The sequence below is a fragment of the Chelativorans multitrophicus genome, assembly GCF_011317445.1.
Taxonomy (GTDB): domain Bacteria; phylum Pseudomonadota; class Alphaproteobacteria; order Rhizobiales; family Rhizobiaceae; genus Chelativorans; species Chelativorans multitrophicus.
Genome location: NZ_JAAAPL010000003.1, coordinates 453190 through 509810, shown reverse-complemented (window position 1 = coordinate 509810; position 56621 = coordinate 453190). Strand labels below are relative to the sequence as shown.

The following is a 56621-nucleotide window of genomic DNA, read 5'->3' as shown; positions in this document are numbered from 1 at the left end:
TGGCCCACGAGTCTGGCCTGATCGGCCTGCCTCTCCGGCTTCTTGCGCGCGAGGTCTATCACCGCGTGGCGTCCCGCGTCGGCGAGCAGAACGTGGCCTTGATCACAGGCGAGGAAAAGATAATTCCGCCTGGCGCGCGTTACTCGGTCTGCACCGTTGAGGCCATGCCGCGATCGACTGACGCGGCTTTCGTGGCCATAGACGAGGTGCAGCTTGCCGCCGATCTGGAACGAGGCCACATCTTTACCGACCGGCTTTTAAATCTCCGTGGGCGGCAGGAAACCTTGCTTCTCGGCGCCGGCACAATGCGCGGCATCCTTGAAAAAATGCTCAGGGGCATTTCCGTCGTCACACGCCCGCGCATGTCCGTGCTCACCTATGCCGGATCGAAAAAGATCACGCGGCTGCCCCGCCGGTCCGCCATAGTCGCTTTTTCGGCGGACGAGGTCTATGCGATCGGCGAATTGATCCGCCGGCAGCGCGGCGGAGCGGCCATCGTTCTGGGCGCACTCAGCCCGCGCACGCGCAACGCGCAGGTGGCGCTCTATCAGTCCGGCGATGTGGATTATCTCGTCGCCACGGACGCGATCGGGATGGGCCTCAATCTCGATGTCGACCACGTGGCTTTTGCCCAGAACCAAAAATTCGACGGATTCCAATATCGCGAGTTGACGGCCGCCGAACTGGGCCAGATCGCCGGCCGGGCAGGACGGCACGTGCGCGACGGCACCTTCGGCGTCACCGGGCAGGTGGATCCGTTCGCGGATGCGCTGGTGGAGCGCATAGAAACGCACCAGTTCGAGCCGGTGAGGATGCTCCAGTGGCGCTCCGCGGAAATCGACCTTTCGAGCATCGACGCGCTCAGGCGGTCGCTCGAGGCGGCGCCTCCCGTCGAGGGGTTGACCCGCGCGCTGCCAGCGGCGGACTTGCGCGTGCTGGAACATCTGTCCAGGGACGAGGATGTTCGCGCGCTTGCTGCTGGCCGCGCGAAAGTGGCGCTGCTTTGGGACGCCTGCGCTCTGCCGGACTACCGCAAGATCGCGCCCGCCCAGCATGCCGAGCTCGTGAGCGCCATCTTCACCGATCTGGCGCGCAGCGGCCATGTGGACGAGGATTACATGGCCGAGCAGGTGGAACGGGCCTCCTCGACGGAGGGCGAAATCGACACGCTCTCTGCTCGCATTGCACAAATCCGGACCTGGACTTTTGTCTCGCACAGACCCGGATGGTTGTCCGATCCGACACACTGGCAGGAAAAAACGCGGGAGATCGAGGACAGGTTGTCCGATGCGCTGCATGAGAGATTGACGAAACGCTTCGTTGATCGCAGGACATCCGTGCTCATGAGGCGCTTGAGAGAGAATACAATGCCCGAAGCAGAAATCAGCCCCACCGGAGAGGTTCTGGTTGAGGGACATCATGTCGGCGAGATGCAGGGGTTCCGGTTTACCGCAGACAAAAGCGCCGAAGGGGAAGACGCGCGCGCCGTGAAGGCCGCCGCTCAAAAGGCCCTCGCCGCTGAGTTCGAGCTGCGTGCTGAGAGATTTTCAGCCGCGCCCAATGGCGATCTCGCGCTCGGGTCGGATGGCGTACTGCGCTGGATTGGCGCGCCGATCGGCACGCTGACAGCCACCGACGACGCGCTGAAGCCGCGCGTGGTCCTGCTGGCGGATGAGCAGCTTACCGGCCCCGCCCGCGACAAAGTCGCCGCGCGTGCCGACCGATTCGTGAATTTCCAGATCGAGAGCCTTCTCAAGCCGCTCATGGAGCTGCGCCAGGCCGATATGCTTTCAGGCATTGCGCGCGGCCTTGCCTTCCAGCTCGTGGAAAATTTCGGGCTGCTCAACCGCCGGGACGTGGCCGACGAAGTGCGCGCGCTGGAACAGGAGGCCCGCGCAGCCCTCAGACGGCTGGGCGTGCGCTTTGGCGCTTATCATATCTTCGTGCCCGCGCTCATCAAGCCGGGGCCGGCCGGCCTTGCCACGCTGCTCTGGGCGCTCAAGAATGACGCCAGGGACAAACCCGGCTATGGCGACGTGGTGGCCGCGCTTGCGGCAGGGCGCACCTCCATCGTCACCGACCCCGCTTTTGAGCGCAGTTTTTATCGGCTGGCAGGCTTTCGCAATTTGGGCAGGCGGGCAGTGCGCGTCGATATTCTCGAACGGCTGGCGGATTTGATCCGGCCCGCTCTTGCCTGGAAACCGGGCACGGGCAAGCGCCCGGAGGGAGCCTTTGGCGGCGATGCTTTCGTGGTCACGCCCGCCATGATGTCCATCCTCGGGGCCACCGCCGAGGACATGGAAGCGATCTTGAAAGGTCTGGGCTATCGAGCCGAACCGCAGCCCGCTGAAGAAGTGAGCGCAAGGCTCGAAAGATTCGACCAGGTCCCCGAAGCCGAAACGGCGTCCAAGGAGGCCGCGGCCCCAGGCATGGAGCAAGGCACCCCTGCAGGCGAAGAAGCGTCTAGCTCACCGGCGGAGGCGCCAGCTTCAGCCGAGCCAACTGAAACCACGGCAGAGGCTGAAAACGTGCCCGGGCATGTTTCGCCCGCAGCGCATGAAGCCATTGGTGCCCCGCGCGATGAACTCGCAACGCCGGATGTGCAGGAACAGGAAACAGGGCTTGCCACCGGTACGGGCCCCGCCCAGCCGGTCAATGTGGACGAACCTGCGGCCGAGGCTTCCGGAGCAGAGCAGCCCGCCGACGCGGAAGAGCCGAAGCCCACGCTCGTATGGCGGCAGGCCCGCTTTGAGCGCAAGCGCCCTCTGCAGCGGCAAGAGCGTGGAGGGGACGGCCATCGGCAGGCGAAGGGCAAGCCGCCCCGTCGCCACGCCGCTGAAGATGTCCGTGAGAGAAAGCCGCCATCCAAGGGACGCGACGGCCAGCAGAATCGTCCACGCCGGGACGAGCGGCCGCAGAAGCGAGAGGATCGGGCGCCGAAGATCGACCCTGATTCACCCTTCGCCAAACTCGCGGCCTTGCGGGATCAGCTTCGGAAGTAAGTCGTTTGGCCACGGATGAACGCCAGCGCATCGACAAGTGGCTCTTCTTCGCTCGGGTTGTAAAATCGCGCTCGCTTGCAGCCAAACTGGCGCAGGCAGGCCGGGTACGCGTCAATCGGGAGAAGATTAATGAAGCCTCTCAGCTGGTCCGCCCGGGAGATGTGCTGACAATTACGCTCGACCGCCGCATTCTTGTTTATCGCGTGCTTGCACCAGGGCTACGCCGCGGCCCGGCCGAGGAAGCCCGCCTGCTCTATGAAGACCTGACCCAGACGCCAGCCATAAAGGAGTAGAACTGGCGTCGGTATGGGGCTGTTTTCTCCGGATGGGCTTCTTCCAACGCGCAATTTGGAATCTGCCTCTCTTAGACCCTCTCCGCAAAGCTGTTCTCCTGTGGGGCTGGAGAGGGGAATGGCGCACCTTGCCATAGCCTTGCAAAGGGGCTACCTCACCCGCCGGAAGATGAGACCCGAGAGACGGGAGCCTGTAATGACCTATGTCGTGACCGACAATTGCATCAAGTGCAAATACATGGATTGCATAGAGGTCTGTCCGGTCGACTGTTTCTATGAGGGGGAGAATATGCTCGTCATCCATCCGGATGAGTGCATCGACTGCGGCGTATGCGAGCCGGAATGCCCGGCGGAAGCCATCAAGCCGGACACGGAGCCTGGCTTGGAAAAATGGCTACAGGTCAATGCCGACTATGCCGAGAAGTGGCCGAATATCACGGCCAAGAAGGAGCCTCCTGCCGATGCGAAGGACTGGGACGGCATAGAAGAAAAGTTCGAAAAGTATTTTTCTCCCGAACCGGGCACCGGCGACTGAGCTAAAGCCCTGGTCGTGAAAAACCGTCGCGTCACAATGCCACATTGAATTGCGCCAGAGGCAACTACGCCCCGCAAAAGTTGTGTATCTCCGGCAAATAGTTGAATCTTTCAGCTTTTTGTGTTACCTATATGTGACATGCCGGAGACAAACGTCTTTGAAGGCGCAGGCGTTCAATCACTGAAGGTGGGTTTTTCTTTCCGGACCGGGGCAGCTTAGCCAAAGCGGCTGCGATTGCTTTGACAAGCCCCTCCTTTTTCCGGGCCCTCGCCTGCGACTTCAAAACCGCGCACCGGCGCTCGGCACGGGCGGAGCGAGCTTTCATGCCGCCCCATTAAGAACAGGAGTGTTAGGCGTATGGCAACCCAGCAAAAAAAGTCGGCACAAAGGCAGGGTTTCAAGACGGGCGAATTCATCGTGTATCCGGCGCATGGCGTCGGGCAGATCGTCGCGATCGAGGACCAGGAAGTAGCCGGGCACAAGCTGGAGCTGTTCGTTATCGATTTCCAGAAAGACAAGATGCGCCTGAAGGTGCCGGTGGGCAAAGCCACCGCCATCGGCATGCGGAAATTGTCGGAGACGGACTATGTCGATCGGGCGCTGAAGGTGGTACAGGGCCGCGCGCGCGTGAAGCGCACCATGTGGTCGCGCCGCGCGCAAGAATATGATGCCAAGATCAATTCCGGCGACCTGATCTCGATTTCCGAAGTTGTTCGCGATCTTTACCGAGCCGACAACCAGCCGGAGCAGTCCTACTCCGAGCGTCAACTCTATGAGGCCGCGCTCGACCGCATGGCGCGCGAGATCGCCGCGGTCAACCGTATGTCGGAGACTGAAGCGGTCCGCCTGATCGAGACGAATCTGGCCAAAGGCCCTCGCCGGGGCACCAAGGCAGAGAACGACGATGCGGAAAAGGAAGAGGCTGCATAAGCCCACCTTTCCAGCTTCCTTGAGCCCGGTTCCCTGGAGCCGGGCTTTTTATTATCCGGCTATCAAATTCACCTTTCTGTGTAGGTGGAACCTTTGTGTTCCAGCCTTGTTTTCACCGAGCGGAGCCGCTCCGGGCACAAAATGTAGCCGGCACTTGCCGGTCTACGTCGCGGAGGATCGGCCGCGTGGTGCAAGCAGGAGCGCCCTAAGATGCAGGAAGATGTTCGGCGAAAGCTGATCAAAGCCGCCATGAAAGCGCCCTATCTCGGGCGCGAGGAGGAGCACGAACTCGCTCTCCAGTGGAAGGAGCGACAGGATCAGCAGGCGCTCCACCGCATGATCATGGCACATATGCGGCTCGTGATCGCCATGGCGGGCAAATTCCGCAATTTCGGACTTTCGATGAGCGACCTCATTCAGGAAGGGCATGTGGGTCTCCTGGAGGCGGCGGCGCGTTTTGATCCTGAGCGGGAGGTGCGTTTTTCCACCTACGCAACCTGGTGGATCCGCGCCTCCATGCAGGACTATATCCTGCGAAACTGGTCCATCGTGCGCGGGGGTACCAGCTCTGCCCAAAAGGCACTATTCTTCAATCTGCGGCGTTTGCGCATGAAGTTGCAGAAAGCAGGTGGGACGACACCGTCGGAGGACGTCTACCGCGAAGTGGCCCAGGCACTCAGGGTTTCCGAAAGCGACGTCGCAATGATGGATTCCCGGCTTGCCGCTGCGGACGCCTCACTGAACGCGCCACTTAGAAGCGACAGCGATCCAACCTCCGAACGGATAGATTTCCTCATATGCGACAAACCCCAGCCGGATGAACTCGTGCGCGAGGCGATCGACGGCGAGCGTAAGGCGCAATGGCTGCACCAGGCCCTTGGCACGTTGAACGGGCGGGAGCTCACCATCGTGCGCGAACGACGGCTGTCCGAGGAAGGCGCGACTTTGGAGGCTCTGGGTGCATCGCTCGGCATTTCCAAGGAACGCGTACGCCAGATCGAATCCCGCGCACTTGAGAAACTGCGCACTGCCCTCGTAAAGCACCATCCGGAGCTTGCAGCCTAGCGCCTCCGCGGAGCCCGCCTGGCCCGCTCGTGGCCCGCAAAGGCACGATTGGCCAAACCGCATCTTGCGCAAGATCGCCCGCCCGGTTAGCAAGGGCGCAGTTTTCAAGGTGCACGAGGGATCCATGGCAACCCGCAAACTCTTCCTCCTTCCCGGCGATGGAATTGGCCCCGAGGCCATGGCCGAGGTTTCGAAACTTATTGCCGTTCTGAATTCTGAATTCGGCGCCGGTTTCGAGACGGAAGCAGGGCTTGTTGGCGGCATCGCTTACGACACCCATGGCAAAGCCATCTCGGACGAGGATATGGCGCGGGCGCTGGCAGCCGATGCTGTGCTGCTCGGCGCGGTAGGCGGGCCGAAATGGGATGGCGTTCCCTATGACGTGCGGCCCGAGGCAGGGCTTTTGAGACTCAGAAAGGACATGGAGCTCTTTGCCAATCTCCGTCCGGCGATCTGTTACCCCGCATTGGCGGAATCATCGTCGTTGAAAAAGGAGGCGGTGGAAGGCCTCGACATCCTGATCGTGCGCGAGCTCACGGGCGGCGTCTATTTCGGGGAGCCGAAGGAGATCATCGATCTGGGCAATGGCCAGAAGCGCGGCATTGATACGCAGGTCTACGACACCTTTGAGATCGAGCGCATCTCGGGCGTGGCCTTCGAGCTGGCGCGCACGCGCGGCAACAAAGTGTGCTCCATGGAAAAGCACAATGTCATGAAGTCAGGTGTGCTGTGGAAAGAGGTCGTCACGGCCACGCACAGGGCGAAATATTCAGACGTGGAACTCACCCACATGCTGGCGGACGCGGGTGGAATGCAGCTCGTGCGCTGGCCCAAGCAGTTCGACGTGATCGTGACCGACAACCTCTTCGGAGACATGCTTTCCGATGTGGCAGCGATGCTGACAGGCTCGCTTGGCATGTTGCCTTCCGCCTCCCTTGGAGCCCCCGATCCCAAAAACGGCAAGCGCAAGGCCCTTTACGAGCCGGTGCACGGCTCTGCGCCGGATATCGCGGGCAAGGGAATTGCCAATCCGATCGCCATGATCTCTTCCTTCGCAATGTGCCTGCGCTACTCCCTCAATATGGTGGCTGAAGCCGACCGGCTGGAAAAGGCGATTGCCGCGGTGCTGGACGATGGACTCCGCACCAGGGACATCCTCTCGGAAGGCATGCGCGAAGTTTCCACCTCGGCAATGGGCGATGCGGTTGCGCGGAAGTTCCGCGAGCTTGCGCCCTGAATGGTAGCTCTCAAGCCAGGGACATAATAATCGCCAGCAGCACTATACCCGCCAGCCCCGCGATGAAAATCGCGCGGCGGAGCGGCGTCTTGAGAACGATATAGCCCTGGCGAGCCTCGCTGCCGGAGATCGTCGTCGTTTTTCGGTCTTCAGGCATAGTCATCCGTCCCTTTCGCCGGGCAACGGACGGAAGCGGCAGATGTTCCTTACAAAAAGCCGATAAAGCGGCCGCAAACGAGCACGCCCAGCCACAGAACCATCGAAAGCCCGGCAAAAATCACCGCGCTTCTTTCCCTTGGCATTCCGCCGGGACCAGAGGCAAAGAGGCGCAACGCCAGAAGATTCAATCCTGCCAATGCGATCAGCACCATCTTCAACCGGAAGGCCGGGTTGAAAAAATACTCGCTGGCTCGAACGGAAAAGAGCAACAGGCCGGTTGCGGCCGCCCCGCAGAAGGCGGCGATCCCCACCCGGCGCATAAGCTTCAGAAATGGCCGGCGTTCCTGGGCTGTCAGAAAGCCCAAGATCCGCAAATCCATAAGCGTGACACTGGTCACCAAGGCTCCAATCGCCAGCACATGCGCTGCATTGACCAGTGGATAGGCATAAAAGGAAATGCGCAGGGCGCGGATTGGTGCAAGCTGCTCGATCGCCTGGAGAAACTCCACTTGGACCACCCTGCCTTCAGGTCAGTTGCTCGGCACACGGTTCGGATAGACGTCGTAGGTCTTTCCGTTGACAGTGATGCGCACCGCTTTCATTCGCCGCTCGTTCTGGTCAAGCGACAGATTGCCGATGGCCGTGACCGTGTCGCCGGGCTTGGCCGCATCCTCTGAAAAACCGGCCCGCACGGTCTGTGAAGGAGGGGCCAGCTCCACGCGCCAGTTCTCCCCATCGACATCAATTTCCAGCGTGGCATGGGGGTTTCCGACGTAAACCTGGGTGATCGTGCCTTCCAGTTCCGAATACTCATCCTCCGTCCAGGACCAGCCGTGATGAGCGAATGCCGAAGGCGATGCGACAAGGCCAAGCGCTAGCGAAAGGCTTAGCAAGCGGCCAATTTTCGAGAGCATTCTCATGCCTGTGGCTCCTTATTGGGACTGACCTAAGGTTAAGACGCCGATGCCGCGGGTCAATTCACGTTCGGGGGAGGGAATCGCAGCAGGCCCCTGGGCGAGTGTATGATTGACTTCGCTTGGATTCCGCGTAATACAGCGCCGGAAACGGAGTTTATCTGGTCATGCGCGCCTCCCTCTTCGCGCGGAACATTTCCAGTTTGTCCTTCGCTGCCGGACACGGCGGCGCGGTTTTCCACGTCACGAAAACGACGGCCAAAACGACCGCGAAAACGGTCTGACCTTCCTTTGGCCCGCTCGCTCTCTCCCCGAGACAGGCCGGGGAGGAGGAAGCCCGCAAGGCCGGCGGGCTCGATCCAAAGCCAGGCGGAGAGGACAGGAGCTTAAATTCATGGGTTTCAAAATTGCTGTCGCGGGCGCTACCGGCAATGTCGGCCGGGAGATGCTCAACATCCTGGAAGAACGCGGCTTCCCAGCCGATGAGGTGGTGCCGCTCGCCTCGCGGCGGTCCGTTGGCACGGAAGTCTCCTACGGCGACCGTTCGCTCAAGGTGCGGGCGCTGGAGAACCACGATTTTTCCGACACCGACATTTGCCTGATGTCTGCTGGCGGCTCCGTTTCGAAGGAATTTTCGCCGCGCATCGGCAAGCAGGGCTGTGTCGTCATCGATAATTCCTCGGCCTGGCGCTACGACGCCGACGTGCCGCTGATCGTGCCGGAAGTGAATCCGGATGCGGTAGACGGCTTCCGCAAGAAGAACATCATCGCCAATCCCAATTGCTCGACGGCGCAGCTCGTCCTGGCGCTCAAGCCCCTACACGACATCGCCAAGATCAAGCGCGTGGTCGTCGCCACCTATCAATCTGTTTCCGGCGCCGGCAAGGAAGGGATGGACGAGCTCTTCGAGCAGACCCGCGCCGTCTTCGTCGCCGATCCGATCTCGAATAAGAAATTCACCAAGCGTATCGCCTTCAACGTCATTCCGCACATCGACGTCTTCATGGAAGACGGCTTCACCAAGGAAGAGTGGAAGATGGTGGCCGAGACCAAGAAGATGCTCGATCCCAAGATCAAGCTCACGGCCACCTGTGTACGCGTGCCTGTTTTCATTGGGCACTCCGAAGCGGTCAATATCGAGTTCGAAAAGCCTATCACGGCCGACGAGGCGCGCGATATTCTGCGCGAGGCGCCGGGCTGCCTTGTCGTCGACAAGCGCGAGGACGGCGGCTACGTCACGCCCTACGAGAGCGCCGGGGAGGACGCCACCTATATCAGTCGCATCCGCGAAGACTCCACCGTGGAGAATGGGCTGGCCATGTGGGTAGTCTCGGACAACCTGCGCAAGGGCGCGGCCCTCAACGCCGTGCAGATCGCCGAACTGCTCGTCGCCCGCGGGCTGATCGAGCCGAAGAAGCAGGCCGCCTGACCAAAATCCCCCCTGCCCGGCCATGCTGCCGGCGCAGCGATCCGCTTGACCCATCTCGACTTCCCGCGCCGCCCTTGACGCGGCGCGGGGAGCGCGCCTTCAATCCGGCATCGTGAACGGAAAGGAATCAGGCGATGGATTTCGGCGGAATGAACTATCTAGCGATATTGGCGGCGGCGATCGCCGCTTTCGCCTTCGGCGCGGTCTACTACATGGCCCTCAGCAAGCCCTGGATCAAAGCTGCGCGGCTAAAGCCGGAAGAGATGAAGATGAGCCCCGTGCCCTTCATCACCTCCTTCGTGGCCGAACTTGTGATGGCCTGGGTCCTCGCCGGCGTGATCGGGCATCTGGGAACCGGTCAGGTCACATTCTGGAACGGCGTGATTTCGGGCGCCTTCCTCTGGCTCGGCTTCATCGCCACGACCATCGCCGTAAACAACCGTTATCAGGGCTTCGGCTGGGATCTCACCCTCATCGATGCGCTGCATTGGCTGGGCGTAGCAATCATCATGGGCGCGGTGATTGGTTGGTTTGGAGTTTAGCGCAGATTGCGGTGGCCGCAGCGGCTCCTTGCTGCCACGCGCTGCCTTGCATTAAACCTCATAATTGATATCCTAGACATCAGTCTTAGTGTTTGGTATATAAGTCTCGTCAGGCGAAGCGTTCATGATCACCGCTCAATAGATGCGCGCGGCGCGCGCCCTTCTCGGGATCGACCAGAAGCGGCTCGCTGAGCTTTCCGGCGTCTCGCTGCCCACTATACAGCGCATGGAGGCGAGCGATGGCCGGGTGCGGGGCGTGGTGGAGACCTTGACCAAGGTGGTCGAGGCCCTGGATGCGGCGGGTATCGAGCTGATCGGCGAGAACACGCCGAGCACCGGCAGCGGGCGCGGAGTCCGGCTCAAAGAGGCGGCGCTCAGGAACGGTGAGGGCTGACGAAAAGCAACGGCGACCGCCGGGAAGGCCGACGATCCCGCTGCAAGGGGTTGAAAAGGCATGCTCGCCCGAGTTCACGAACCAGGTTTTCTCCATCTTTTCACGCCGAAGCTCTTCACGGTTCTGAGGGAAGGCTACGGACGTGCCTCTCTCAAGGCCGATGCTGTGGCTGGGCTCACCGTCGCTATCATCGCGTTGCCGCTTTCCATGGCGATCGCCATCGCCTCCGGCGTCGCGCCAGAGCGCGGCCTTTACACCTCCATCATTGGCGGCTTCTTCGTTTCTGCACTTGGCGGTAGCCGATTCCAGATCGGGGGGCCCGCCGGCGCGTTCATCGTGCTGGTGCTCGCCACGGTGCACATGCATGGGGTGGACGGGCTCATCCTCGCCACGTTCCTCTCGGGGTTCGTCCTGCTTGCGATTGGCCTGCTGCGATTGGGCACTTTCATCAAATACGTGCCCTACCCCGTCACGGTGGGCTTCACCTCCGGCATCGCCCTCATCATTTTGACGAGCCAGCTCAAGGACTTTCTTGGGCTGGAACTCCATGAGCAGGAGCCCGGCCCCTTTATCCCGAAGCTGCAAGCGCTCGGCACGGCACTGCCGACGCTCAACCCGCCCGCCGTGAGCATTGCCCTTCTCGCGGTTGCAATCATCCTCGTGCTACGGCGTTACCGTCCGCACTGGCCGGGATTCCTGATCGCGGTGGCGCTCACGACCCTCTTCGCTTGGCTCCTTTCACTGCCGGTGGAAACAATCGGCACGCGCTTCGGCGGCATCCCGCAGACACTTCCCACACCGCTACTGCCGGACCTGTCGCTGGCAAAAATTATCTCAGTTCTCCCCGCCGCTCTCTCCTTCGCGCTGCTGGGCGGAATCGAAAGCCTGCTCTCGGCCGTAGTCGCGGATTCCATGAGCGGGCGGCGGCACCGCTCCAACGCTGAACTGGTTGCTCAGGGAGCGGCGAACATAGCCTCTTCGCTTTTCGGCGGCTTCTGCGTGACGGGCACGATTGCCCGGACCGCTGCCAATGTGCGGGCCGGCGCGCGAGGGCCTGTCGCAGGCATGCTGCACTCGGTTTTCCTTCTTGCCTTCATGCTGGTGGCAGCGCCGCTCGCGCGCTTCATTCCGCTTTCGGCACTCGCGGCCATTCTCGTGGTCGTGGCCTGGAATATGGCTGAAAAACATCAGTTTGCTGCCCTCATCAGGAGCTCGTGGGCTGATGCGGTGGTGTTGATAGCGACCTTCCTCCTGGTGGTTTTCCGCGATCTTACCGAGGGCATTCTCATCGGCGTCGGCCTGAGCGCGCTCTTTTTCCTGAACCGTATTTCAAAGGAGATCAAAGTCGACCGCGTCCATGGGGCCGTCGATTCCAGTAAGCTCGATCAGGCCCTCAACGAAGAGTCTTACTCGACCTCACTCAGGACCGACGACAACATTTTGGTCTACCGCATCTCGGGCGCCTTCTTCTTCGGTGCAGCGGCGAGCGTGGCCGCAGCGCTCGACCGTATAGGCGGACAGCCCAAAGCCTATGTCATCGACATCTCCGCGGTCGAAGTGCTCGATTCCACCGCTGCCGCCACGATGGAGGGATTTGTCCGCAAAGCCGGCTGGCAGGGAGCGAAAGTTTATCTCGTCGGCGCCAGAACACACGTGCGCCACCTGCTGCACAAGCATGGACTGCATGCACCACAGGTGCGGTTCTATCGCAAGCTCGATACGGCGGTGGCGGCCGCGAGTAAACTACAGGAGTAAAGACCTGAGGGGGCCGTTCAGAGCCTACTCCCCTACTCCCTTACTCCGCTCCTCCAGCGAGTGCCGCATGATCAGCGGCATCTGGCTCATGGTGAAGATGATGGTAATGGGCATGATGCCCCACACCTTGAAGGCCACCCAGGCGTCGGTCGAAAAGGAGCGCCAGACCACCTCGTTGGTAACCGCCAGGAAGATGAAGAACAGCCCCCAGCGCAGCGTGAGCTTGCGCCAGCCTTCCGAGTCGAGCTTGAAGGCGGAATCGAAGACATAGCCAAGCAGGGACTTTCCGAAGGCGAGCCCACCCAGAAGCACCGTGGCAAACAGCGCGTTGACGATAGTGGGCTTCATTTTGATGAAGGTTTCGTTGTGCAGGTAGAGCGTCAACGCGCCGAACACGAACACCACGATGCCGGACACGAGCGGCATGATGGGCAGCGTGCGCGTGAGCGCCCATGAGACCGTGAGCGAGATGGCCGTCGCCGCCATGAAAAGTGCAGTGGCGATGAAAAGCGGTCCGCCGAGGCTGCCAAGCGCCGGGATGCGCTCCACCAGCCACTCGCCGCGCGTGTTGGCGAAAAAAAAGACGAGCAGCGGCCCGAGCTCAAGCGCCAGCTTGAGCAGCGAATTCATTTCCTTGCGCTTGGGATCAGACGGATCGCGCTCGAAGATCGTATTCTCGTCCGCCACTCAGCTTACTCCCGCAATTGCCTTGGCAAAATCGCTTGCCGAAAAAGGTTCCAGATCGTCGACACCCTCGCCGACACCGATAAAATAGACCGGCAGCTTGTGCTTGGCGGCGATCGCCACCAGGATGCCGCCGCGGGCCGTGCCATCGAGCTTCGTCATCACCAGCCCGGAGACACCCGCAACATTGCGGAAGATTTCGACCTGATTAAGGGCGTTCTGGCCGGTGGTGGCGTCGAGCGTCTGCAAAACCGTGTGAGGCGCTTCCGGATCGTGCTTGCCGAGCACGCGAACGATCTTTTCCAGCTCCGCCATCAGCTCGGCCTTGTTCTGCAAGCGGCCGGCCGTGTCGATGATAAGAACGTCGCTGCCCGCAGCCTTCGCCTTTTCATAGGCCTCGTAGGCAAGACCAGCCGCGTCCGCCCCCAGCCTGGAGGAGATTACGGCAGAGCCGGTACGCTCGCCCCAGATCTTCAACTGCTCGATCGCTGCCGCGCGGAAGGTATCGCCTGCGGCCAGCATCACGTTGAGCCCACCCTGGGCGAGCTTCGCCGCAAGCTTACCGATCGTGGTCGTCTTGCCTGTGCCGTTCACGCCCACCACAAGGATTACATGGGGCTTGTGGGAAAGATCGAGCTCCAGCGGCAGGGCCACCGGCTTCAGCACCTTCTCGATCTCTTCAGCCATGACCGCCTGCACTTCGGCGCCGGTGATATCCTTCCCGTAGCGGCCGACGGAAAGGGCATCCGTGACGCGCATAGCCGTCTCCAGCCCAAGATCGGCGCGCAGCAGCACGTCTTCCAGATCCTGAAGTGTATCCTCGTCAAGCTTCCGCTTGAGAAAGATACCGGCAATGTTGTCGCGCAGTTCGCGGGAGGAACGGTAGAGCCCTTCGCGCAGCCGTTGGAACCAGGGTTTTCGAGGCTCTTCAACGACAGACACTGATTTTGCTTCGCCAGCGCGCTCGACAGCAGTCGAGACGGTGACGCGGCCCCGCCCAGCCTCGCCGGTCGATCCTTCCCCCAAGCGGGAGCTTGGTGTTGGCTCTACAGAAGGCGCAGAAACCTCAGGCGGAACGGAGGGCTGCGAAGGCGGCGAGGGTTGCGGAATTTCCGGCGCGGGACCTGGCGGTTGCTCTGGAGCCGGTTGCGGCACCTCCTGCGGTGGCTCCGGTAGCTCAGGCGGCAGGTCGGGAGAAGGTTCGGGAATCTCCGGTTTGGGAATGACCGGCTCGCCAGGCGCGGGAGAAGGCGCCGGCTCGGGCTGCTGCGGTATCTCGGGCGAAGGAGGCGACGGCTCCGTCGGTTCGCGCGGTGCCGGCGGCTCTGGCGCAGGCGGTATTTCGGCCGGCTTTTCAGGTTCCGGCTGGATTGGAGTCGCAGGCTGGATTTCGGGCTTCGGTTCAACCGCCGGCGCATCGGCAGAAGCGGCTTCGGCTGGTTCAGTCCGCTCCTCGACCTCCTTCTTGCCGAAGGAAAAGACTTTCTTGATGAAGCCGAATGCCATTGGCCTCTCAGATCCTCAAGCCGCTTCCAGCAGCGGCGTTGCTGTCAGCCGTTCGCCGTCATGGCCGGTAATGAGACTTTCGACGATTTCGCCCGGCTTGCCTCCCTCGACCGCAACCAGCGTGAAACCCTCGGTGCGGCCCAAGCCCTCCCGCTCGACCAAGACCCGCTGGCGCGTTCCTTCGAGAGAAGCAAGATGCCTTGCATAAGCGGCGTCACCCGCCGCGCGCAAGCGCGCCGCCCGCTCCTTCACAGTATTGCGCGGCAGTTGCGGCATACGCGATGCCGGCGTGCCCTTGCGCGGCGAAAACGGAAAGACATGCAGGTGCGTCAGCCCACATTCCTCAACGATCCTGAGCGAGTTTTCGAACATCGCCTCCGTCTCGGTAGGAAAGCCGGCGATGATATCCGCACCGAAGACAATATCGGTCCGCAACCGCCGCACCTCGTCACAAAAGCGGATCGAGTCGGCGCGCAGGTGCCGCCGCTTCATGCGCTTCAGGATCATGTCGTCGCCCGCCTGCAGGGAAAGATGCAGATGCGGCATGAGCCGCGCTTCCTCGGCAAGCGCGCGCATCAGGTCTTGGTCGGCCTCTATGGAATCGATGGAGGAGAGGCGCAGCCGCTTCAGGTCCGGCACCTGAGCAAGGATCGTGCGCACCAGCTTGCCCAGCCTCGGGCTTCCCGGCAGGTCGGCACCGAAGCTGGTCAGGTCCACGCCGGTGAGCACCACCTCGGCATAGCCGTTTTCGACCAGCCGGCGCACCTGGTCCACCACCGCACCCATGGGCACCGAGCGGGAATTGCCGCGGCCATAGGGGATGATGCAGAAGGTGCAGCGATGATCGCAGCCGTTCTGCACCTGCACGAAGGCGCGGGCGCGCCCCTCGATGGCATCCACCATGTGCGAGGCGGTCTCGCGCACCTCCATGATGTCGTTGACGCGCACCTTCTCGAACTGGTTGACCCCGAAATCGGGCAAAGCGCGATAGCTGTGGGCCTTCAGCTTCTCTTCGTTGCCCAGAACAAGGTCCACCTCTTCCATGGAGCCGAAGGTTCCGGGCTCAGTCTGCGCCGCGCATCCGGTGACGATGATGCGTGCGTCCGGGTTCTCGCGCCTCGCCCTTCGTATTGCCTGTCGCGCCTGGCGCACCGCCTCCGCCGTCACGGCGCAGGTGTTGACGATCACCGCGCCGCCTTCGAGCGCGGAGAGGCCGGCAGCTTCGGCCTCGCGCCGGATCACCTCGGATTCGTATGCGTTAAGCCGGCAGCCAAAGGTCAGGACATCGACCGACATCAGGCGGCCCCTTCCGTCTCGCGCTCCCAAGCACCGGTAGCGGGATCAAAACGGCCAGAGAACTCCCATTCCGCCGGTCCGGTCATGATTACATGGTCATCGTCGCGCCAGAGTATTTCGAGCGAACCGCCAGGCAGGTTCACCTTGACGCCCCGCCCGGTGCGCCCGGTGCGCGCAGCCGAAACGGCGGCCGCGCAAGCGGCCGAGCCGCAGGCGAGCGTCAGGCCTGCGCCCCGCTCCCATGTGCGCATGGTCAGCTCCTCCGGCGAGTCCACGCGGGCAATGGTGATATTGGCTCGCTCGGGAAAGATGGGGTGGTTTTCGAGCATCGGCCCGAAGCGTTCCAGATCATAGGAATATGGATCGTCCTCGACCCAGAAGATCGCGTGTGGATTGCCCATCGAGGCTACGGACGGCGAGTGCAGCACCGGTTTGTCGATGGGGCCGACTTGCAGCTCAATCTTGCGCGTGTCGTGGAATTCTTCTGCAAGAGGAATATCCTGCCAGCCGAAACGAGGCTTACCCATATCGACGGATATCAGGCCGTTCGCGTGCTCTTCTGCACTCAGCACGCCAGCAATCGTTTCAAAGGTAAAGCTTGGTCGGCCGGTTTCCGCAGCGAGCCTCTGCACGACGCAGCGCATGCCATTGCCGCAGGCTTGCGCCACGCTGCCGTCGGAATTGATGATCTCGATGTAATTTTCCGTGCCCTCAAGGCGCGGATCATGGATCGCCATGATCTGATCGAAATGAGTGGCGGGATCGCTGGCAAGGCGCTGCGCAGCCTCCGGGCGCACGCGATCGGCCCTGCCGCGCATATCGGCAACGATGATGGCATTGCCAAGCCCGTTCATCTTCGCGAATTGCGCCAGTTCCGCCATAGGAGTCCCGATCGATCCAGGGTTCGGGGCCTATATGGCGGATCGCGGCAAGAATTACCAGACGGCGTCAGGCAATTGCTATGATGCCGAGTACGGCGAGAAGAAACAGAATTAGGACGATCGCGATGAGAATCTTGGCTCCTGTCATGGCTGCTCCGGCCAAGCTGTGCATTCCGAGCAGACCCGCAACAGCCGCCACGATCAGAAGAATGAGTATCCACTTCAGCATTAGGAATCCTCGCTCATCGGGATCAAGGCCTTAACGCGTTCTTTCCTGGTCAGTTCCGGTTATACAAAATTCCTTTTCGATAACCGGTTCTTAACTATGGATGTTTGTGATAGTTTTCTGACCTCGCCTGGATAGATCAGCCAAGGCGTCACCGGGTAGGCCGACAACGGAGAGAGGAATGCCGCACTCGAAAACCAAAGTTTTCGCGATTTCTTTTCTGGCCCTTGCAGTGGCGGGCTGCCAATCGGACCGGCTCAATCCGGTATCCGCGCGCGCGCCGCAGCCCTTGCCGGCCGCTCCCTCGGGCACCGTCGTCGGCAGCCAGCTCCCGCCGCCGGTTCAACCGGGCATGCAGCCGACAACGCCCGGTCAGACTGGCACTGATGTCGCGGCCGTTGACCCTGGTGCACAGGCCGCCGCGGCTGCTTCCGCTGCACCGATCGAAAAGAACAGCCTGCTCGGCTCCTGGACGGTGAATTCCGGCGGGTCGTCTTGCCAGATGTTCCTTACGCTCACGAAATACGGGAATTCGTCGCGCGGCGGTACGCGCGGATGTTCAAACGAGCTCGCGAACATGCGCGCCTGGGATCTCTCCGGCAATCAGGTCGTCATGTATGACGAAAGCGGCAACACCGTCGCGCGTCTATATTCGAGCGGAGGAGGCCGGCTCGACGGCACGACAACGGGGGGCACGCCGGTTTCCGTCTCGCGCTAGCTGATGCGGGCGCGCGCCCGCTTGCCGAAGACGAACGAGGTCTGCTTTCACCATGTCCCTGCGTGACGTTAAAACCCATTCATCGGTCGCGCTACGCTATGCGGATATGGTGGAAACCGGCGCAATTACCCGCGCCCCGCAGCAGGAGAAAGTCGCGGCCGCTCTCGACGCATTGATCGAACGCATTGCAGAGCACCGTCTGGCGCGCAAGTCCAGTGCATTGGGCTGGCTGTTCGCCAGAGGCCGGAACAACAGGGAGCCCGTGAGCGGGCTCTATATTTATGGAGGGGTCGGGCGCGGCAAGACCATGCTCATGGACCTCTTCTTTGAGGTTCTGCCCGTACGGGGCAAGCGGCGTATCCACTTCAACGCATTCATGGCGGATGTTCACGACCGCATCGCCCGCCATCGCGCGGCGTTGAGGCGCGGTGAGATTCGTGAAGCAGATCCCATCCCGCCCGTTGCGGCCGCACTTGCGAAGGAAGCATGGGTCCTATGCTTCGACGAGTTCAGCGTGACGGACATCGCAGACGCCATGATCCTCTCCCGGCTCTTCTCCGCTCTGTTTGCTGAAGGCGTGGTGCTCGTGGCCACCTCAAACGTGGCTCCGGACGAGCTATACAAGGATGGTCTCAACCGCGGCCTCTTTGAACCCTTCATTGACGTCCTGAAGGAACACGCGACGATAATGCGGCTGGATTCCGGGATGGACTACCGGCTGGAGAAGCTCAATCGGCTGCCGGTTTATCTTACGCCCTTGGGACCTGCCGCCGACCGGGCGATGGATGACGCATGGCTGGCGGTCACCGAGGGAAAGGAAGAAGGCGAGGAGCGCCTGGTCGTAAAGGGCCGAGCCGTTGTCGTTCCGCGAGCGGCGGGTCTGGCGGCCCGTTTCACCTTTGCGGATCTGTGCGGCAAACCTCTTGGCGCCCGTGATTATATGGCGCTCGCCGATCATTTCGACACGATCTTCATCGATCATGTGCCAGCCATGGATTATTCCAATCGAAACGAAGCCAAGCGCTTCATCCTGCTGATCGATACCCTCTATGACAATCAGAAGCGTCTGTTCGTGTCGGCGGAGAAAGAGCCGGACAAACTATATCGGGCTCATACGGGAACGGAGCAGTTCGAATTCGCCAGAACGGCCTCTCGCCTTATCGAAATGCAGAGCGGTGATTGGCCGCCTGCGCTGCCACGAGCGGAATTTGAGCGGCACGATGGGAAATAAGCTTACCCTTACGTAAATGCAGAACCATCTAAACGATTGAAAAAATTGCCTTCAAAAGAATCGGTTGAATTTGTTTTGCTGCGGCATTATGGCATGCGGGACTTTTGACCGGCTATTGCCCTCGCAATTTTGCCGGACTTCTCGGCAAGGTTCCGGCGCTTCTGAAAGGGGTATTTCACCAAATGGCTCGCCACAAAATCGCTCTCATCGGCTCAGGCATGATCGGCGGCACTCTTGCCCATCTCGTCGGCCTTAAGGAACTTGGTGACGTAGTTCTCTTCGACATCGCCGAAGGCATTCCGCAGGGCAAAGGGCTCGACATCGCGGAATCCGCGCCGGTCGAAGGCTTTGACGCCAAGTTTCTTGGCACCAACGACTACGCCGCGATCGAGGGGGCGGATGTCTGCATCGTCACCGCTGGCGTGCCGCGCAAGCCTGGCATGAGCCGTGACGACCTCCTGGGGATCAACCTCAAGGTGATGGAGCAGGTCGGGGCCGGGATCAAGAAATACGCGCCGAACGCATTCGTGATCTGCATCACCAATCCGCTCGACGCCATGGTCTGGGCGCTGCAGAAGTTCTCCGGCCTGCCGAAAAGCCATGTGGTGGGTATGGCGGGTGTGCTCGACTCCGCCCGCTTCCGTTATTTCCTGGCGGAGGAGTTCAAGGTCTCGGTCGAGGACGTGACCGGTTTCGTCTTGGGCGGACACGGCGATTCCATGGTGCCGCTCATCCGCTATTCCACCGTCGCCGGTATCCCAATTCCGGATCTCGTGAAGATGGGCTGGACGACGCAGGAGAAAATCGACCAGATCGTGCAGCGCACGCGCGACGGCGGCGCGGAAATTGTCGGCCTTTTGAAGAGCGGCTCGGCGTTCTACGCTCCAGCCTCCTCGGCGATCGCAATGGCGGAAGCCTATCTGAAAGACAAGAAGCGCGTTCTGCCCTGCGCTGCCCATGTGTCTGGTCAATATGGCGTGAAGGACCTCTATGTGGGCGTACCGACGGTGATCGGCGCCGGCGGCGTGGAGCGCATCATCGAAATCGACCTGAACAAGACCGAGCAGAAGATGTTCGAAAACTCGGTGGCCTCTGTCGAGGGGCTGTGCAAAGCGTGTGGCGATATCGCCCCGAGCTTGAAGAACTAGGAGCCTCTCTCGATGAACATCCACGAGTATCAGGCCAAGGAGCTTCTCCGCGGCTACGGAGCGCCCGTAGCCCAGGGCGTAGCCATCTTCACCAGCGGGGAGGCGGAAGCAGCGGCGAAGAAGCTGCCCGGACCGCTTTACGTGGTGAAAAGCCAAATCCACGCAGGCGGACGCGGCAAGGGCAAGTTCAAGGAGCTTTCGCCTGACGCCAAGGGTGGTGTGCGGCTCGCCAAATCGATCGAGGAGGTCGTGGCGAACGCCAAGGAGATGCTGGGCAACACGCTCGTCACCAAACAGACCGGCCCCGAGGGCAAGCAGGTAAACCGTCTCTATATCGAGGACGGCGCCGATATTGCCCGGGAGCTTTATCTCTCGATCCTCATCGATCGTACCGTGGGTCGCCCGGCCTTTGTCGTCTCCACCGAAGGCGGGATGGACATTGAGGCCGTTGCCGAGGAAACACCCGAGAAGATTCTGACGCTCGCGATCGCCCCCGAAAGAGGTGTGACGAACGACGACGTAACGAAGCTCAATGCCGCGCTCAAGCTCGACGGCGCGGCGGCAAAGGACGGCGAGACGCTGTTTCCCATCCTCTACAAGGCCTTCACCGAGAAGGACATGAGCCTGCTGGAGGTGAACCCGCTGATCGTCATGCAGAACGGTCGCCTGCGCGTTCTCGATGCCAAGGTCTCCTTCGATAACAATGCGCTCTTCCGTCACGAGGACGTGGTCGAGCTGCGCGATACCTCCGAAGAGGACGAGAAGGAGATCGAGGCCTCCAAATACGACCTCGCATATGTGGCGCTGGACGGCGATATCGGCTGTATGGTGAATGGCGCGGGCCTGGCCATGGCGACCATGGACATCATCAAGCTCTACGGCGCCGAGCCCGCCAACTTTCTCGACGTAGGCGGCGGCGCCTCCAAGGAGAAGGTGACGGCCGCTTTCAAGATCATCACGGCCGACCCGAACGTGAAGGGCATTCTCGTCAACATTTTCGGTGGCATCATGCGCTGCGACGTGATTGCGGAAGGCGTGATTGCCGCTGTGAAGGAAGTGGGCCTGAAAGTACCGCTCGTGGTTCGTCTCGAAGGCACCAATGTCGATCTCGGCAAGAAAATTATCTCGCAAAGCGGCCTGAACGTGATCCCGGCCGACGATCTCGACGATGCTGCCAAGAAAATCGTTGCGGCGGTGAAGAGCTGACGCCCCGGCGAATCGCATCCCCCAAACAGAATTCAGGATAAGACATGTCCATTCTCGTCGATAAGAACACGAAGGTTCTCGTTCAGGGGCTGACGGGGAAGACCGGCACGTTCCACACCGAGCAGGCGCTCGCCTATTACGGCACGAAGATGGTCGGCGGCATTCACCCCAAGAAGGGCGGAGAGACCTGGCGCAGCGGGCTGGACAGCGCGGCGGAGCTGCCAATCTTCGCCAGCGTTGCGGAAGGCAAGGAGAAGACTGGAGCAGACGCTTCGGTCATTTATGTGCCGCCTGCAGGGGCCGCCGCCGCTATCATCGAGGCGATCGAGGCGGAAATCCCCCTCATCGTCTGCATCACCGAAGGCATCCCGGTGATGGACATGGTTCACGTCAAGGCAAAGCTCGACAAGTCGAAATCGCGCCTTATCGGGCCGAATTGCCCCGGCGTTCTGACGCCCGAGGAGTGCAAGATCGGCATTATGCCGGGCAATATATTCAAGAAGGGCTCGGTGGGTGTTGTTTCGCGTTCCGGCACGCTTACCTATGAAGCGGTATTCCAGACCACCAATGAGGGCCTGGGCCAGACCACGGCCGTGGGCATTGGCGGCGACCCCGTGAAAGGCACCGAGTTCATCGACATCCTCGAAATGTTTCTGGCAGATGACGAAACCAAGTCCATCATCATGATCGGTGAGATCGGCGGCTCGGCTGAAGAGGACGCCGCGCAGTTCCTCATGGACGAAGCGCGGCGCGGCCGCAAAAAGCCCATGGCGGGCTTTATCGCCGGCCGCACGGCTCCAAAGGGCCGCACCATGGGTCATGCCGGCGCCGTGATTTCCGGCGGCAAGGGCGGCGCGGAGGACAAGATTGAGGCGATGGAGCGGGCGGGCATCAAGGTATCGCCCTCTCCGGCGCGCCTTGGCCAGACATTGTCAGAGGCAATTAAGGATTGGTGAATAGTGAATGGTGAATAGCAGGCGCAAATGAGAGTTGAGAAATTTCATCGTCGGCGTGAGCCGGCTCGTGAGGTTTCCCTTTTTCGCCAATCACCGCTCACTGTTCACCCTGAAGAAGGAGACCGGGCAGGAATCCGGTTAAGAAAAGATGGCACGGCAAAACCAGGCCAATGAGGATTTTTCCATTACTTCGTTCCTCTATGGTGGCAATGCCGCCTATATCGAGGATCTCTATGCATCCTATGAGAGCGATCCTAGCTCCGTCAGCGATGACTGGCGCACCTTCTTCAGCCAGCTCAAGGACAATGCAGCCGATGTGAAGAAAAGTGCCAGGGGCGCTTCCTGGAAGCAGAAGGGCTGGCCGCTAACCGCCAATGGCGAGCTGGTCTCGGCGCTCGACGGCGACTGGGGCGCCCTTGAAGGAAACATCGACCTAAAGCTGAAGAAGAAAGCAGCCGAAGGCGGCATATCTCTCTCCGAGGCGGAATTGCAGCGCGCCACACGCGATTCGGTGCGCGCCATCATGATGATCCGCGCCTACCGCATGCGGGGCCACCTGCACGCTGATCTCGATCCGCTCGGCCTCGCCAAGCCGATGGAGGACTATAATGAGCTCTCGCCGGAAGCCTATGGCTTTACGGAAGCGGATTTCGATCGGCCGATCTTCATCGACAATGTGCTGGGGCTCGAGACCGCCACCATCCGAGAGATGCTGGCGATCCTGAGGCGCACATATTGCTCCACGCTCGGCGTGGAGTTCATGCACATTTCCAATCCCGAGGAAAAAGCCTGGATCCAGGAGCGTATCGAGGGACCGGACAAGGGCGTGGCCTTTACGGCCAACGGCAAGAAGGCGATCCTGCAGAAGCTGATCGAGTCGGAAGGCTTCGAGCAGTTCTTGGACGTCAAGTACAAGGGCACCAAGCGCTTCGGCCTCGACGGAAGTGAATCGCTTATCCCCGCGCTCGAACAGATCATCAAGCGCGGTGGCCAGCTGGGCCTCAAGGAAATCGTTCTTGGCATGGCCCATCGTGGGCGCCTCAACGTGCTTTCCCAGGTCATGGGCAAGCCGCACCGCGCGATCTTTCACGAGTTCAAGGGCGGCTCCTTCACCCCGGATGAGGTGGAAGGTTCCGGAGACGTGAAATATCACCTCGGCGCATCATCCGACCGAGAGTTCGACGGCAACAAGGTGCATCTGTCGCTCACGGCCAATCCGTCACACTTGGAGATCGTTAATCCGGTGGTAATGGGCAAGGCCCGCGCCAAGCAGGATCAGCTCTTCGGCCGCACGCGCGAGGAGATCATCCCGCTTGCCGAGCGCTCACGTGTGATGCCGCTGCTTATCCATGGCGACGCTGCTTTCGCCGGCCAGGGTGTCGTGGCGGAATGCCTAGGCCTTTCCGGCTTGCGTGGCCATCGCGTCGCCGGAACGGTGCATGTCATCATCAATAACCAGATCGGCTTCACGACGAATCCCCGCTTCTCTCGCTCCTCGCCTTATCCTTCCGATGTGGCGAAGATGATCGAGGCGCCGATTTTCCACGTGAACGGCGACGACCCGGAAGCGGTGGTCTATGCGGCCAAGGTCGCGACCGAATTCCGTATGGCTTTCCAAAAGCCGGTTGTCATCGACATGTTCTGCTACCGCCGCTTCGGCCACAATGAGGGCGACGAACCGGCATTTACCCAGCCGATCATGTACCGGACCATTCGGTCGCATCCGACCACCGTGGAGGTCTATTCCAGGAAGCTGATCGACGAAGGCCTGGTCACCAAGGACGACATCGATCAGATGAGGGCCGAGTGGCGGGCAACGCTGGAAGCAGAGTTCGATGCGGGCCAATCCTACAAGCCGAACAAGGCCGACTGGCTGGATGGTGCCTGGTCGGGCCTGAAGAAGGCCGACGACGGGGACGAGCAGCGCCGCGGCAAGACCGCCGTTCCGGTGAAGACGCTCAAGGAAATCGGTAAGAAGCTGACGGAAGTTCCCGCCGATTTCGAGGTCCACCGCACAGTCCGGCGTTTCCTCGAAAATCGCAAGCAGATGATCGAGACCGGCGAGGGCATCGACTGGGCAACGGCTGAAGCGCTCGCTTTCGGGTCGATCCTCATCGAAGGCAATCCTGTCCGCCTCTCCGGCCAGGATTCAGAACGCGGTACTTTCTCGCAGCGCCACTCGGTGCTCTACGATCAGCGCGACGAGAACCGTTACATCCCGCTCAACCATCTTGGCCCGCAGCAAGCCTACTACGACGTCATCAATTCGATGCTTTCGGAAGAGGCGGTGCTCGGTTTTGAATACGGCTATTCACTTGCGGAGCCGCGGGCTCTGACCCTTTGGGAAGCCCAGTTCGGCGATTTCGCCAACGGCGCCCAAGTCGTATTCGACCAGTTCATCTCGTCGGGAGAGCGCAAGTGGCTGCGCATGTCTGGTCTCGTCTGCCTTCTGCCGCACGGATATGAAGGCCAGGGGCCGGAGCATTCCTCGGCGCGTCTTGAGCGCTTCCTGCAGCTGTGCGCTGAAGACAATATGCAGGTGGCGAACTGCACCACCCCCGCCAACTATTTCCACATTCTGCGCCGGCAGCTTAAGCGTGACTTCCGCAAGCCGCTCATCCTGATGACGCCGAAATCGCTTCTGCGCCATAAGCGTGCGGTTTCGACACTCGCGGAAATGTCGGGTGAAAGCACATTCCACCGGCTGCTGTGGGATGATGCGCAGTCACTGCAGAACCAACCGATCAAGCTCGTAAAAGACTCGAAGATCCGCCGCGTCGTGATGTGCTCGGGCAAGGTCTATTACGACCTTTACGAGGAGCGCGAGAAGCGTGGCATCAACGACGTCTATTTGCTGCGCGTCGAGCAGCTTTATCCGTTCCCGGCCAAGGCGCTGATCACCGAGTTGTCTCGTTTCCGTAACGCGGAGATGGTCTGGTGCCAGGAAGAGCCCAAGAATATGGGCGCCTGGTCGTTCATCGACCCGTATCTGGAATGGGTGCTGCAGCACATCGAAGCCAAGAACAAGCGCGTGCGCTATGCGGGACGGCCGGCATCCGCCTCGCCCGCCACCGGGCTGATGTCCAAGCATCTGGAACAGCTTGGGCAGCTCCTTGAAGACGCGTTGGGCTGATCGCAACGACCTGAGAACCAACGGAAAAACACGGAAAAACAATGGCTACCGAAATTCGCGTTCCTACCCTGGGCGAATCCGTTACCGAGGCCACCATCGGCCGCTGGTTTAAGAAGGTCGGCGACGCGATCGCCGCCGACGAGCCGGTGGTTGAACTCGAAACCGACAAGGTGACTGTGGAAGTGCCGGCGCCCTCCGCGGGCACGCTGCAGGAAATTGCCGTAAAGGAAGGCGACACCGTTGAGGTCGGCGCCCTCCTGGGCTCCATCGGGGAGGGTGCTGCGGCAGCTCCAGCCAAGGCTGCTCCCGCCGCTCGGGAAAAGAAGGAAGCGGTGGCCCAGGCGGCTGGCGCTTCAGGCGCGGGCAGCACCGGCGAGGCCATCGAAAAGACGGCGAATGTGGGCGGCGAGCCGCCGATCGAGGAGCGCAAGCGGCCCCCCGCACCTTCCGCCGCTAAGCTTTTGGCCGAGAACAGGCTTTCGACTGACGAAGTGGCCGGCTCCGGAAAGGACGGCCAAGTGCTGAAGGGCGACGTGCTCGCCGCCATCGAGCGTGGTGGGCGTGGCGCGCCCAGCCAGCCGGCTGAACTTCCGAAAGTTGCCCGCGCGCCTTCAGCGCCGGAAGATGAGGTGCGTGAAGAGCGCGTGAAGATGACGCGCCTTCGTCAAACGATTGCACGCCGCCTCAAGGACGCGCAGAGCAACGCCGCCATGCTGACCACCTTCAACGAGGTGGACATGACGGCAGTCATGGACCTGCGCAAGAAGTACAAGGACCTGTTCGAGAAGAAGCATGGCGTTAAGCTTGGCTTCATGGGCTTCTTCACCAAGGCGGTCTGTCATGCGCTGAAGGAAATCCCGGCTGTTAACGCCGAGATCGACGGTACCGACATCATCTACAAAAATTTCTGCCATATCGGCGTGGCCGTCGGCACGGAACGTGGGCTCGTGGTTCCGGTGGTGCGCGACGCCGACCGCATGACCATCGCTGAAATCGAGAAGGAAATCGGCCGTCTCGGCGCGGAAGCCCGTGACGGCAAGCTCGCGCTGGCCGATATGCAGGGCGGCACGTTCACCATTTCCAATGGCGGCGTCTACGGCTCGCTTATGTCGACGCCGATCCTAAATGCGCCGCAGTCGGGCATCTTAGGTATGCACAAGATCCAGGAGCGCCCGATGGTCGTGGGCGGCCAGATCGTTGTCCGCCCGATGATGTATCTGGCGCTCTCCTACGATCACCGCATCGTCGACGGCAAGGAGGCCGTCACCTTCCTCGTCCGCGTCAAGGATGTGCTCGAGGATCCCGAGCGCCTGGTGCTTGACCTCTAAGCCTGCCCCATTTCACCAAGACAAGTGAGGGACTTCCATGCCCGACACCTATGATGTGGTCGTGATCGGAACCGGTCCGGGTGGCTATGTTTGCGCCATCAAGGCCGCCCAGCTTGGCCTGAAAACGGCAGTCGTGGAAAAGCGGACTAACCACGGCGGCACCTGCGTCAATGTGGGCTGTATCCCTTCAAAGGCGCTGCTGCACGCCACCGAGATGTTCGCTGAGGCGGGACATTCATTCGCCGATCTTGGCATCGACGTCGGCACGCCGAAACTCGACCTGAAAAAAATGCTGGCCCACAAGGAAAAGACGGTCGATCAGAACGTCAAGGGTCTCGATTTTCTTTTTAAGAAGAACAAAATCGACGTTTTCCGTGGTGCCGGGCGGATTGCCGCCGCTGGCAAGGTTGTCGTCACGGGCGAGGATGGCAAGGAGCAGACGGTCGAGACGAAAAACATCGTTATCGCCACGGGTTCGGATGTCGCCGGCATCCCCGGCGTAGACGTCGATTTCGATGAGAGAGTGATCGTCTCTTCCACCGGCGCCTTGGAACTTCCCGCCGTACCCGCGCGAATGGTCGTGGTCGGCGGTGGCGTGATCGGGCTGGAGCTCGGCTCAGTCTGGTCGCGGCTGGGCGCCAAGGTGACAGTCATAGAATACCTCGACACCATCCTCGGCGGCATGGACGGCGAGGTCGCGAAGCAATTCCAGCGCATGCTTGCCAAACAGGGCTTCGAGTTCAAGCTCGGCGCCAAGGTGACCGGCATAGCCAAGACTGAGGGCGGCGCCTCCGTGACCTTTGAGCCGGCCAAGGGCGGCGAGGCCGAAACCATTGATGCGGATGTCGTGCTGGTCGCCACCGGCCGCAAGCCCTACATCGACGGCCTCGGCCTCAAGGAGGCAGGCGTTGAGGTAGACGAGCGCGGCCGCGTCAAGACCGATGGACACCTGCGCACCAATGTGCCCGGCATCTACGCCATCGGCGACGTAATCACTGGTCCCATGCTCGCCCACAAGGCGGAGGACGAGGGTGTTGCCGTAGCCGAGATCATCGCGGGCCAAGCGGGCCACGTGAATTATGATGTCATCCCGTCCGTCGTCTACACGAGTCCCGAAGTCGCCTCGGTCGGCAAGACCGAGGAGGAGCTTAAGAAGGCCGGGATCGAATACAATGCCGGCAAGTTTCCTTTCAGCGCCAACGGCCGTGCCCGCTCGATGCTGCACACGGACGGTTTCGTGAAGGTGCTTGCCGATAAGAAGACAGACCGCGTGCTGGGCGTCCACATCCTTGGCTTCGGCGCCGGAGAAATGATCCACGAAGCAGCGGTGTTGATGGAATTTGGCGGCTCCTCCGAGGATCTCGCGCGCACCTGCCATGCGCACCCGACCATGTCGGAAGCAGTGAAGGAAGCGGCTCTCGCCACGTTCTACAAGCCGATCCACTCCTGACCGGCATTTCAATCGAAAGAATGGCCGCGGCTGTCCGCGGCCATTCCTGATAATCCAAGTCCTTGCCTATTCCGCGGGCGCACTCGGAGCTGAAGGCGCGGTTGTGCCGCCCTCTGGGGCCGCAGGAGCGCTTTCGGTCGTGCCGGTAGTGCCGCCGGTATCTGGAGTGCTGGGGGCAGTGGTTTCAGGTGCGCTTCCGGTCGTGCCGCCGGGCGCCGGGGTAACCGTTGTGTTGTTGTCGCCACCCTCGGGTACGACGATGGTGTCCTGATCACCAGGAACCACATCCGCATCGCCGCCTCCGAAGAAGGAGGATCGACCGAAGGCTAGGAGCAAAATCACAAGAATGGCGGCCAGAACCGCCGCTACGATGAAAGTGCTCCCGCTTCCAGAGCGCACGACGGTCTGGTTGGCCGTGGGCGGTGCGCTGGCCGGGCTTACACGCGGATCGTTTTCCGGCGCGTTCGTTGGTCGGTCATAATTAGCCATCGGAACCAATCTCCGTTTTCCTTTAGGCATTTAACGCCGTATGGCCACAGAGGGTTCCGCTTCCCGCCGCAACGTTTGCTAATCGACGGGCTGTAGCCGGTATCCGGCTTGCCGCAACAAGGTCACAAGCCCTGTTTCGCCCGGCAGATGCATGGCACCAACCGCGATGAACGCACTGCCGCTTTCGAGCAGCGGTTCAGCGCGTTCTGCCATCACATAATTGCGCATCTCCACCATTCGCTTCTCGAAGGCCGCATAATCTGCTTCCTCCTGTCCCTCGATCCGGAGAAGTTGACCAAGCGCCGGCCGAAACATCCCGGTTTCTCCTGCCAGATAGAGCGAGACCATGGTCTCGATCAGGTCATCCATTCGGTCACCCAGGGCGAGCGTACCCACGAGCCCTTGAATGTGCAGCTCCACGGGCAGCGAAGCCATGGCGGCGAGTTGTTCCGAAACCGTTTCGAGCCCGGCCACCTCCTTGCCTTCGGCCTTCGCCTCCTGCGCAATTTTGGCGTCGAGCACAGGCAGTCCCTGCCGCTGCCGCTGAAGCTCGCATTCAGGCAGCGAGACCAGGGATATGAGGATCCAGGGTTTCATCTTGAGGACGCTTCCCAGGGGCATACCGCGCTCTTTCAGCGCCTTTTCGACACTCTCGCGCTCCTCCTGCGTCAGATGATCCGCAAGATTCTCCTTCCCGGAAAACATCATCAGCTCCGGCTTTTCGGCCATTGCGGCCATCATTGCATTCCTGTCCAGGATGTCCTTGGTCTCGATCACCACCGTCTTAGCCTCGGCGAAAGCGCCTTTCGCCGCGGCAGGCAGCTCAGTCACCCGCGGATCGGTCAGATGCATTGTGCCGAACAGGTAGGATGGAGCAATTCCGTCCTTCTCGACGCGCCAGAGAAGCCCCTTGCCGTTGGGAATTGCCGCGGCCTCGTCCTTGATTTTGCGCAGCAGCGCCGGGTCTTTTTCGGCAAGCTGCCCCACCAGGTCCGTGCCCGTGCAGGCAATCTCTTCTGCGCGTGCATGTTCCGCCGGCGCGAACGCCAGTAGGAATCCGCTCAGGCAGGCAGGCAGAAGCCACCAGAGGCGGCGGAAACGGACAAGATGCTTTTTCATGCGCTCACCCGATAACGCGGGAAAGAGGCGAAATTGGCCGCTCAGGGGCGCGGATGCGCATTTTCGTAGATTTCGAGCAACCGAGAGGTGTCGACGGCTGTATAGACTTGCGTCGTCGAGAGACTTGCGTGACCCAATAGCTCCTGGATCGCGCGCAAATCACCACCACGGCCCAAAAGATGCGTTGCAAAGGAGTGACGCAGCGCGTGGGGTGTTGCCGTATCCGGCAGGTTGAGCGCGGACCGCATCTTCTGCATCTCACGCTGGATAATAGCGGGCTGCAATGCGCCGCCGCGTGCTCCGCGGAAAAGCGGCGCCTCGGCTTCCAAATGGTACGGACAAAGGCGCTGGTATTCGGCGACGGCTTCTCCCACAACCGGCAGGACCGGCACGACCCGCGTCTTGCTGCCCTTGCCGGTCACCCTCAGCGAGCCGCTGCGGAGCGCCGCGATATCCACTCCTTTAAGGCCCAGGGCCTCGCCAATGCGCAGGCCCGAGCCATAAAGCAGCGCAAAAACGGCGGCGTTGCGGGCCGCGATCCAAGGCTCTTCCGCAAGCTGGCCCTCACCGGAGGTGACACGCTTTGCGTCCGCGGCGGTCAATGGTTTCGGCAGTCCCTTGGGCGCGCGGGGGGCCCTTAGCGCTCCGGCGCCGGCAGCATTGGCGAGCCCCCGCTTTTCAAGAAAGCGGAGAAAGGAGCGAACCCCGGCAAGACCTCGGCCCAGCGTGCGCGCGCCTGCGCCATCAATCCTGCGCGCGGCGAGAAAGGCTCGCAGATCCGCTGGACGCAGCGCAGCGATATCGCAAAGGCCCGGAGCGCCGCCGCCATGACGCGTCAGGAATTGCAGGAACTGCCTCGTATCGCGCTCATAGGCATCAAGCGTCAGCGGGGCCAGCCGTCTCTCCTCCTTCAGAGAAGAAAGCCATTCTGCGCGCGCCTTCAGCAGTTCAGGTTTTGCGGTAACGAGAAACTCTTCGCTCATCGAGCCATACTATCGATGGTGCCGGTTATCATCGCGTGAAGAAAGCTTCATCGCTATCCTTCACCGGCCCTCGATTTCCTCCCGCAGCATTTCGAGCTCCAGCCACTCCTCCTCCAGCCGCGCGCGCTCGGAACGCTTTTCATCGAGTTCTTTCGAGAGCCGGGAGAAGGCGGCGGCATCGCGCGAGTAAAGCAGTGGATCAGCCAGTTTTTCCTCCAGCCGCGCCACATCTTCTCCAAGCGCTTCGATTGCCCCGGGCAAGGTCTCGAGCGCGAATTTTTGTTTGTAGGAGAGCTTTTTCGCACCCTGCTGCTGCGGCCCGGACCGGGATTCCGGCTTTTGCGAGGGGTTCTGAGCGGCGCGCATTTTGCGGCGCTCGAGTTCCTCCCCTTTCCGCTGGGCCATCATATCCGAATAGCCGCCCGCATATTCGATCCAGCGGCCCTCGCCCACCGGCGCGATGGTGCTCGTCACCGTGCGGTCCAGAAAATCGCGGTCGTGGCTGACAAGCAAAACAGTACCTGGAAAACTTTCCACCAGTTCCTGCAGAAGGTCGAGCGTTTCCATATCGAGATCGTTTGTAGGCTCGTCCAGCACGAGAAGATTGGCAGGGCGCGAGAGGAGGCGCGCCAGCACGAGCCGCGCCCGCTCCCCACCCGACAGTTCACGGACCGGGGTGCGCGCCTGTTCCGGCTTGAACAGGAAATCCTTCATATAGGAGACGACATGCCGCTCCTGGCCATTGACGACGACGGTCTCTCCTCGACCGTCGGTAAGGAAGTGGGCTAACGTCTCGTTGGGGTCGAGCGCAGCGCGGTTCTGGTCCAACGTGGCAATATCCAGATTGGCGCCGAGCCGGACGGTTCCTTCATCCGGCTCCAGCGTGCCGGTAAGCAGCTTGAGCAGAGTGGTCTTGCCGGCCCCGTTGGGACCGACCAGGCCCACGCGGTCGCCACGCAGAATGCGGGTTGAAAAATCCTTCACAACTGCGAGGTCACCGAAGCTTTTCGTCACGCCCTTGGCTTCGATCACCAGCTTCCCGGAAAGGGCGGCATCACTCGCCTTGATAGTGGCGAGGCCTTCTGCGCCGCGGTAACCACGGTGGCGTGCCCTTAATTCCTGAAGCCCGGAGAGACGGCGCACATTTCGCTTGCGCCTGGCGGTCACACCGTAGCGCAGCCAGTGCTCCTCCCGGGCAATCTGCCGCCCGAGCTTTTCCTGCTCCCTCTCCTCCTCCTCCAGCAGCTTGTCACGCCAGTCCTCGAAGAAGGCAAAGCCCTTTTCGAGACGGCGCGTGCTCCCGCGATCGAGCCAAACCGTGGCGCGGCTAACGGTCTCCAGGAAGCGCCGGTCGTGAGAGATGATCACGGCGGCCGATGAAGAGCGCTGCAACTCGTCCTCCAGCCATTCAATGGTGGCGAGGTCGAGATGGTTGGTAGGTTCGTCGAGAAGCAGGAGGTCGGGCTCTGGCGCGAGCACACGGGCGAGCGCGGCGCGCCGGGCCTCGCCTCCCGAAAGGGAAGCGGGAGCCTCCTCGCCGGTAAGGCCCAATTTATCGAGGACGAGCGCGACGCGGTTTACATCGTCGGCCGGCCCCAAACCAGCCTCCACATAGGCGCGCACAGTCGCGAAACCCTGCCAGTCGGGCGCTTGCGGCAGGTAGCGCATGGTGGAAGTCGGCTGCCGGAACACCTCTCCGTCCTGCGGCTCCACAAAGCCGGCGGCGATTTTGAGGAGTGTCGACTTGCCCGAACCGTTGCGCCCGACAAGCGCAATACGCTCCCCCGGACCGACCATAAGGGATGCCCCATCGAGCAGCGGAGCACCGCCGAAGGTAAGCCGAATCCCGTCGAGCTTCAAAAGCGGCGGTGCCATATCAGGTGTTTCCGTCTGCTAGGAAGTCGGCGACGAGAACCGCCCGACCGCGCTTGAGCGTCACCGCAAGCTCGCCGCGCACGATGTTGGATAAAACGAGAGAGGAGCCGAAAGAAACGTCAACCGAACTGAGCGGCCACTTCGCGCCCTCTACGGTGAGGCCCGAAAGTTCCGTGAACGCAAGAATGCTAAAGAGCGTGCCCTCGGGATAGCCAAAAATATAGCGCTGCCGGCTGAGGAGCGGGGTCCCTTCGTGGCTGCCGCTCGTCAGCAGAACGGACACACCCTCCTCGGCCAGCTTCAGCGCCAAGGCAAGATGCAGGTGCGCATGATCCGGCCGCGCGCCTCCGAAAGCGCCGACAAGCACCAACGAGGTAGCACCGCGAACGAGGGCTGCTCTGATGGCCAGCTCTCCATCCGTTATGTCCTTGTCGGCAGGATAGATCTCGCGCGTAACGTCCGGAAAGGCCTCAATCAGGCGATCCGGGTGGGAGTCGAAATCGCCCACCCAGAGTTCCGGCCGCAGGCCGAGCGTCTGGGCATGCAGCATGCCGGAATCGGCAGCTATGACCCGTGCACCCTTTACCTGCTCCAGCAGCTGAGGGGTAGGTCGGATCTCACCGCCCAGAAGAATGATAAATCGGCTCATGGGCGCCGGCCTTATCACGCGCACAGCCAGGGCGGAAGCACCACTCAGACCACATCGAGCACGATCTTGCCGATATGGGCGCCTTCCTCCATGCGCTCATGCGCCCTCCAGGCCTCGCGCAGCGGAAAGATCGTGTCCATCACCGGCGCCACTTTGCGTGCAGCAAGCAGCGGCCAGACATGCGCTTCGAGCTCGGCGGCGATATGGGCCTTGAACTTGATGGTGCGCGGGCGAAGAGTGGACCCGGTATGGGTGAGGCGCTTTACCATGAGCTTGGAAAAATCCGCCTCTGCCTTTGATCCGCCTTGAAGCGAGATCTGCACGATGCGCCCGTCCATTGCGGCGGCGGCGTAATTCCGGTCGATATAGTCGCCCCCCACCATATCGAGAATGACATCCGCGCCGCGTCCTTCGGTCGCCTCCTTCACGGCCAGGACAAAATCCTCTGCGCGGTAATTCACTGCGCGAGCGGCTCCCAGCTTCAGGCACGCCTCGCATTTTTCGGCAGAACCGGCCGTCGCGATCACTCTTGCGCCGAAATTGCTCGCGACCTGGATCGCTGTGGTTCCGATGCCGGACGTACCGCCATGGACCAGGAGCGTCTCGCCGGCCTTAAGTCCCCCGCGCTCGAAAACATTGTGCCAAACTGTGAAGAAGGTCTCAGGCAGGGCTGCAGCCTCCGTGAAGGTGAACCCATGCGGGATAGGAAGCGCATTGGTTTCATGGACCACGCAAAATTCGGCGTAACCGCCACCCGGCGTCAACGCGGTGACCTCGTCGCCCACGTGCCACCGCTCCACGCCTTCTCCGGTGGCGGCGACGATACCCGAGACTTCAAGCCCAGGCAGATCAGAGGCCCCCGGCGGCGGCGGGTAGACGCCCTTGCGCTGCGCCACATCCGGCCGATTCACGCCCGCAGCCCTCACCTTGATCAGGATCTCGCCAGAACCTGGCTTGGGCACCGGCCGCTCTTCGGGCTTAAGCACCATCGGGCCGCCATGCTCGGTGATAGCAACTGCCGTCATCTTGTCGGGGATCTCGTCTGACGTCATAGCAAAGCCTTCTTTTGCAATTCTTCCTCAACTGCGTCGGCAGGAATGCGTTGCCTCGCGTCCGGCCCGTTATGTATTGTCATTGCGCTTGCAGCAAAGAATGCGGATAGCGACTATGGATGAGGAAGCGGCTATACGGCCACCCCTATACACAATCGGACAGGACCTTTCGACCCTTTCAGTGGAAGAGCTGAAGCGGACCATCAGCCTGCTCCAGGACGAAATCGCACGCTTGGAACAGGAACTGAGTTCCAAGAGCTCCACCAAGGCTGCGGCCGAGGCGCTTTTCCGGCCCAGCTGACCGGTCACTCATTTTAATTCGGGGGCCGTAATCGCGGCAGCCGGCAAGAGATGGGCCTTCCCATGCTTTCCTCCGTCGGATCGATCATTGCCCTGCTGCTAGGAACCGCCTTTCTTCTGGGCGGCTCAGGTCTCTTCGGCCTGCTCATCCCCTTGCGCGGCCAGTATGAAGGCTTTTCCACAACCGCGCTTGGTTTGCTAGGAAGCGGCTGGGCGGGAGGTTTCATTGCCGGTTGCTATCTGGGACCGCGCCTCGTGCGCCGCGTTGGCCATGTGCGTGCTTTCGGCGCATTCGCCGCGACGGGAGCGATCGTTGCCCTGCTCAACGGCATCTGGATCGACGAGATCGTATGGTTCGTCCTGCGCGCCTTCACCGGCTTCACCATGGCGGGTGCATTTATGGTGATCGAGAGCTGGTTGAACGAGCGTTCGACAAATGAAACGCGTGGAACGGTTTTCGGGCTCTATATGATGGTTACCTACGCCTCCATCACGATAGGCCAATTGGTGGTCACGCTCGGCGATGTGAGGACGCCGATCCTCTTCATGTTCACCGGTATATTCTTCTGCCTGGCGCTGCTGCCGACAGCCATTTCAACAGCGGTCACGCCCGCGCCGCTCGCGGACGTGAAACTCGATTTCCGAACCCTGCATGCTCACTCGCCGGTGGCCGTTTGGGGATGCCTTCTTATCGGCATCGCCAATGGCGCCTGGGGTACGTTAGGTGCCGTCTATGGAGCGGAGGTCGGAATATCCACATTTCAGATAGCGCTTATGATGAGCATAGCAGTGATCGCCGGTGCGATTGCGCAGATGCCGATGGGGCGCATCTCCGATCATACGGACCGCCGGTTCGTGCTCGCTGGCTGCTCGCTGGGGGCAGCGCTCATTGCGCTTGCCATCTTTGTCACCGCGCCGCGGATAGGGAGCGTCATCATCACGATGACCGGCCTTTATGGCCTGCTTGCCTATTCGCTTTATCCAATCTCCGTGGCCCATGCGAATGACCATGCGTCCGGAACCGATTTTGTAAAGATATCCAGCGGTTTGCTGCTCCTCTACGGCATCGGAACCATGGCAGGGCCGATCTTTGCCGGCATGTTCATGCAGTGGCTGCGGCCGGAAAGCCTCTTTCTGGCAACCGCGGGGGCTCACCTCGGCATCACGATTTACGCCTTCGTGCGGATCTCACGCCGGGCGCCCGTCCCGGTTCAGGAAAGGGAAATGTTCCAGACAATCCCCGCGGCGCAACCCGCCGCAACACCCCAGAGTATCATGCTCGATCCAAGGTCGGAGGTCGGCGAAGAGGAAAGGGAGGAAATGAAAGAGGGGAAGGCGCAAGCTGCGGAATGAACGGGCTAGGTCGTTGTCGACTGGCCCGTTCAACTCTTAGAATCCGGCGTACCCTTCTTAACGGCGCGGGAACGCGCAATGTCCTTTGGAAAACCGGGGCCGATCGCGGTTCAGTGCCGCGTTTCGACCTCCTTCAGCCTTTCCATCTCGTCTTTTATGGCCAGCTTGCGTCTCTTCAGCTTGGCGATCTCCAGCGGATCGACGGAGGGATGCGTCATCGCATCGTCGATCTCGCGCTGCAGGTCGATGTGCTTCCGCTGGAGCTCATCAAGATGGGATTCAAGCGACATGGGTGCCTCCTTCCTTGGTTCCCAGTGAACCGCCCGGAATGCTCCCGCCCTTGTTCCATGACGGTACTTTGACAGTCTGCCACCATCAGGCGCGGATGTCGAATGTTAAAGGGTTAGCATTTATCCCCGCCCTGAAATGTGATAAAAAATGAGGGTTGGGGCCACTTTAAAGCAGCGTCGGCGAAAGCGCCGCATCCTTTGCCGGAGTCAAATCAGATCGTGAGCATTTCGGAACAGGAACAGGCCGAAATCCGTCTAGAATTTGCCCGGTTGAAGCAAGACCATGCCGATTTCGATGCTGCGATAAACGCGATGATCGCCTCCGGTTGCGACCCCCTCCAGATTCAGCGCATGAAAAAAAAGAAGCTTGCGCTGAAAGATCGCATTCAAGAGCTCGAAGACAGGATCATTCCCGATATTATCGCCTGAGTCCTGGCTTGCCGATTGGCCCGCGCTGGGCTACGGCCGGATTGTGTAACTTTAATGGAATTTCTGCATGGATCGGCAAAAGGCTGATGTCGCAATCATCATGGGGAGCCAGTCGGACTGGGAAACCATGCGGCATGCGGCAGATATCCTTGAAACGCTCGAAATCTCCCATGACGTGCGGATTGTCTCGGCGCATCGCACGCCAGATAGGCTCTATGCCTTCGCCAAGGGCGCCAAGGCGGAGGGCATTCGCGTGATCATCGCCGGCGCAGGCGGCGCTGCGCATCTGCCGGGCATGACGGCGGCCCTGACATCGCTTCCTGTCTTCGGCGTACCTGTGCAATCCAAGGCTTTGTCTGGCCAGGACTCGCTCCTCTCCATCGTCCAGATGCCGGCCGGCATCCCGGTAGGGACCTTGGCCATCGGCCGCTCCGGCGCCGTTAACGCGGCATTGCTCGCAGCGGCGGTGCTGGCTCTTTCCGATGAAGCGCTTGCCGCGCGGCTCGACGCCTGGCGTGCACGCCAGGCTGCCGATGTTGCCGAACGCCCTGTGGACGAGGCATGAGCCAGCCGCTTGCGCCTGGTGCCACGATCGGCATCGTCGGCGGCGGCCAACTCGGGCGAATGCTCGCCATGGCTGCCGCGCGCCTTGGCTACTTCACGGTCGTTCTGGAGCCGGACGAGGAATGCCCGGCAGGAGATGTGGCGAGCCATCTCATCGTCGCTGCCTATGACGACGGCAGGGCTTTGGAGCAACTTGCCAAGTTCAGTGATGTGGTAACATACGAATTCGAGAACGTGCCCGTGATGGCGGCACGCTCCCTTGCCGACCGCGTTCCGCTCTATCCCTCGGCCGAAGCGCTTGAAACCGCACAAGATCGCTTGGCGGAAAAGATTTTCCTTAACACCGTCGGTATTCCGACCGCCCCGTTCATTTCCGTCAACACAGACGAGGAAATGGCTCAGGGGCTCGCCCGCTTCAATGGCAATGGCGTGCTCAAGACCAGACGTCTGGGTTATGATGGCAAAGGCCAGCGCGTCTTCAGGGGAGCCGGGCCAGGCGATGCCGAAGGAGTGGTGGCCGCCATGGGCGGCGTGCCGCTCATTCTTGAAGGGCTGATATCATTCGAACGGGAGATCTCCATAATCGCCGCGCGTGCGTTGGATGGTGCCTTGGCCGCTTACGACCCATCGGAAAACCTGCACCGCAACGGAATTCTGCATCAATCGAAAGTTCCAGCCGCTATTTCCAACGAAACCGCGGAAACGGCCAGAGAAGCCGCCTACGCCATTCTCTCCGCGCTCGATTATGTAGGTGTCATCGGGGTCGAATTCTTCGTGCTTGGCGATGGGTCGCTCCTCGTGAACGAGATGGCGCCGCGGGTTCATAATTCCGGCCACTGGACGGAGGCAGCTTGCACTATCTCCCAGTTCGAACAGCACATCCGGGCCATTGCCGGATTGCCGCTGGGCAGCACGACACGTCATTCCGATTGCATAATGGAAAATCTGATCGGTGCGGAGCAAGAGCGGGCGCCAGCCTTGCTCACTGAGCCCAACCTCCTGCTTCACCTCTATGGAAAAGCTGAGGCGAGGCCCGGTCGCAAGATGGGGCATTTCACGCGGATCCTGCCCCGCAAGAACAGCACGAGCTGAGGCGCACCAATCGAGGGTTGGCAGGGGTGGTGACGATCACCACCCCTGACCAGGCTCAATTGACCGCATCCAGCCGGCCAAGGTTGACGAAGATCGTCTCACCTGAGGAATCGTCCACGCCATCATTGTCGGTGACGAAATAGGCCTGACCTTCGGCATCAATGGTGAAGCCTTCAACCTTGTCCACGACATAGCCGTTGCTGGCGGAGCGGATGTCCTCGATCAGGTCGCGGACAAGCGTCTTCTCCACCACCGGCAGGTCGCCGCCGAGCGGAGCCGGCTTGAAGCCGTCGAGCGCGACCTTGTACAGCCGCTTGTTCCTGGCCGCTGTACCGATCTGATTATCGCGTTCGATGATGTACAGCGCGCCTCCGTGGGCGGTGATCTCCGACAGGCCGACCCAGCCCTTCTCCGCGGCATCGAGCGGGTAGCGCACGGCCGACCACTCCTTGGAAACGGGTTTGTAGGCAACAAGCTTCACCTGGTTCTTGGGATCGTCCTTCCACTCACGCTGGACAGCCATCACCAGCATGCGATCCTCGCCTTCTCCGACGATGGTGATGCCCTCGAAGCCGTAGCGCTCTTCATGCGCCAGAAGCTCGGCGGGAAGACCAATCTCTTCATCGATCATCCCGTCCGCATCCACATGGTAGAGGGCGTGCGGGATGAGCCGCTGACTATATCCCTCCGAAGCAAGCCAGAAGCCACCCTCGCCATCCGCCACGAGACCTTCGATGTCGAGCTTCTGAGCTGGGGCATTACCGCGTTTGACGACGATCTTGCGCGTGATTTCGGCGGGCGTCTTGGTAGCGTCGATCACGAAGACGGCGGGCTCGCCGCCATAGACCGAGTCGGAGGCCGCGTAGAGATGGCCGGGCTGCGACGGGTCGGCCGCGAGTGCGGAAAGCGCGCCCCAACCGATCGGCTGCCCGTCGACCATGACCGACCTGATCATCGGATAGACAGGCGCGCCTTCGCCGAGCTCATAGAGCATTACATGCGAGCGAGCGCCGCCATCTTCCACCAGATCCGTCTCGTTGGCGGTCACCAGCAGATTGCGCTGGGGAATGGCGACGACACCTTCCGGCCCGATGCCGGAGGGCAGAACCTGAACGAACTCCGGCGCGGCACCCGTGTCGCGGTAGACCGCTACCAGCGAAGAACGCTCCTCAGCGACGAATATGTATTGCTGGCCGCCATAGGTAGCGACCTCGATGCCTTCCGGCTCTACGCCCTTCGCGTCGGAACGCTTGTCAGGATAATGGCCGACGAGGGCTGCTTGCTGATCCAGGTCGGCGCCCGAATCGTAGAGCACCTCGCCTGCCGACGAGAAGATGGTGAAGCTTCGCGAGCCACCCTCGTAATCGCCTTCGTTGGCGACCACGAGGCGATCATTGTCGAGCCACTTCACGGCGTCGGGTTCACGCAGCAGGTTTTCCGCCTTCTGGTCAAAGCGCAGCGCGCCGTCGTCGAGCATGTCGATCTTTTCGACACTCGTGCTGCCGGCGGAAAAATGGCCGACAACCTCGCCGGTCTCGGCCGAGACGATGACGATGTGATTGTTCTCCTGCAGCGTCAGCGCGATCTCGCCCGCTTCGTTGAAGGCGACAAATTCAGGCTCGGGATCCTCCGGCGCCACCTCGGCAAGGCCGGTTACATCCACGGTCTTGATGCCATCGCAATCGGGCATGCCGTCCGCGAGCGGCACGATCTGCAGGCTACCCGCCGGCATCTGCGGGATGGCGCCGTCGTTCACATCCTCGTCGCGCTCGTTTTCGATGGCGATCGCGAGGAAGCGCTTGTCTTTGCTGACGGCGATGGAATCCGGCTGGCCGGCGAGCGTGCAGGCCTCTTCGGCCGTCTTCGCGGCAATATCGATCACGAGCAGCTTGCCGGAGGGATTCGTATAGCTCTCCGAGGTGTTGACGGCCGCGAAAGCCTTGCCGCCCAGCACCGTGACGGAGGTTGGCTCGCCCTCCACCTTGATCACGCCGCCGGCTTTCGGTGCCTTGGCGTCGCTGATGTCAACGAAGCCGACAGCGCCCAGCGGACTGTCGGAATAGATGAGGATGTTGCCGTCTTCGCTTGCGGTGATGATTTCCGACGAGGTCGGAGTCGCCGGGTCCATGTCGGCCGGCAGGTTCTCGGCGACCGGAAATGTCGCAATGCGGTTGAAAGCTTGCTGCGCGAACGCGGGAATTGAAGTTGAAAGCGAAAGCGTTGCGGCAAGCGCGTAAAGCAGTGAAGGACGTCCCATCCCCATCTCCGTCAATCGGTTGGAATACTGCCTATTGGAGGACGAGGATTGCAGCGTCGTGACGGAACGATGAAAGTCCGATGACGGATTTGCTCAATGCACTGCGAAGTTTTCTTGCCTCGATGGCGGAATGGAACTATATAACCGCCATTCCCATACATCGGTGGTAGTAACCACCGCCCGCGCTAGGGAAGCGGGCGAAGACAGGATATTTTGCGATGGCCAACACGCTTCTTATGCCGAAGGCAACCGCCGTCTGGCTGGTGGACAACACGGCGCTGACCTTCGACCAGATTGCCGAGTTCTGCAAACTTCACCCGCTGGAAGTGAGTGCGATCGCCGACGGCGACGCGGCGCAGGGCATCAAGGGCATGGACCCCGTGATCACCGGGCAGCTGACGCGCGAGGAAATCGCCCGCGGCGAGGCTGACACGAACTACCGCTTGAAGCTTTCTGAGCCAAAGGTTCGCGTGCCCGAGACCAAGCGCAAGGGGCCGCGCTACACGCCGCTGTCCAAGCGTCAGGACCGGCCGAACGCCATTCTCTGGCTTGTGCGTAACCATCCGGAGCTCAAGGACGCGCAAATCTCGCGCCTCGTCGGCACCACCAAATCGACCATCGAGCAAATCCGCAACCGGACACACTGGAATTCGGCCAATCTCACGCCGATGGACCCGGTAACGCTCGGGCTGTGCTCCCAAATCGACCTCGATCTGGAGGTAAGCCGCGCGGCCCGCCACGCCCCGCCGCCTTCGCCCGCTGGCGATACGCTTCTGCCAGCCGCCGAAACGGAAAAGCTGCCGGTAGAGGATACTCGCCGTGACGAGCCCGAGGAGAAGGAACTCGACGCCGACGCCGTCTTCGCCAAGCTCTCCTCTCTGCGCTCCAAGCGTGAGGACGACGAAGAATAACGTCGTTCAGCCGCAGTAGCTGACGCGCTGGCCGCCGTCATAGGTCCTGGCCAGCGCCTGTTTCACAAGGCTGCCGCCCACGGGCACACCCTGTACCGTGGCCACATCCGCGAGTACGCGCCCGAAATACTTGTCGCCGCTGATATTACGGATATGGACCACCGTGCCGCCTATCAAGGCTTCGAGTTCGTCGCGTGCATTCAGCGCCGCCGCTTTTTCCAGGCTGCAACGGCTCCTTATCTCAGGCGCATCCACGCCTCGAATACGGATGCTCACCGTAATCTTCTGTCCCGGCCACACATGCGCCTCCGCCACGAAGGTGTCGCCATCGATAACGCGGACGACCTCCGCGTGGATCGGGCCGGGGATCACCTCGCTCCCGAAGAGCGGCGGCACATTGATGGCAAAGAACGCGATTGCAAGGGGAGCAAACAAGCGAGTCCACATGAATAGGATCATATTCCTATTCTCGCCGGCCAGCAAGCATCCCTTCCCATTCCTTCTCAGAAATCGGTCGCGATTCCCTTCACCTCCCAATCCCCATAACGGGCCGGATCCGGCCCATCGCGCCCACCGATCTCGCGCGGCGCGTCGGCCTGCTGAGCGGCACGGCGTTTCCGCCGATCCTCCGCTTCCTCTAAAGCCCGTTTGGCAGCCGGCGACAGGGTGGCGGGATCACGACGGGATGGGACCTCTTCTCTCGATTCCTCTTTCAATGACTTGTCCTCTCGCAGCAGCGCGGCACTTGTTGAATATGAAAGGTTTCGCTCCCATCATATAGGCAAACGCATCGCTCAAGCCATACTCGGGAGCGATTGGTGAGTTACGGAGTCCTCGGATGAATATGATTCGCACGGCAATGCTTCTGGCGTTCATGACGGCGCTGTTCATGGCCGTCGGCTATCTCATCGGCGGCAGCGGCGGAATGATGATCGCGCTGGTCATCGCCGCGGCCATGAACCTGTTCAGCTACTGGAATGCGGACAAGATGGTGCTGAGGATGCACCATGCTGTCGAGGTGGACGAACGCAGCGCACCGGAATACTACCGCATCGTAAGCGATCTTGCGCAAAGAGCAGGATTGCCGATGCCGCGCGTCTACGTCATCGACAATCCGCAGCCGAACGCTTTTGCAACCGGGCGCAATCCTCAGAACGCAGCTGTTGCCGCGACCACCGGCCTGCTTCATAGCCTGACCCCTGAGGAAGTGGCGGGAGTTATGGCTCATGAGTTGGCGCACGTACAGAACCGCGACACCTTGACCATGACCATTACCGCCACGCTGGCCGGCGCGATTTCAATGCTTGGCAACTTTGCCTTCTTTTTCGGCGGCAACCGTGACAACAACAATCCTTTCGGCTTTATCGGCATCCTTGTCGCGATGATCGTCGCGCCGCTGGCGGCTATGGTTGTGCAAATGGCGATCAGCCGCACGCGCGAATACGCCGCGGATCGCCGAGGTGCGGAAATCTGCGGTCAGCCGCTCTGGCTTGCCTCTGCGCTGGCCAAGATCTCCCGCGCCGCGCATCGCGTCGTCAATGTCGATGCCGAACGCAATCCGGCAACGGCGCATCTTTTCATCATTAACCCGCTATCGGGTCAGCGCATGGATAATCTCTTCTCAACGCATCCCAATACGGAAAACCGCATCGCCGCGCTTCAGGCCATGGCGGGCGAATTCGGCAATGCACCGCCTGCTTCTCTGCGAGAGGATGAGCCCGGCGCCGACGGGCCTTGGGGCCGCTCCGCAAGTCGTGCCCGCAAGGGCCCCTGGTCGTGAGCGGGGGCGAAGCCCAAGGCGTTCAGCCGAGGCGAAAAAGGCCAGCTTCCGCTCGCCCCGCGATTGAAGATAAACCCGGCCTCGATGCTCGAAGAACAGCGGCGAAGCTCCTAGCTGCCGTCATAGACGCGCGCACGCCGCTTGACGCTCTCACCGACAACGAGCATGGCCATCCCCAATATCTTTCCCTTGAGCAGCGGGACCGGGCGCTTGTACGGGCAATCCTCATCAGCGCGCTGCGTCACCGCTGTACGATCGAGAAGCTTGTCGGCAGGAGGCTCGACCGGCCACTGCCGCCCAATGCTCACTCGCTTTCACATATTCTGCATGTCGGTGCGGCGCAGATCCTTTTTCTCGACGTGCCGGATAGCGCCGCGGTAGACCTCGCGGTGACACAGGCCAAGGCAGATCCGCGTGCGGCGCGCTTTTCCGGTCTCGTGAATGCGGTCCTGCGCAACCTCGCCCGCCGCAAGCATGAACTGCCGAAGGCACTGGAAAACACCCGCGATGCACCGGCCTGGTTCGCCGAACGGCTGGAGGCCGTTTATGGCCATGATCAGACCGACGCGATCCTGAAGGCCCACCGCCTCGAAGCTCCTACCGATTTCACGGTGAGATCCGATCCCGCCCTTTGGGCGGAGCGGCTGGGCGGCCGCGTGCTGCCCAATGGGTCGGTGCGGCTCGATCGCTTACCCTCTCCGATACCGGAACTGCCGGGCTTCGCGGAAGGCGCCTGGTGGGTACAGGATGCGGCGGCAAGCCTGCCTGCCCGGCTGCTGGGCGATGTTGAGGGCCTGTTCGTCGCAGATCTCTGCGCAGCACCCGGCGGCAAAACGGCAGCACTGGCGCTTGAGGGCGCCTGGGTTAGCGCCGTAGATATTTCGGCAAGCCGCTTGAAGCGGCTCAAGGCCAATCTCGACCGGTTGGGCCTTTCGGCCGAGATCGTACAGGCGGACGTGCTCTCATGGGAGCCGGAGCGCAAATTTGATGCGGTTCTGCTTGATGCACCCTGCTCATCCACGGGCACGGTGCGGCGCCATCCCGACGTGCCGTGGACCAAGACACCCGAAGACATTGCAAAGCTTGCCGACCTGCAAAGACGATTGCTTGAGCGCGCGCTTACGCTCATCCATCCAAGCGGTATCGTCGTCTTCTCGAACTGCTCTCTGGACCCGTCCGAAGGTGAGGAGCTGGTGAGGGATGTTCTCGGCAAGCAGGCCGGAATCGCCCTCGACCCGATCCTCCCGGAGGAATTGCCTGGGGCGGAGCATTTTGTCACGGCGGAAGGATTTTTACGCACGACGCCCGCGCATTTCGGGACAGAAAGCCAGCTCGACGGTATCGATGGCTTCTTCGCTGCACGTCTGAGGCGGTCATGAAGGAATTTGTCCTTCGCACAAACTCTTGAATCATCTAGAATCTTGCTGGGTCCCTCGCGGGAGGAATGGGAGGGCAACAATCGAGGTATGCTTTGAGAATGGACGGCGGCTTCAGTCCGCTCCTGTGGGATCTTGCGGCGCGTCAGGCGTGGAGGCGCCTGCGTTGTAGATTGCGCGCGGGTCCCGCTTATCGTTGGCGTTATACGGGCCGAACACCCGAACGGCTGCTGATCGCGCCTCCGGATCTGCGAATCGCCGATCCGGAGATTGCGCGCGAGATCTATCATGGCCGCTTCCTTTTTGCCGGCCAGCTGGTCGAGACCGGCGGGGAATCCCCTTTCCACATGGATGTGGCCAATATCGCGTGGATGGAGGCCCTGCATGGTTTCCGATGGCTGCGCCATCTTCATGCGGCCCAGACAGAACTCGCGTCAGCCAATGCCCGGGCGCTCGTAGCTGACTGGATTGCGTTGTACGGGCGCCGGATTTCCGGAGTAGCCTGGCAGCCCGCAGTTACCGCCCGGCGTGTGATTTCCTGGCTTCAGCATTCAGCGGTGGTCCTGCAGGGAGCAGACCTTGCCGCCTACCGCCAATATCTCAAGCTGCTGGCCATTCAGGTACGCTACTTGCGATCGATTACCCCCGAAATGCCGGACGGGGAGGAGAAGCTCCGCGCGCGCATAGCGCTTGCCTTCGCCGCCCTTTCCCTTCCCACTTCCGTCTCCACATTGCGGACGGCGACGCGTAATCTGAGCATCGAGCTCGATCGGCAGATCCTGCCGGATGGGGGTCACATATCGCGCAATCCGCGGGCGATCATCGAGCTCCTGGCCGATCTCCTGCCGTTAAGGCAGACCTACGCTATCCAGGCGGAACCGCCTCCCCAGGCGCTGGTGGGCGCCGTGGAACGAATGCTGCCAGCTCTGCGCTTCTTCCGCCACCAGGACGGCAGCCTTGCGCGTTTCAACGGGATGGGGGTCACGATCCACGACCGCGTGAACGCAATTCTGCGGCATGACGATACGGTCGGATCTCCGCTCTCCCATGCGCCGTACTCGGGCTATGAGCGTCTTTCCATGGGCAGCACGACGGTGATTGCAGATACCGCGGCCCCTCCACCCGTCGAGCTGTCCAATGCTGCCCATGCGGGCTGCCTTTCCTTTGAGCTCTCCTCCGGAAAACATCAGTTTATCGTCAACTGCGGCATCGATAGCTTCGGAGTAGAAGCGTTCCGGCCGCTGGCGCGGGCGACGGCGGCCCACTCGACCGCTACGATCGACGATACCTCCCAGGCCCGCTTTGCGCTTCCCGCACGATGGGACGATTGGGTGGGCACTCCGCTCGTCGGCGGCCCTCGCAAAGTGACCTGCCGGCGCATCGACACCGATCGGTCCCTCGGCTTTGTGGCCAGCCACGACGGTTATGTCTCCCGCTTCGGCGTCATTCACGAGCGTGAACTGGCGCTGATGCATGAGGGAACAGTGGTTCGCGGAAGTGATCGCTTTTTCCGGCCCGATGGCGCCGAGTTGGAGCGAAAGGCGGCGGTGGCAGTGCGCTTCCACCTGCACCCGGATATCGATCTATATCGGGACGATAATGGACTCCTGATCCTTGCTGGCGATGCCACCGATACCTGGGTGTTCTCCTGCAAGGGGGTTGAGCCTGTGGTGGAGGAGTCCATCTTCTTCGCCGCCATAGCCGGAGCCTGCCGCAGCCGCCAAATCGTGCTGCATTTCAAGGCGAACGAGATGCAGGAAGTGCATTGGCAGCTCGTGCGCACGAACAGCATTCTCTCGCGGAATTGACCTCCCGGCCTCGCGGTGACTTGATTTGAAGCTGGCCTATGATAGGCAGCGGTCTGCCAAGAGGATTGCCATGACCGTTTCCGCGAAGAATATTCCGGCGCCCGATCTCGTTCCTGTGCGGCGCGCGCTCATATCCGTCTCTGACAAGACAGGCATTGTCGATTTCGCCCGCAGTCTGGCTGCCCGGGAAGTTGCGCTTGCATCCACCGGCGGCACCGCGGCGCTGCTCGCGCGAAGCGGCATCGGCGTGATGGACGTCTCTCAGCTCACCGGATTTCCGGAGATCATGGACGGACGCGTGAAAACGCTTCATCCTGCCGTGCACGGCGGCCTCCTCGCCATCCGTGACGACCCCGATCATCGATCCGCAATGGAAACACATGCCATCAAGCCAATCGATCTGGTGGTAATCAATCTCTATCCGTTCGAAGACGTGCGTTTCGGCGGAGGGGATTATGCGGCGACGGTGGAGAATATAGACATTGGCGGCCCAGCCATGTTGCGCGCTGCAGCCAAGAACCACGCCTATGTGGCGGTCGTTACCGATCCGGCAGATTATGCCCGAGTATTGGAAGCCCTGGAAAAAAACGATGGCGCGCTCCCCTACCGCCTGAGACAGGAACTGGCGGCCAAAGCCTATGCGCGTACCGCGGCCTATGACGCGGCAATTTCGCAATGGTTTGCAGAATCCCTTGCTATTGCTGAGCCGGAATGGCGCTCCTTTGGCGGCAGACTTGCTCAAGTGATGCGCTATGGCGAGAATCCGCACCAGCAGGCAGGCTTTTACGCCACCGGCGAGAAGCGGCCGGGTGTGGCGACGGCGCGCCAGGTACAGGGCAAGCAGCTTTCCTACAACAACATCAACGACACGGACGCCGCCTTCGAGCTGGTCTGCGAATTCGACCCGAAAAAGGTCGCGGCCGTTGCCATCATCAAGCACGCCAATCCCTGCGGCGTGGCGGAGGGAACCTCACTGGCCGAAGCCTATCGCAAAGCACTTGCCTGTGATCCCGTTTCCGCCTTCGGCGGCATTGTCGCACTCAATCGCATTCTGGATGCGGAGGCGGCCGAGGAAATCGCAAAAATTTTCACCGAGGTAATCATCGCGCCCGACGCGACGGAGGAAGCGCAGGCGATTATCGCCACCAAGAAGAACTTGCGCCTGCTCTTGACGGAAGGGGTAGCCGACCCGCGTGCGCCTGGGCTTTCGGCCAAGACCGTAGCGGGCGGGCTGCTCGTCCAGACGCGAGACAATGGCGTGATCGATGATCTCGATCTCCGGGTGGTCACCAGGCGTGCGCCGTCCGAGAAGGAAATGGCAAACCTGAAATTCGCCTTCCGCGTCGCCAAGCACGTGAAGTCGAACGCTATAGTCTACGCGCGGGACCTCGCCACGGTGGGCATCGGTGCGGGCCAGATGAGCCGCGTCGATTCCGCCCGCATCGCCGCGCGAAAGGCGGAAGATGCCGCTGCTGCCGCGGGCGGACAGCCGTTGACGAAAGGTTCTGTGGTGGCTTCGGACGCATTCTTCCCCTTTGCCGACGGCCTTCTCTCGGCCGTGGAGGCGGGGGCCACAGCGGTTATTCAGCCGGGTGGTTCCATGCGCGACGACGAGGTGATCAAGGCAGCCGACGAGCACGGCATCGCCATGGTCTTCACCGGCATGCGGCATTTCAGGCACTGACGCGCATTTGGCGCGTGCTTCATGCCCGCGCTCCCCGTTGGTTCTTCACAAGCGGCAGGAGAACAAGTCCTAAGAAGAAGAGCGCCAGCACCGGCGTGACGCCAAGCCGTTGCGCGTCGACGGAGGAGAGGGCGAACTCCGGCTGAGAGAAGAAGGCCGTCGCTGCCGCCACGCTGAAAGGTCCGATAAAGGCCGTTGCCTTGCCGGAGAAAGCGTAGAGGCCGAAGGCCTCGGTCACCTGCGTGCGCGGCACCTGGTCCACCAGCAGCGTGCGGGAAGCCGCTTGGACAGCGCCGCCCGCCGCGCCGATCATCGCGCCAGCGGCGAAGAACAGGATATCGGGAAGCCGGCTTGCGGCGTCTTCCAGCGGCACGAAAATCACCTCGCTCCGCGTGATGGAGATCACCAGCAGGCAGCAGGCGCACAGGCTAAAGATGGAGACGCCCACCACCGCCTTGGGGCCACGCGCCTTGTCCATCCGCCCGCCAGCCCAGGCGCCGAGCGCACCGGTCATATTCACGAGGATGCCGAAAAGGCCGATCTCGACGATGGACCAGCCGAGAACGCCGGCGGCATAAATGCCGCCGAAGATATAAAGCGCGTTTAGCGCGTCCCGATAGAACATGGAGGACGCGAGGAAGCCGAGATAGCTGCGCTCGGACGGCAGCCGGCGGAACGTGGCGCCCAACTGCCGAAGACCCTGGCGCACCACTCCCGCCATGCGCCGCCGCGGCTGATCGGGCGTGAACAGAAACATCGGCAGCGCGAAAAGGACATACCAGAGCGCTGTGAGCGGCCCCACCGCCCTGTCGCCCTCCCTGCTCGCCGCATCAAGGCCGAACAGTGGTTCAAGGCCGATCAGCGTGCGCCCGGTCTCCGGCGAAGCGGCCATGAAGCCCAGAACAAGCACGAGCAAGACGATGCCGCCCAGATAACCGAATCCCCAGGCGGAGCCGGAAAGACGGCCGAGCTCGGAGCGGGGCACGAGGTCGGGCATCATGGCGTTGTTGAAGACGGCGGCGAGTTCCACGCCGAAAAGGGCAAGCGCCACAAGGACGAGCACGGGCGCGAGGCTCTCCATTCCAGGCGTCGCGAACCAAAGCCCCGCGCAGCCGAGGCAGCCAAGGATGGAAAAGAAAAGGATCCAAGGCTTGCGCGGGCCCGAGGCGTCGGCAATCGCTCCCAGAAAGGGCGAGGAAATCGCGACCATGAGGCCGCCTATGCCCGTGGCAAGCCCCCAGAGCTCCTGCCCGCGCGCCGCGTCCGGCGCCACGGCTGAGGCGAAATATGGGCCGAAGACGAAGGTGATTATAAGCGTGTGGAAAGGCTGCTGAGCCCAATCGAAGAAAATCCAACCCCAAATGCCGCGGCGGCCTGTCGTCTCCGGCTCCACCCCCAGGCCCGCCCCCGCCGCGCTCATGCGCTGAGATCCGCCAGGAGACCGGCGGCCACGGTGAGCCGGGCCACGCTCGCTTCGCCCGCATCCGTTAGCGCCTGTAGCCGCTCGCGCACTCGTGCCACACGCTCGCCCCCGGCTTCGATCCAGCGGGCGGCGGCATCGTCCGTTTCACCGAAGCCTGAGAGTGCAGCAATAGTGATGCCGCGCCGAGCAGCATCGATGGTGTCCATCGCCCGAGCAAGCGCCAGCCCGTCGTAGTAGTCCGAGGGCGAAAGAGACGCGGCCGCGGATTCGATACGGCTCAAGCGAAATGCCTCGCTAACGGCGAAGAACGCTCCCGCCGCTTTTGGCAAGTCCACTTTTGCCGTATCGGCGGCAAGCACGATATCGGGTAGAAGCGCGGAGATTTCGAGGAGAGATAACCGCTCCGCCAGAGGAGAGGGCACGCCCGCCGCTTCATGCTTCGCGATGGTCGCCGCAATGGCTTCCACGCGAAAAGGCGGCAGGAGAGACGGCAAAGCTGGCTCAAGCTTGGCCCGCGCTTCGACGAGATGTCGAATGCGATCATCGATCGTGCCCTGCCCCAGGCCATTCTTTAGCTGCCATGCGGTGGCCGTGAGGATGAGCCGTGAAACCTGCTCATAAAGGGTGAGCTGCACCTGTCCGTAAATCTTGTTGTCCAGTGCGTCGATGGCCAGGAAGACGGAGCGAAGGTCAAAACCGTCGCGCACCACCGCATAGGCCTCGACCACTTCGTGCGCTGGCCTGCCTGTCATGTCCTGCAGCCGGGTCACGAAGGCAGGCCCGCCACGGTCGATAATGTCGTTGGCCAGCTCCGTCGCTATGATTTCACGGCGCAGCCGATGGCCTCGAATTTCCGCTGCATATTTCTCGCGCATCCGGGCAGGGAAGTAGGCAAAGAGATCAGCCTCGAAATGCCGTTCGTCCGGAAGCGGGCTGGCCACCAGCTCATCGAAGAGCACAATCTTTGCGTAAGCAAGCAGCACGCCGATTTCAGCCCGGGTCAGCGGCTCGCCCCGGCTCTGCCGCTCCGCAAGGGCCTCTGGACCTGGCAGAAATTCAACTGCCCTGTCGAGATGCCCTTGGCTTTCGAAAACAGTCATCATTCGCGCTTGATGCGGCAGCTCCGAAAGGCCACGGCGCTCGACGAGCGAAATCGCGAGCGTCTGCATGTGATTGTTTTGCAGCACGAGATCCGCCACCTCATCCGTCATGGCGGCAAGAAGCTCATTGCGATCGGGGCGGGTAAGCGCGCCGTTCCGCAGGGCGCCCGCAAGGGCAATCTTGATATTCACTTCCAGGTCGGAGGAATTGACCCCGCCCGAATTGTCCACCGCGTCGGAATTGCAGCGTCCGCCTCTGCGATTGAACTCGATGCGCGCGCGCTGAGTCACACCGAGATTGGCGCCCTCGCCGACAACTCTTGCACCGACCTCTTTCGCAGTGACGCGAATCCCGTCATTGGCGCGATCGCCGACCTCCTGGTTGGATTCGTCGGACGCACGCACATAGGTGCCGATGCCGCCAAACCACAGAAGATCGACAGGTGCACGGAGGATCGCAGCGATGATCTCCGCCGGTGACCCGGTCTGACCGGACATACCGATGGCCTTTGCCGCTTCGGCACTGAGCGTGATCCGCTTCTGTGAACGCGGGATGATCATGCCGCCGTTTGACAGCTTCGATTTGTCGTAATCTTGCCAGCTGGAGCGCGACAGCTCAAACAGGCGTCTACGCTCGGCAAATGACACCGCCGGATCCGGATCGGGATCGATAAAGATATCGCGATGGTCGAAGGCCGCCACCAGCCTGATGCAGGGGGAGAGCAGCATGCCATTGCCGAAGACGTCGCCGGACATGTCGCCGACGCCGACAACGGTGAAGGGCTCTGTCTGAATATCGCGATTCATCTCGCGGAAGTGCCGCTTCACGGCCTCCCAGGCGCCGCGCGCGGTGATGCCCATCTTCTTGTGGTCGTAGCCGGCGGAGCCGCCCGAAGCGAAGGCATCGTCCAGCCAGAAATCATGAGCCTGGCTGATCTCATTGGCCGTATCGGAAAAGGTTGCTGTGCCCTTGTCGGCCGCCACGACGAAATAGGGATCGGCCCCATCGTGACACGCGACGTTCTCAGGCGGCACAATCTCGTCGCCGCGGAGATTGTCCGTAATCGAGAGAAGCGTGGAGACGAAGTTTATATAGGCCTGGCGGCCTGCCTCGAAGACCTGTTGGCGGTCACCGCCCGCCGGCAGGCGGCGTGGGTAGAAGCCGCCCTTTGCTCCAACGGGCACGATAACGCTGTTCTTGACCTGCTGCGCCTTTACCAGACCCAGCACTTCCGTGCGGTAGTCCTGCGCACGGTCGGACCAGCGAAGACCGCCGCGCGCCACAGGCCCAAAGCGCAAATGCACGCCTTCGACTTCGGGGCCGTAGACGAAGATCTCGCGCCAGGGACGCGGCTGCGGCAGCCCTTGGACCAGTCGAGAATCGAATTTAAAGGCGAGCGCCCGACGTCCGCTCTCGGCAAAATAATTCGTGCGCAGCGTCGATCTGATGAGGTTTAGGAAGCGGCGAATGATCATGTCATCGTCGAGGCTGTGCACGGCTTCCAATGCGTCCCCGATTTCTTGCTCAATGCCTCGTGCATTCACTTCCGCATTTTCGCCGAAGGCGCGCCGGGGATCAAAACGCTCGACGAAAAGGGCGAAGAGCTTTCCTGCTATCGCGGGATAGCGGTTCAGCGTATCGGCAATGAAGCCCTGGCTTTGGGAAATGCCAACCTGGTGCAGATAGCGGCTATAGGCTCGCAGCACGCCGATCTGCGCCGCTCCCAGCCGGGCCTGCTGGGTAAGCGCGTTCAGGCGGTCATTGTCCTGTTCCCCGCCCCAGACCGCGAGGAAAACCTCATCAAACAAAGCGCCGTCATCCGACAGATCGATGGCCTCACCGAAAGCACTCTCGAGCTCCATGTCATGGAGAAAGACTTGCTTCCCGCCGGTTTTGCCCAGATCGAAGGTACGCTCGCTGATGACACGGAAACCCATATTTTCAAGCAGCGGCACGCGCCTGCTAAGCGCAACCGGCGAGCCAAAATGATAGATTTTTAGGGCAGCTTGATTTTTGCGCTGCTCCGAACGCCGGTGAAAATCTATGGCTATCGGATGTTCGGCCGACAGTTCTGAAACGTGTTTTGCATCAAAAAGCGCTGTTGGGGGCGCAAAACTGTTGCGGTAATCCTCCGGAAAGCGCGCAGCAATCTCGGCGATATCATCGTCCGCGCCTTCGTCTTCAACCGCATCGCGCAGCGCGTCATCCCAGGTGCGCACGATAGCGCGAACGGCCGATTCCAGCTCCTCCGCAGCGATACGCGGCGTCTTTCCGCCCGATCGCCCGATGATGAAGTGAACGCGTGCCAGCGAGCCTTCGGGGAATGAGGGATAAAAAGCGGAAAGGCGTCCCTCGAAGGCGGTTTTCAGATAAGCACCGATTCGTTCCCGGACGAGAGAATCGTAGCGGTCACGAGGCACAAAAACCAAAACGGAGACGAACCGATCGAATTGATCTATTCGATAGAGAACCCGCACGCGTGGTCGTTCGCCAAGCGCCAGGATTGCCTCCGCGTGCTTGCGCAGCCTCGAAACGCCGATCTGGAACAATTCGTCGCGCGGAAAGGACTCCAGCACATTGATGAGCGCCTTGCCCGAATGGTCGGTCGGGGCGAAACCAGAACGCGCAATGACGGCCTGTGCCTTGGAGCGCAGATATGGAATTTTCAGTACTGAACTGGTGTACGCCGTCGAGGCAAAGAGGCCCACGATGCGCAGCTCTCCCGAGAGCTTTCCGTCATCGTCAAACGTTTTAATTCCGATATAGTCGAGATAGGCGCGACGGTGCACGACGGATTTTGCATTCGCCTTGGTTACGATCAGCGGCTCCGGACCATGCAGGAAGGCGCGGATCTCGGGCGTGGTCGCGACCACATCATCCCCACGTCGCAGAACGCGAACTTCCGGATCGGCGAGAATACCGAGGCCCTTTTTCTCGGAGCGCTCCAGCGTGCCTTCCTTCTCCCCACCCTTGTAGTTGAACTCACGCATCCCTAAAAAGATGAAGTTGTCGTCGCGCAGCCACTCGAGGAACGCGATTGCCTCGTGCACCTCGTTCTTTTCGAGCGGCACGGCTGTGTATCGAAGCCGCGTCACCTCCTGGTCAAGGCGCGCCAGCATCGGCTTCCAATCGGCTACAGCAGCGCGAACCTGGGCTAGGGTACGGCTAAGACGCCCTTCCAGGCGCTCGCATGCATCGGCTGACAAGCGTGGCAGGTGAACCTGGATGAGGCTCACTTTGCTTGCATCGCGAGCCGGTTTCTGAGCGGCTTCACCCAGGACCTGGGTTACGCCCTCCTTTCCATGCTGCACGAAGAACACTGGATGCGTCACAAGAGTGGGTTCTGGCGCGTCATCGGTGATTTCACCCATGACGGAATCGAAAAGGAACGGCATGTTGTCGTTCACCACCGTTACCACGGTGACAGCGCGGCCCTCCCGCTCGATGCCGGGATTGGGCTCCACTACGACGACACTCTCACCGGGCCTGTGCTGATTTAATGCAGCAAGCGCGAGCGCCGCAGCGCGATCAAGCTCGGCAGCCTTGTAGGACGCAAGGTCCTCTTCAGAAGCACGTGCAGTCAGGATTTCCCTTAAAAGCTCAACCTCGCTGGCTTTGTGCGCTAGCTTTGCCGCGTTCGGTTGGACGCTCATCGGAAACTCCCTTTTTTGAAATCTGCTTTAACATGAAACAAGAGAAGATTGTCGCCGCGAAAGCAGCGGCGATTCGGTCTTTCTTAAAAAGGTGAATTTATCATGACAAGCGTGACCCGCCATGGGTCAGGAGAGCACGCGAATCCGCGTTTTCCTGGAAAGCCTGGGTAAAATGCGTCTCATCGTTTGCGGCGCAATGGCGATGCAACCCTCCGTAGGCTTCATTTCGGGATGCGCAATATGCAGAAAAATTGCGCTGCCAGCGCCGCGCTGGCGCGACTTGATGTTCCAGTCCAGCACCACGCAAATATCATAGAGGGCGTCTTCCCGCTCCATTCTCTCATGACTTTTGGGAAAGGGCAGGCGGACCGGGCGATTGTAGTTCGCATCCCCCGGCGCATCGCACCATCCGAGATCGGATCGGATGGATAAGACGGGCAGGCGGGCAGGCCCGATTCCGCCTCGCCGGCGGTCACGTCTAAAATAGATGCCAAGTGGATGCATGACGAAGCCAGGTGTAGCGCCGTCTCCTTCACGCTTGAATACACTGATCCCAGAGCGTCCAAGTGCACAAGGAAAAACAAAAGCGTCGATCGAAAGAAGTCCTCGGGTCCGGTTTCGAGGATGTGGCCGAACAGCCAAAATAGATGTTTGGGCAGCCTTACGGGAGGTGCACGTGCCTTTACGCCGTTTCTGGCGTATAATTGATTTGTTGAACAAAGAATCGCAACGGGCTTTCATAGTAGGCTTATTGCGCATAAACGAACGTTCTGCCAAGCGGGGGCTGGTCAACGCCATCTGGCGAAACGAGTGACGGATCGAACATGACGCCACGCACCATCCTGATAGTCGATGACGACGACGACCTGCGCGCCACGCTGGTGGAGCAGCTTGCTCTTTATGAGGAGTTTGATCTCCTCGCGGAGCCGAACGCTACCAAGGGAATTCAGGCGACCCGCAATTCCATGGTGGATCTGACCATTATGGACGTTGGCTTGCCGGACATGGATGGAAGGGAGGCGGTCAAGCTGCTGAGAAAAGGCGGCTATCGTGCGCCAATTATCATGCTGACGGCCCAGGACACCGACTCCGACACCATTCTCGGCCTGGAAGCGGGCGCCAACGATTATGTGACGAAGCCTTTCCGATTCGCGGTCCTGCTCGCGCGTATTCGCGCGCAGATGCGCCAGCACGAGCAGAGCGAGGATGCGAATTTCACCGTGGGCCCATATACCTTCAAGCCGAGCCAGAAACTTCTGATCGACGAGCGCGGAAGCAAAATCCGCCTGACCGAGAAGGAGGCGGCAATCATCAAATATCTCTACCGCGCTGAGCAGAAAGTGGTCACTCGGGATGTCCTGCTCGAAGAGGTTTGGGGCTACAATTCGGGCGTGACGACCCATACTTTGGAGACGCACGTCTACCGTTTGAGACAAAAGATTGAACGTGATCCTTCCAAAGCCGAGATTCTTGTGACAGAAAGCGGCGGATACAAGCTCGTTCCCTGAGCCGGCGGGTGGGGAAAATCACAACAAGGGAACGGGCGCGGGGACGAATCCGCCATGGCGCTGGACGATGACATCCGCGTATTGTCCGGCGTGAGTCTCTTCGAGGGCTTCACGCGCGAGCAGCTACGCCTCCTGGCCTTTGGCGCCGAGACGATCTCTCTCGGCGCTGGTCGAAAGCTATACTCGGAGGGAGCGCCGGCGGACTGCGCCTTTATCATCTCGTCGGGAGAGGTGGCGCTTTTCCATCAGGACGGAGAACGCCGCGACTTGATCTCCACACATGGACCTGGCGCGATCCTAGGCGAGTTTGCGCTCATCGCGGAAACGGAGCGGCTGACGAGTGCCGTTGCTCAAACCGACGTCAGGGTGATCCGCCTGAGCCGTTCTTCGTTTCGCCGCATATTGGAGGAATTTCCCGAGATCGCGGAGCATTTGCGTCGTCGAATTGCAGCCGATCTCGAAGCAATGCTGGCGCGCATCCATTCCGTTGCGGCAAAACTCGTCAGATAGCCTTTTAGAAACAGAAAAGACCGGCCGAAGCCGGTCCTTTCCAAGTCGTTGCCTGAGAATTTGAAGTCTATGCTTCCTTCGGCTCCAGCACCTGCCGGCCGCGATACATCCCAGTCTTGAGATCGACGTGGTGCGGACGGCGAAGCTCGCCGGAATTCTTATCTTCCACATAGGTCGGCGCTTTCAGCGCATCGGCCGAACGACGCATGCCGCGCTTGGACGGCGAGGTTTTTCTTTTAGGAACAGCCATTGTACTCTCCGGTGTCGGTCAAAGGCCAATGCGGCTCCGCAAAGAGCCCCGCCAACCGGCCTCAAATCCTGCGATTGGGGCCCGCCTATACACGGGAATATGCGTCTTGGCCAGTGGGCGCGGCGATTTTTCGCGCTGGCCGAGCCC

The 56621-nt window shown here is 61.2% G+C and carries 51 protein-coding genes and 1 pseudogene (1 of these 52 running past the window's edge); 30 read left to right on the top strand and 22 right to left on the bottom strand.

What is annotated here, in order from left to right; all coding sequences use genetic code 11:
* The 6 genes and pseudogenes from GNP00_RS16880 to leuB form a co-directional block, all read left to right on the top strand.
* On the top strand, positions 1-3002 hold the 3' portion of the coding sequence (locus tag GNP00_RS16880; protein WP_011582688.1) for a helicase-related protein. Its footprint begins 112 nt before the window's first position; only the last 3002 of its 3114 coding nucleotides appear in the window; its start codon lies beyond the left edge, outside the window; it ends in the stop codon at positions 3000-3002.
* A 5-nt stretch (positions 3003-3007) separates the two neighbouring features.
* Positions 3008-3283: pseudogene (locus GNP00_RS16875) on the top strand (RNA-binding S4 domain-containing protein); the annotation flags it as partial.
* 208 nt (positions 3284-3491) lie between these two features.
* Positions 3492-3830, top strand: coding sequence for a ferredoxin FdxA (gene fdxA / locus GNP00_RS16870; RefSeq protein ID WP_041544857.1), 339 nt, complete (start codon positions 3492-3494; stop codon positions 3828-3830).
* Between the two features lie 357 nt (positions 3831-4187).
* A complete protein-coding gene (locus tag GNP00_RS16865) occupies positions 4188-4760 on the top strand; it encodes a CarD family transcriptional regulator (RefSeq protein ID WP_011582691.1) in 573 nt (190 codons plus the stop codon).
* A gap of 210 nt (positions 4761-4970) precedes the next feature.
* The gene (locus tag GNP00_RS16860; RefSeq protein WP_011582692.1) at positions 4971-5825 is read left to right on the top strand and encodes an RNA polymerase factor sigma-32; all 855 of its coding nucleotides are present in this window, start codon (positions 4971-4973) and stop codon (positions 5823-5825) included.
* Positions 5826-5949: 124 nt separating this feature from the next.
* On the top strand, positions 5950-7062 hold the full coding sequence (leuB, locus tag GNP00_RS16855; protein WP_011582693.1) for a 3-isopropylmalate dehydrogenase: 1113 nt from the start codon (positions 5950-5952) through the stop codon (positions 7060-7062).
* A 10-nt stretch (positions 7063-7072) separates the two neighbouring features.
* Here the strand turns inward: leuB and GNP00_RS16850 are convergent, their stop codons facing one another.
* Genes GNP00_RS16850 through GNP00_RS16840 form a run of 3 tightly spaced genes read right to left on the bottom strand, consistent with a single transcriptional unit; the run spans position 7073 to position 8141 of the window.
* The gene (locus GNP00_RS16850) at positions 7073-7219 is read right to left on the bottom strand and encodes a peptide ABC transporter permease (protein ID WP_246263726.1); all 147 of its coding nucleotides are present in this window, start codon (positions 7217-7219) and stop codon (positions 7073-7075) included.
* Positions 7220-7268: 49 nt separating this feature from the next.
* A complete protein-coding gene (locus tag GNP00_RS16845) occupies positions 7269-7730 on the bottom strand; it encodes a hypothetical protein (protein WP_011582694.1) in 462 nt (153 codons plus the stop codon).
* A gap of 21 nt (positions 7731-7751) precedes the next feature.
* Positions 7752-8141, bottom strand: coding sequence for a DUF6152 family protein (locus tag GNP00_RS16840; protein WP_011582695.1), 390 nt, complete (start codon positions 8139-8141; stop codon positions 7752-7754).
* A gap of 388 nt (positions 8142-8529) precedes the next feature.
* Here GNP00_RS16840 and GNP00_RS16835 point away from each other — a divergent pair, with 388 nt between their 5' ends.
* The 4 genes from GNP00_RS16835 to GNP00_RS16820 all read left to right on the top strand — a co-directional run bounded on the left by GNP00_RS16835 (position 8530) and on the right by GNP00_RS16820 (position 12255).
* Positions 8530-9564, top strand: coding sequence for an aspartate-semialdehyde dehydrogenase (locus GNP00_RS16835; protein ID WP_011582696.1), 1035 nt, complete (start codon positions 8530-8532; stop codon positions 9562-9564).
* A gap of 134 nt (positions 9565-9698) precedes the next feature.
* The gene (locus tag GNP00_RS16830; RefSeq protein WP_011582697.1) at positions 9699-10106 is read left to right on the top strand and encodes a DUF1761 domain-containing protein; all 408 of its coding nucleotides are present in this window, start codon (positions 9699-9701) and stop codon (positions 10104-10106) included.
* A 142-nt stretch (positions 10107-10248) separates the two neighbouring features.
* Positions 10249-10500 (top strand): helix-turn-helix domain-containing protein, encoded by a 252-nt coding sequence (locus tag GNP00_RS16825; protein WP_011582698.1) that lies wholly within the window; start codon positions 10249-10251, stop codon positions 10498-10500.
* Between the two features lie 60 nt (positions 10501-10560).
* Positions 10561-12255 (top strand): SulP family inorganic anion transporter, encoded by a 1695-nt coding sequence (locus GNP00_RS16820; protein WP_011582699.1) that lies wholly within the window; start codon positions 10561-10563, stop codon positions 12253-12255.
* 24 nt (positions 12256-12279) lie between these two features.
* Here GNP00_RS16820 and GNP00_RS16815 read toward each other — a convergent pair whose 3' ends face one another.
* The 5 genes from GNP00_RS16815 to GNP00_RS16795 form a co-directional block, all read right to left on the bottom strand.
* On the bottom strand, positions 12280-12885 hold the full coding sequence (locus GNP00_RS16815) for a septation protein A (protein ID WP_049764957.1): 606 nt from the start codon (positions 12883-12885) through the stop codon (positions 12280-12282).
* Positions 12886-12942: 57 nt separating this feature from the next.
* Positions 12943-14445: a signal recognition particle-docking protein FtsY gene (ftsY, locus tag GNP00_RS16810; RefSeq protein WP_011582701.1), complete on the bottom strand. Its 1503-nt coding sequence runs from the start codon at positions 14443-14445 to the stop codon at positions 12943-12945.
* Positions 14446-14460: 15 nt separating this feature from the next.
* Positions 14461-15741, bottom strand: a complete 1281-nt coding sequence (gene mtaB, locus GNP00_RS16805) for a tRNA (N(6)-L-threonylcarbamoyladenosine(37)-C(2))-methylthiotransferase MtaB (RefSeq protein WP_011582702.1) — start codon at positions 15739-15741, stop codon at positions 14461-14463.
* Positions 15741-16622, bottom strand: coding sequence for a diaminopimelate epimerase (dapF, locus tag GNP00_RS16800; protein WP_011582703.1), 882 nt, complete (start codon positions 16620-16622; stop codon positions 15741-15743). Before dapF ends, mtaB begins: the two co-directional genes overlap by 1 nt.
* 67 nt (positions 16623-16689) lie before the next feature.
* Complete coding sequence (locus GNP00_RS16795) at positions 16690-16851, bottom strand: DUF1328 domain-containing protein (RefSeq protein WP_011582704.1); 162 nt, start codon at positions 16849-16851, stop codon at positions 16690-16692.
* A 178-nt stretch (positions 16852-17029) separates the two neighbouring features.
* Between GNP00_RS16795 and GNP00_RS16790 the strand changes: the two genes are divergently transcribed.
* The 8 genes from GNP00_RS16790 to lpdA all read left to right on the top strand — a co-directional run bounded on the left by GNP00_RS16790 (position 17030) and on the right by lpdA (position 28018).
* A complete protein-coding gene (locus GNP00_RS16790; protein WP_011582705.1) occupies positions 17030-17566 on the top strand; it encodes a protease inhibitor Inh/omp19 family protein in 537 nt (178 codons plus the stop codon).
* Between the two features lie 52 nt (positions 17567-17618).
* Positions 17619-18797: a cell division protein ZapE gene (gene zapE / locus GNP00_RS16785; protein WP_011582706.1), complete on the top strand. Its 1179-nt coding sequence runs from the start codon at positions 17619-17621 to the stop codon at positions 18795-18797.
* A 182-nt stretch (positions 18798-18979) separates the two neighbouring features.
* On the top strand, positions 18980-19945 hold the full coding sequence (gene mdh / locus GNP00_RS16780; protein WP_011582707.1) for a malate dehydrogenase: 966 nt from the start codon (positions 18980-18982) through the stop codon (positions 19943-19945).
* 12 nt (positions 19946-19957) lie between these two features.
* Positions 19958-21151 (top strand): ADP-forming succinate--CoA ligase subunit beta, encoded by a 1194-nt coding sequence (gene sucC, locus GNP00_RS16775; RefSeq protein WP_011582708.1) that lies wholly within the window; start codon positions 19958-19960, stop codon positions 21149-21151.
* A gap of 44 nt (positions 21152-21195) precedes the next feature.
* Positions 21196-22107, top strand: a complete 912-nt coding sequence (gene sucD, locus GNP00_RS16770; protein ID WP_011582709.1) for a succinate--CoA ligase subunit alpha — start codon at positions 21196-21198, stop codon at positions 22105-22107.
* A 148-nt stretch (positions 22108-22255) separates the two neighbouring features.
* Positions 22256-25240, top strand: a complete 2985-nt coding sequence (locus GNP00_RS16765) for a 2-oxoglutarate dehydrogenase E1 component (RefSeq protein ID WP_011582710.1) — start codon at positions 22256-22258, stop codon at positions 25238-25240.
* 41 nt (positions 25241-25281) lie between these two features.
* Positions 25282-26568, top strand: coding sequence for a 2-oxoglutarate dehydrogenase complex dihydrolipoyllysine-residue succinyltransferase (gene odhB, locus GNP00_RS16760; protein ID WP_011582711.1), 1287 nt, complete (start codon positions 25282-25284; stop codon positions 26566-26568).
* A 37-nt stretch (positions 26569-26605) separates the two neighbouring features.
* Positions 26606-28018 (top strand): dihydrolipoyl dehydrogenase, encoded by a 1413-nt coding sequence (gene lpdA / locus GNP00_RS16755; protein WP_166016171.1) that lies wholly within the window; start codon positions 26606-26608, stop codon positions 28016-28018.
* A 66-nt stretch (positions 28019-28084) separates the two neighbouring features.
* Here the strand turns inward: lpdA and GNP00_RS16750 are convergent, their stop codons facing one another.
* The 6 genes from GNP00_RS16750 to GNP00_RS16725 form a co-directional block, all read right to left on the bottom strand.
* The gene (locus GNP00_RS16750; RefSeq protein ID WP_049764839.1) at positions 28085-28507 is read right to left on the bottom strand and encodes a hypothetical protein; all 423 of its coding nucleotides are present in this window, start codon (positions 28505-28507) and stop codon (positions 28085-28087) included.
* Positions 28508-28585: 78 nt separating this feature from the next.
* On the bottom strand, positions 28586-29626 hold the full coding sequence (locus GNP00_RS16745) for a TraB/GumN family protein (RefSeq protein WP_011582714.1): 1041 nt from the start codon (positions 29624-29626) through the stop codon (positions 28586-28588).
* Positions 29627-29667: 41 nt separating this feature from the next.
* Positions 29668-30609: a tyrosine recombinase XerC gene (locus GNP00_RS16740; protein ID WP_011582715.1), complete on the bottom strand. Its 942-nt coding sequence runs from the start codon at positions 30607-30609 to the stop codon at positions 29668-29670.
* A gap of 60 nt (positions 30610-30669) precedes the next feature.
* A complete protein-coding gene (locus GNP00_RS16735; RefSeq protein WP_011582716.1) occupies positions 30670-32484 on the bottom strand; it encodes an ABC-F family ATP-binding cassette domain-containing protein in 1815 nt (604 codons plus the stop codon).
* Position 32485: 1 nt separating this feature from the next.
* Positions 32486-33133, bottom strand: coding sequence for a thiamine diphosphokinase (locus GNP00_RS16730; RefSeq protein ID WP_011582717.1), 648 nt, complete (start codon positions 33131-33133; stop codon positions 32486-32488).
* A 44-nt stretch (positions 33134-33177) separates the two neighbouring features.
* Positions 33178-34158 (bottom strand): NAD(P)H-quinone oxidoreductase, encoded by a 981-nt coding sequence (locus GNP00_RS16725; RefSeq protein ID WP_041545655.1) that lies wholly within the window; start codon positions 34156-34158, stop codon positions 33178-33180.
* 127 nt (positions 34159-34285) lie between these two features.
* On the opposite strand from GNP00_RS16725, the gene GNP00_RS16720 reads away from it, so the two are divergent.
* Both GNP00_RS16720 and GNP00_RS16715 read left to right on the top strand, forming a co-directional pair.
* On the top strand, positions 34286-34486 hold the full coding sequence (locus tag GNP00_RS16720) for a DUF1192 domain-containing protein (RefSeq protein ID WP_246259124.1): 201 nt from the start codon (positions 34286-34288) through the stop codon (positions 34484-34486).
* A gap of 62 nt (positions 34487-34548) precedes the next feature.
* The gene (locus tag GNP00_RS16715) at positions 34549-35838 is read left to right on the top strand and encodes an MFS transporter (protein ID WP_041545657.1); all 1290 of its coding nucleotides are present in this window, start codon (positions 34549-34551) and stop codon (positions 35836-35838) included.
* A 110-nt stretch (positions 35839-35948) separates the two neighbouring features.
* Here GNP00_RS16715 and GNP00_RS16710 read toward each other — a convergent pair whose 3' ends face one another.
* Positions 35949-36128, bottom strand: a complete 180-nt coding sequence (locus tag GNP00_RS16710) for a YdcH family protein (protein WP_011582721.1) — start codon at positions 36126-36128, stop codon at positions 35949-35951.
* Between the two features lie 225 nt (positions 36129-36353).
* Between GNP00_RS16710 and GNP00_RS16705 the strand changes: the two genes are divergently transcribed.
* From GNP00_RS16705 to GNP00_RS16695, 3 genes are all read left to right on the top strand, one after another.
* The gene (locus GNP00_RS16705; protein WP_041545658.1) at positions 36354-36557 is read left to right on the top strand and encodes a YdcH family protein; all 204 of its coding nucleotides are present in this window, start codon (positions 36354-36356) and stop codon (positions 36555-36557) included.
* Positions 36558-36624: 67 nt separating this feature from the next.
* Positions 36625-37122 carry a 5-(carboxyamino)imidazole ribonucleotide mutase gene (gene purE / locus GNP00_RS16700; protein ID WP_011582723.1) on the top strand — a complete coding sequence of 166 codons (498 nt, stop codon included), beginning with the start codon at positions 36625-36627 and terminating at the stop codon, positions 37120-37122.
* Entirely contained in the window at positions 37119-38213 is a 1095-nt protein-coding gene (locus GNP00_RS16695) for a 5-(carboxyamino)imidazole ribonucleotide synthase (RefSeq protein ID WP_011582724.1), read from the top strand. Before purE ends, GNP00_RS16695 begins: the two co-directional genes overlap by 4 nt.
* A 55-nt stretch (positions 38214-38268) precedes the next feature.
* On the opposite strand, the gene GNP00_RS16690 is transcribed toward GNP00_RS16695, so the two are convergent.
* A complete protein-coding gene (locus GNP00_RS16690; protein ID WP_166016169.1) occupies positions 38269-40470 on the bottom strand; it encodes an esterase-like activity of phytase family protein in 2202 nt (733 codons plus the stop codon).
* Positions 40471-40688: 218 nt separating this feature from the next.
* Here GNP00_RS16690 and GNP00_RS16685 point away from each other — a divergent pair, with 218 nt between their 5' ends.
* Positions 40689-41381 (top strand): DUF1013 domain-containing protein, encoded by a 693-nt coding sequence (locus tag GNP00_RS16685; RefSeq protein ID WP_011582726.1) that lies wholly within the window; start codon positions 40689-40691, stop codon positions 41379-41381.
* Between the two features lie 6 nt (positions 41382-41387).
* Here the strand turns inward: GNP00_RS16685 and GNP00_RS16680 are convergent, their stop codons facing one another.
* Both GNP00_RS16680 and GNP00_RS16675 read right to left on the bottom strand, forming a co-directional pair.
* Entirely contained in the window at positions 41388-41828 is a 441-nt protein-coding gene (locus tag GNP00_RS16680; RefSeq protein WP_011582727.1) for a thermonuclease family protein, read from the bottom strand.
* Between the two features lie 56 nt (positions 41829-41884).
* The gene (locus GNP00_RS16675; protein WP_011582728.1) at positions 41885-42097 is read right to left on the bottom strand and encodes a DUF1674 domain-containing protein; all 213 of its coding nucleotides are present in this window, start codon (positions 42095-42097) and stop codon (positions 41885-41887) included.
* Between the two features lie 122 nt (positions 42098-42219).
* On the opposite strand from GNP00_RS16675, the gene htpX reads away from it, so the two are divergent.
* From htpX to purH, 4 genes are all read left to right on the top strand, one after another.
* A complete protein-coding gene (gene htpX / locus GNP00_RS16670) occupies positions 42220-43161 on the top strand; it encodes a zinc metalloprotease HtpX (protein WP_011582729.1) in 942 nt (313 codons plus the stop codon).
* Positions 43158-44540, top strand: coding sequence for an RsmB/NOP family class I SAM-dependent RNA methyltransferase (locus tag GNP00_RS16665; RefSeq protein ID WP_011582730.1), 1383 nt, complete (start codon positions 43158-43160; stop codon positions 44538-44540). The genes htpX and GNP00_RS16665 overlap by 4 nt, the downstream gene beginning before the upstream one ends.
* A gap of 98 nt (positions 44541-44638) precedes the next feature.
* Positions 44639-46345 carry a heparinase II/III family protein gene (locus GNP00_RS16660; protein ID WP_011582731.1) on the top strand — a complete coding sequence of 569 codons (1707 nt, stop codon included), beginning with the start codon at positions 44639-44641 and terminating at the stop codon, positions 46343-46345.
* A gap of 70 nt (positions 46346-46415) precedes the next feature.
* On the top strand, positions 46416-48029 hold the full coding sequence (gene purH, locus GNP00_RS16655) for a bifunctional phosphoribosylaminoimidazolecarboxamide formyltransferase/IMP cyclohydrolase (RefSeq protein ID WP_011582732.1): 1614 nt from the start codon (positions 46416-46418) through the stop codon (positions 48027-48029).
* Between the two features lie 19 nt (positions 48030-48048).
* Here the strand turns inward: purH and GNP00_RS16650 are convergent, their stop codons facing one another.
* The 3 genes from GNP00_RS16650 to GNP00_RS23750 all read right to left on the bottom strand — a co-directional run bounded on the left by GNP00_RS16650 (position 48049) and on the right by GNP00_RS23750 (position 54947).
* Positions 48049-49449 carry an MFS transporter gene (locus GNP00_RS16650; RefSeq protein WP_011582733.1) on the bottom strand — a complete coding sequence of 467 codons (1401 nt, stop codon included), beginning with the start codon at positions 49447-49449 and terminating at the stop codon, positions 48049-48051.
* Positions 49446-54206, bottom strand: coding sequence for an NAD-glutamate dehydrogenase (locus tag GNP00_RS16645; protein WP_011582734.1), 4761 nt, complete (start codon positions 54204-54206; stop codon positions 49446-49448). The genes GNP00_RS16650 and GNP00_RS16645 overlap by 4 nt, the downstream gene beginning before the upstream one ends.
* Before the next feature lie 126 nt (positions 54207-54332).
* Entirely contained in the window at positions 54333-54947 is a 615-nt protein-coding gene (locus GNP00_RS23750; RefSeq protein WP_011582735.1) for a L,D-transpeptidase family protein, read from the bottom strand.
* 83 nt (positions 54948-55030) lie between these two features.
* Between GNP00_RS23750 and GNP00_RS16635 the strand changes: the two genes are divergently transcribed.
* Both GNP00_RS16635 and GNP00_RS16630 read left to right on the top strand, forming a co-directional pair.
* Positions 55031-55714 carry a response regulator transcription factor gene (locus GNP00_RS16635; protein WP_011582736.1) on the top strand — a complete coding sequence of 228 codons (684 nt, stop codon included), beginning with the start codon at positions 55031-55033 and terminating at the stop codon, positions 55712-55714.
* Positions 55715-55768: 54 nt separating this feature from the next.
* Positions 55769-56224 carry a cyclic nucleotide-binding domain-containing protein gene (locus GNP00_RS16630; protein WP_011582737.1) on the top strand — a complete coding sequence of 152 codons (456 nt, stop codon included), beginning with the start codon at positions 55769-55771 and terminating at the stop codon, positions 56222-56224.
* A gap of 67 nt (positions 56225-56291) precedes the next feature.
* On the opposite strand, the gene rpmF is transcribed toward GNP00_RS16630, so the two are convergent.
* Entirely contained in the window at positions 56292-56474 is a 183-nt protein-coding gene (gene rpmF / locus GNP00_RS16625; protein WP_011582738.1) for a 50S ribosomal protein L32, read from the bottom strand.
* Positions 56475-56621 lie beyond the last annotated feature (147 nt).

What these genes read in the sequence shown, in the direction of transcription:
- purH (WP_011582732.1), top strand. Translation starts at nt 46,416, where the DNA reads ATGACCGTTTCCGCGAAGAATATTCCGGCGCCCGATCTCGTTCCTGTG.
- zapE (WP_011582706.1), top strand. Translation starts at nt 17,619, where the DNA reads ATGTCCCTGCGTGACGTTAAAACCCATTCATCGGTCGCGCTACGCTAT.
- GNP00_RS16720 (WP_246259124.1), top strand. Translation starts at nt 34,286, where the DNA reads ATGCGGATAGCGACTATGGATGAGGAAGCGGCTATACGGCCACCCCTA.
- GNP00_RS16750 (WP_049764839.1), bottom strand. Translation starts at nt 28,507, where the DNA reads ATGGCTAATTATGACCGACCAACGAACGCGCCGGAAAACGATCCGCGT.
- GNP00_RS16645 (WP_011582734.1), bottom strand. Translation starts at nt 54,206, where the DNA reads ATGAGCGTCCAACCGAACGCGGCAAAGCTAGCGCACAAAGCCAGCGAG.
- mtaB (WP_011582702.1), bottom strand. Translation starts at nt 15,741, where the DNA reads ATGTCGGTCGATGTCCTGACCTTTGGCTGCCGGCTTAACGCATACGAA.
- lpdA (WP_166016171.1), top strand. Translation starts at nt 26,606, where the DNA reads ATGCCCGACACCTATGATGTGGTCGTGATCGGAACCGGTCCGGGTGGC.
- GNP00_RS16825 (WP_011582698.1), top strand. Translation starts at nt 10,249, where the DNA reads ATGCGCGCGGCGCGCGCCCTTCTCGGGATCGACCAGAAGCGGCTCGCT.
- GNP00_RS16650 (WP_011582733.1), bottom strand. Translation starts at nt 49,449, where the DNA reads ATGAGCGCGGCGGGGGCGGGCCTGGGGGTGGAGCCGGAGACGACAGGC.
- GNP00_RS16830 (WP_011582697.1), top strand. Translation starts at nt 9,699, where the DNA reads ATGGATTTCGGCGGAATGAACTATCTAGCGATATTGGCGGCGGCGATC.
- GNP00_RS16840 (WP_011582695.1), bottom strand. Translation starts at nt 8,141, where the DNA reads ATGAGAATGCTCTCGAAAATTGGCCGCTTGCTAAGCCTTTCGCTAGCG.
- purE (WP_011582723.1), top strand. Translation starts at nt 36,625, where the DNA reads ATGGATCGGCAAAAGGCTGATGTCGCAATCATCATGGGGAGCCAGTCG.
- GNP00_RS16730 (WP_011582717.1), bottom strand. Translation starts at nt 33,133, where the DNA reads ATGAGCCGATTTATCATTCTTCTGGGCGGTGAGATCCGACCTACCCCT.
- htpX (WP_011582729.1), top strand. Translation starts at nt 42,220, where the DNA reads ATGAATATGATTCGCACGGCAATGCTTCTGGCGTTCATGACGGCGCTG.
- GNP00_RS16630 (WP_011582737.1), top strand. Translation starts at nt 55,769, where the DNA reads ATGGCGCTGGACGATGACATCCGCGTATTGTCCGGCGTGAGTCTCTTC.
- GNP00_RS16695 (WP_011582724.1), top strand. Translation starts at nt 37,119, where the DNA reads ATGAGCCAGCCGCTTGCGCCTGGTGCCACGATCGGCATCGTCGGCGGC.
- sucC (WP_011582708.1), top strand. Translation starts at nt 19,958, where the DNA reads ATGAACATCCACGAGTATCAGGCCAAGGAGCTTCTCCGCGGCTACGGA.
- GNP00_RS16745 (WP_011582714.1), bottom strand. Translation starts at nt 29,626, where the DNA reads ATGAAAAAGCATCTTGTCCGTTTCCGCCGCCTCTGGTGGCTTCTGCCT.
- GNP00_RS16710 (WP_011582721.1), bottom strand. Translation starts at nt 36,128, where the DNA reads ATGTCGCTTGAATCCCATCTTGATGAGCTCCAGCGGAAGCACATCGAC.
- GNP00_RS16690 (WP_166016169.1), bottom strand. Translation starts at nt 40,470, where the DNA reads ATGGGACGTCCTTCACTGCTTTACGCGCTTGCCGCAACGCTTTCGCTT.
- GNP00_RS16790 (WP_011582705.1), top strand. Translation starts at nt 17,030, where the DNA reads ATGCCGCACTCGAAAACCAAAGTTTTCGCGATTTCTTTTCTGGCCCTT.
- GNP00_RS16660 (WP_011582731.1), top strand. Translation starts at nt 44,639, where the DNA reads ATGGACGGCGGCTTCAGTCCGCTCCTGTGGGATCTTGCGGCGCGTCAG.
- GNP00_RS16765 (WP_011582710.1), top strand. Translation starts at nt 22,256, where the DNA reads ATGGCACGGCAAAACCAGGCCAATGAGGATTTTTCCATTACTTCGTTC.
- GNP00_RS16795 (WP_011582704.1), bottom strand. Translation starts at nt 16,851, where the DNA reads ATGCTGAAGTGGATACTCATTCTTCTGATCGTGGCGGCTGTTGCGGGT.
- GNP00_RS16725 (WP_041545655.1), bottom strand. Translation starts at nt 34,158, where the DNA reads ATGACGGCAGTTGCTATCACCGAGCATGGCGGCCCGATGGTGCTTAAG.
- ftsY (WP_011582701.1), bottom strand. Translation starts at nt 14,445, where the DNA reads ATGGCATTCGGCTTCATCAAGAAAGTCTTTTCCTTCGGCAAGAAGGAG.
- GNP00_RS16680 (WP_011582727.1), bottom strand. Translation starts at nt 41,828, where the DNA reads ATGTGGACTCGCTTGTTTGCTCCCCTTGCAATCGCGTTCTTTGCCATC.
- GNP00_RS16815 (WP_049764957.1), bottom strand. Translation starts at nt 12,885, where the DNA reads ATGAATTCGCTGCTCAAGCTGGCGCTTGAGCTCGGGCCGCTGCTCGTC.
- sucD (WP_011582709.1), top strand. Translation starts at nt 21,196, where the DNA reads ATGTCCATTCTCGTCGATAAGAACACGAAGGTTCTCGTTCAGGGGCTG.
- dapF (WP_011582703.1), bottom strand. Translation starts at nt 16,622, where the DNA reads ATGGCGGAACTGGCGCAATTCGCGAAGATGAACGGGCTTGGCAATGCC.
- GNP00_RS16860 (WP_011582692.1), top strand. Translation starts at nt 4,971, where the DNA reads ATGCAGGAAGATGTTCGGCGAAAGCTGATCAAAGCCGCCATGAAAGCG.
- leuB (WP_011582693.1), top strand. Translation starts at nt 5,950, where the DNA reads ATGGCAACCCGCAAACTCTTCCTCCTTCCCGGCGATGGAATTGGCCCC.
- GNP00_RS23750 (WP_011582735.1), bottom strand. Translation starts at nt 54,947, where the DNA reads ATGAAAGCCCGTTGCGATTCTTTGTTCAACAAATCAATTATACGCCAG.
- GNP00_RS16735 (WP_011582716.1), bottom strand. Translation starts at nt 32,484, where the DNA reads ATGGCACCGCCGCTTTTGAAGCTCGACGGGATTCGGCTTACCTTCGGC.
- GNP00_RS16635 (WP_011582736.1), top strand. Translation starts at nt 55,031, where the DNA reads ATGACGCCACGCACCATCCTGATAGTCGATGACGACGACGACCTGCGC.
- odhB (WP_011582711.1), top strand. Translation starts at nt 25,282, where the DNA reads ATGGCTACCGAAATTCGCGTTCCTACCCTGGGCGAATCCGTTACCGAG.
- GNP00_RS16835 (WP_011582696.1), top strand. Translation starts at nt 8,530, where the DNA reads ATGGGTTTCAAAATTGCTGTCGCGGGCGCTACCGGCAATGTCGGCCGG.
- GNP00_RS16865 (WP_011582691.1), top strand. Translation starts at nt 4,188, where the DNA reads ATGGCAACCCAGCAAAAAAAGTCGGCACAAAGGCAGGGTTTCAAGACG.
- mdh (WP_011582707.1), top strand. Translation starts at nt 18,980, where the DNA reads ATGGCTCGCCACAAAATCGCTCTCATCGGCTCAGGCATGATCGGCGGC.
- fdxA (WP_041544857.1), top strand. Translation starts at nt 3,492, where the DNA reads ATGACCTATGTCGTGACCGACAATTGCATCAAGTGCAAATACATGGAT.
- GNP00_RS16715 (WP_041545657.1), top strand. Translation starts at nt 34,549, where the DNA reads ATGCTTTCCTCCGTCGGATCGATCATTGCCCTGCTGCTAGGAACCGCC.
- rpmF (WP_011582738.1), bottom strand. Translation starts at nt 56,474, where the DNA reads ATGGCTGTTCCTAAAAGAAAAACCTCGCCGTCCAAGCGCGGCATGCGT.
- GNP00_RS16685 (WP_011582726.1), top strand. Translation starts at nt 40,689, where the DNA reads ATGGCCAACACGCTTCTTATGCCGAAGGCAACCGCCGTCTGGCTGGTG.
- GNP00_RS16740 (WP_011582715.1), bottom strand. Translation starts at nt 30,609, where the DNA reads ATGAGCGAAGAGTTTCTCGTTACCGCAAAACCTGAACTGCTGAAGGCG.
- GNP00_RS16850 (WP_246263726.1), bottom strand. Translation starts at nt 7,219, where the DNA reads ATGCCTGAAGACCGAAAAACGACGACGATCTCCGGCAGCGAGGCTCGC.
- GNP00_RS16820 (WP_011582699.1), top strand. Translation starts at nt 10,561, where the DNA reads ATGCTCGCCCGAGTTCACGAACCAGGTTTTCTCCATCTTTTCACGCCG.